This is a genomic window from Achromobacter sp. 1014246743 (assembly GCF_059760725.1).
In genome coordinates, this window is the sequence record NZ_JCBANA010000053.1 from 1 (window position 1) to 48611 (window position 48611).

A 48611-nucleotide genomic window follows, 5' to 3' on the forward strand; every position below is an offset into this window, starting at 1 on the left:
CCACCGAGGACGGCGCGGCGCCGATCCCCCCAGGGTGCCCCGCGCCCGCAACGGAGTAAGCCAGGCATGCGGCTCATCATCAGGTCAGGCAGCCCTCGCGCCATCGACGAATGGCGTGAAAAATTCAAGATCCACGCGCCCGCCCTGGACGTGGTCGATTGGCACGACGACATCGACCCCGCCACCGTCGACTACGCCCTGGTCTGGGCCCCCGACCCCGGCCGCCTCGCCACCTTCCCCCGCCTCAAACTCATCATCAGCGCCGGCGCCGGCGTCGACCACATCGTCTCCGACCCCGCCTGGCCCCGCCACCTGCGCATCGCCCGCATGGTCACGCCGCGCACCGAAACCGAAATGGCCGAATACGTCCTGACCAGCGCCCTCATGCTGACCCGCGACGTCAAACGCGCCATCGACCAGCAAGCCCGCCGCCACTGGGAACTGTACGACTCCCTGCGCGTTGCCGCCGACATCCGCGTCGGCATCATGGGCCTGGGCCACCTGGGCATCGCCGCCGCCCGCCTGCTGTCCCGCGTCGGCTTCCCCGTCGCCGGCTGGTCGCGCGGCGCCAGCACCCTGCCCGACGGCCTGCCGTCCTACGCCGGCCAGGCCCAGTTCGGCGAATTCCTGTCCCGCACCGATCTCCTCGTGTGCCTGCTACCCGCCACCGAATCCACCCGCGGCATCCTCAACCGCGACACCTTCGCCCAACTCCCCCGCGGCGCCAGCCTCATCAACGCCGGCCGCGGCGCCCACATGGTCACCCAGGACGTCATTGACGCCCTGAACGCCGGCCACCTGCACCAGGCCGTCCTGGACGTCTTCGACCCCGAACCCCTGCCCCCAGACTCCCCCCTCTGGACCCACCCCAACATCATCATCACCCCCCACTGCGCGGCGATCCCCGACCGCGAAGAACGCGCCAGACACACCGCCTGGCTGATCGAAGCAAACGAACGCGGCGAAGCCCTCCCCAACATCTACGACCCGACACGCGGCTACTGATAGCCGCCGGCGCAAGCGCGCAGCGCCACCCGCCAAGCTGAAACGAGCAGAGCCTGGGGCGCCGGGGCAGTGGGGGTGCGGGGCGTGTAGATGCGCCCGACGGAATCCGAAGGAGTCGCCGAAGGCGAGGACGAGATGAGGACGGGGGGGGGCGCCTAGCCAAGTCCGGAGCGAAGGCTCCGGACCGCAATCGTAGCCCCGCACCCCCACTGCCCCGGCGCCCCAGGCGTCTAAAGAACTCCACCCGCCACCAGCAAAAAACCGCAAAATCTGCAAACGAACACGCCCTACATTGCTCCCCAAGGAGCCCGCACTTGAAACCCCAAACCAAAACCCAATACGCCCTCCGCATGGACCCCGTCCTGCGCTGGCTGGCAAGCAACCCCGACGCCGACCCGGACCTGTACCACCTGGCCGACCTCGCCTGCCTGTCCCCGTATCACTTCCATCGCGTCTACCGCGCCATGATGGGTGAAACGGTCAACGCCACCGTGCAACGCATCCGCATGCATCGCGCGGCGGTCGCATTGGGCGGCACCGGGGCTTCACTGCGAGACGTTGCGCAGCGAGCCGGCTACGAGTCGGACGCCGCCTTCAACCGAGCCTTCGGCGCCACCTTCGGCATCTCGCCGGGGCGCTACCGCGCGGCCCGCTCCCGACCCTTCGACCCTCAGGAGCAACGCATGTACCCCATCACCATTGAAACCTTCCCTGGCGCCGTTCTGGCCGCCTTGCGGCACCGTGGCAGCTACCAGGAGATCGGCCCCGTCTTCACCCGCGCCTTCATGCTGGCTGGCAGCCGCGGGCTGGCAATGCCCGAATCCATCGGCTTTGGCGTGTACTTGGACGACCCCGAACAAGTGCCCGTCAGCCAGCTGCGTTCCCTGGCCGGCATGTCCGTCGCGCCCGACGCCGACCTGGGCGACGAACTCGAACGCTTCGAGATCCCCGCCGGCCGCTGCGCCATCCTCACCCACACCGGGCCCTACAACGAAATGGACAAGCCCTATAACTGGATGTTCTCCCAATGGCTGCCCGGCAGTGGCGAAGTCCCCGCCGACTTTCCCATGTTCGAGCAATACCTGAACGACCCGCGCACCACCCCGCCCGCACAACTGCAGACGCGCATCTGCATGCCGCTGAAATAAGCGCGGCCGGTCGCGCCAGCGACGGCGACACCCCGGGGCCTGTCGATCCCGACAGGCCCTAGCCCAACACCCCCGCCAGATACTGCCGCAGCCATGCGTGCGCCGGATCGTCCTGGTAGCGCTCGTGCCAATACAGCGACACCGTGATCGCCGGCAGGCTCAGCGGCGCCTTCAACGTCACGATGCGCGCGCTGCCCGACATGGCCTTTGCGATGCTGACCGGCATCGTCGCGATCAGGTCCGAGGCCTCGACGATGAACGGGCACACCATGTAGCTCGACAGCGTTGCCACGATTCGCCGGCTGCGGTTCTGCCCCATCAGGATGCGATCGATCGCGGTGCTGAAATAGCGCGTATGGGCGGCCAGGTCCAGGTGCCCGTAGCTCAGGTAGGCATCCAGGTTCCAGCGCTTGCGCAGGCACGGGTGGCCTTCGCGCACGATGCACACCGCCGGCTCCTGGTACAGGAAGCGCGTGCGCAGATCCGGTGCGGGGTCGGGAAAGTACCCCGCGATCAATTCCACATGATTGGTGTCCAGCATGCTCAAGCCATGCTGCGGCCGCGCCGGCACGATCAGCAGCTGGAAATGCGGCGCGTCCACCGCCAGCCTGGGGATAAGTTTGGGCAGCAGCGTGTACTGCACATAGTCGGTCGCATAGAACGACAGGCTGCGCGACGAATGCGCCGGATCGAACACCTCGCGCGTGCGGGTGGCGCGGCGCCAGCTTTCGAGCAGGGGCTGAAAGCCCTGATGCAGCTCCTGCGCCCGCAACGTCGGTTGCCATGCACCGCCCTCGCGCACCAGCAGCGGATCGCCGAACAGCTGGCGCAGCCGGTTCATCGCCGCGCTCATCGCAGGCTGGCTGATGCCCAGCTGCTCGGCTGCCCGCGACACATTGCGGCAGGCCATCAGCGCATCGAAATGCAGCAGCAGATTCAGGTCCGGATTCTTCACGACTGCCCACCTATAAATGGCATCTATACCAATATAAACCGCCAGGGCTGCTGGCAGATGCCCGCCAAGCCTAGGATGTCCCCGTTGTTGCAGTGAACCCGAGGCAATGCCTCTCAGGCTGGACACGCATGATCCGGCTGCAAGGAAGTTCTATCAACAAGGGGAAACCAAGCCATGAACGCAGCGTTTATTCGCAAGTGCTGTCTTGCATTCGGGAGCGTCGCGCTGGCCGCGGCCGCCCTGCCGGCGCGAGCCGACTGGCCCGACAAAGTGATCCGCATTGTCGTGCCTTTCGCGGCGGGCGGTTCCACCGACCTGATCGCGCGCAAGGTCGCCGAAGGACTGGGTCAGCGCCTGTCCGCCAACGTCATCGTTGAAAATCGTCCCGGCGCGGGCGGCACCGTCGGCACCGACTACGTGGCGCGCCAGCCGCCCGATGGCTACACCATCCTGATGGGGTCCGTCAGCACGCACGGCAGCGCGCCCTGCGTGTATTCGAAGCTGCCCTACGACCCGGTCAAGGACTTCACGCCGCTGAGTGTGGTGGCCACCATTCCCAACGTGATGTCGGTCAACCAGTCGGTGCCGGCCAACACACTGCAGGAATTCGTAGCGCTGCTCAAGAAAGAGCCCGAGAAATACTCGTTCGCCTCCAACGGCCAGGGCACCTCCAACCACCTGGCGGCCGAACTGTTCAAGAACACGGCGGGCGTGTCCATGGTGCACGTGCCGTACCGGGGGTCGGGCCCGGCGCTGATCGACCTGGTGAGCGGCCAGATCAACATGATGATGGACGTGGTGATGACGTCCTACCCCTACATCAAGGACGGCAAGATCAAGGCGCTGGCGGTGACCTCGCCGCAGCGCTCCAGCATGCTGCCTGACGTACCCACGGTGGCCGAATCCGGCTATCCGGGCTACGAGGCCATGGTGTGGTTCGGCATGCTGGCGCCCGCCAAGCTGCCCGAACCGCTGCGCCAGAAGCTCACCGATGCGTTGGCGCAGACCCTGCACGCACCGGCCATGAAGACCTATCTGGAACAGCAGGGCGCGCAGGTATCTGAAGTGTCGGGCCCGGCCTTCGGCACCATGATCAAGGACGAAATCAACAAGTGGTGCGGCGTGGTCAAGCAGGCCGGCATCCACCTGGATTGAACGCGGCGGCGCCCTTCATTTTTCTCTGGGAAACACAAGCATGTATCGCATAGGGATAGACGTCGGCGGCACGTTCACCGACTTCACGATGATCGACGAAGACCGGGGCGTGGTGCACTTTCACAAAGTGCCGTCCACGCCGCAGGACCCGTCAGAGGCCATTGCCACCGGCATCGGCCAGATGCTGGCGGACCACGGGGTGTCACCGTCGCAGGTGTCGCACGTGGGTCATGGCACGACGGTGGCCACCAATCTCATCATCGAGCGCAAGGGCGCCCGCGTGGGGCTGATCACCACGCAGGGCTTTCGCGACGTGCTGGAGATCGGCCGGCAGACGCGTCCGCACCTCTACGACTACAGCGTCGGCAAACCGCCGGTGGCGGTGCCGCGTGAGTTCCGCGTCGAAGTGCGCGAACGCATCAATGCGCAAGGCGACGTACTGACCGCGCTGGACTCCGAACAGGTGCGCGCCGCGGCGCGCAAGTTCGCCCAGGCCGGCATCGACGCCGTGACGATCTGCTTTCTGCACGCCTACCGAAACCCGGCGCACGAGCAAGCCGCCGCGCGCATCGTGGCCGAAGAAATGCCCGATGCGTACGTGAGCCTGTCGTCCGAGGTGCTGCCCGAGTTCCGCGAGTACGAACGCCTGTCCACTACGGTGCTCAATGCCGCCGTAGGGCCGAAGATGGCGCGCTACCTCGAACGTTTTCTGCAACGCGTGCGCGATCTGGACATCGCCCACGAGCCGCATACCATCCATTCGAACGGCGGGCTGATGTCGATCGCCACCGTGCGCCAGTATCCGGTGCGCACTTGCCTGTCGGGGCCGGCCGCGGGCGTGGTGGGCGCCGCTGCGGTGGGGCGCGCCATCGGCAGCCTGAACCTGGTGACGTTCGACGTGGGCGGCACCAGCACCGATGTGTCGCTGATCTGCGACGGGCGGCCCTTGTTCACGTCACATCGCCAGGTGGCCGGCTATCCGGTCAAGACGCCGATGGTGGATATCCACGTGATCGGCGCGGGCGGCGGCAGCATTGCCTGGCTGGATGACGCGGGCGCCCTGAAGGTGGGGCCGCACAGCGCGGGCGCGGTGCCCGGGCCGGTGGGCTATGGGCGTGGCGGCACCGAGCCGACCATCACCGATGCCGAGATTGCCTTGCAGCGCCTGAACCCCGTGGCGCTCTTGAACGGACGCATGCCGGTGCACGCCGAGGCCGCGCGCCAGGTGATCGATGCGCGCGTGGCCCAGCCGCTGAGGCTGGACCGCGAAACGGCCGCCGAAGGCATCCTGCGGATCGCGGCGGCCAACATGAGCCGCGCCATCCGCGCCGTGTCCACCGAGCGGGGCTACGACCTGTCGCAGTTTGCGCTGTATGCCTACGGCGGCGCCGGCCCGCTGCATGCGGTGGAAGTCGCCGAGGAATGCGGCATTCCCGTGGTGATCGTGCCGCAGGAGCCCGGCACCATGTGTGCGCGCGGCATTCTCTTGAGCGATATCTCTTTCGACTTCGTGCGCAGCGAGATATCGCTGGCCAGCGAAGCCACCTGGGCGGGCGTGTCGGCGATCTTCGAGGGCCTGCGCGGGCAGGCCGGGCGCTGGCTGGACGACGAACGCGTCGAACCCTCGCTGCGCCTGACTCGCAGCGCCATTGACGCCCGCTACGAAGGCCAGAATTTCGAAGTGCAGGTCAGCCTGGACGACACCGGCGCGGGCGGCTACGCGGAATTCGCGCGGCGCTTCAACGAGGCGCACGAACGGGAATACGGCTACACGGTCGAGGACCGCAAGGTGCAGATCATCAACTGCCGCATGCAGGCCGTGGGCCAGGTCGTGAAGGCGCCGCTCGCGCCGCGCCATGTCGGTGGCACGTTGCTGGATGCCCGCATCGGCGAACGCCGCGCCTATTTCGGCGCCCGCCATGGCTGGCTGGACACGCCGGTGTATGACCGCGAACGCGTCCCCACCGGCGTGCGCTTCACCGGCCCCGCCCTGCTGGAAGAAATGAGCTCGACCACCGTCGTTGGCGCCGGCCAGGACGTCGTGGTCGACGAATTCGGCAACCTGATCATCCGTCTGCAAGGAGGCTGCGATGCGTGAAGCCAAAGAAGAATCGAGCGCGGCGCTGGCCGACCCCGTGGGCATGGAGGTGTTCTGCAACCGCCTGCTGTCGATTACCGAGGACATGAACAATACGCTGGTGCGTGCGTCGTTCTCGACCAACATCAAGGAACGCAAGGACTGCTCGGTGGCGCTGTTCGATGCCGCCGGGCGGCTGGTGGCGCAAGGCACGCAGATTCCGCTGCACCTGGGCTCGCTGGACGGCGCCATGGGCGCGATCCTGCGCACCTTCCCGCAGGGCGAGATTCGCGATGGCGACGTGTTCATCTGCAACGATCCCTACCTGGCGGACGGCAGCCACCTGCCCGACATCAACATCGTCACGCCGGTGTTCTGGGACGGCACGCTGCGGTTCTTTGCGGCCAACATCGCGCACCATTCCGACGTGGGCGGCGCGGTGCCGGGGTCCATCGCGGGCGGGCTGAAATCGATCTTCGAAGAAGGCATCCGCATTCCGGCCTGCCGCATCGCACGGGCCGGCGAGGTCGACGAAGACCTGCTGCGCCTGATCTGCGCCAACACCCGCGACCCCGAAGAACGCGTGCTGGACCTGCGGGTGCAGATGGCCACCAACCGCCGCGGCGCGGCCGCGGTGCAGGGCCTGATCCGCCAGATGGGCGTGGACGCCGTGCTGCGTTCGGTCGACGACGTCATCACGTATACGCGCCGGCGCCTGCTCAACCGCATCCAGGAACTGGCGCTGGGCAGCTACACCTTCCGCAGCGACCTGGACGACGACGGCATGGGCGGCGACCCCGTGCCGATCCAGGTGACGCTGACCGTCAGCCGCGACGGCCTGCACTTCGATTTCGAAGGCTCGGGCAAACAGGCGCGTGGTGCGATGAACCTGCCGTTCAACGCCCTGCGGGCCTGCGTGTACTACGCCGTGAAGGCGCTGCTGGATCCGGACCTGGCGCCCAACGCCGGCCTGTTCGATCCCATCCGCGTGTCGGCGCCGGTGGGCACCATCACCAACCCCGAACATCCGGCGGCGGTGGGGGCGCGCTCGATCACCGCGCAGAAAGTGGCGGGCGCCATCTTCGGCGCGTTCCGCGGCCTGCTGCCGGCGGAAAAGACCATGGCGTCCAGCAACGACTGCTGCCCCGCCATCGTGTTCTCGGGCCGCTGGCGCGAACGCGCGGGCCATTTCGTGTATCTGGAGACGCTGGGTGGCGGCGCCGGTGCGCGCTTCGATGCCGACGGCATGGATGCGGTGCACGTGCACATGACCAACACGTCGAACCTGCCCGTGGAAGCATTGGAAAACGAATACCCGCTGCTGATGGATGAGTACGCGATGATCCAGGACTCGGGCGGCGCGGGCCGCACGCGCGGCGGCATGGGCATTGCCAAGCAGATTCGCGCGGTGGGACCGGGCATCGTCTTTTCGGCGCGCTCGGACAGCCATACGGTGGGCGTGGCCGCAGGCGTGGATGGCGGTGGCGACGGGCGCCGGGCCCGCCTGATTCGCAATTTCGGTACGCCGGGTCAGGAAGTGCTGTTTTCCAAGACCGCCAACATCGCTTTGGCGCCGGGCGACAGCGTGCGCATCGAAACGCCGGGCGCGGGCGGCTATGGCGCGCCGGCCCAGCGCAGCCGCGCCCGCATCGAACGCGACCTGGCCGACGGCAAGATCAGCGCCGCGGCGGCGCAGGCGGACTACGGTTACGAGGCTACGCCACGTTGAGCGACATCGAATACTTCATTTTGTCGTGCGGGAACGTGGTGATGGTGGCCAGCAGCAAGACCCCGCCGCTGCCGTAGTAGCGGCGGGTGATGACAAAGCCTGCCGTCTTCGGTTCCACCTGAAGCTGCCGGGCGATACTGGCCGCAATCGGCGTGGCCGAGAATTCCTGGTTGACCTCGTGGATGCGGTTGCCGAAGTGGTCTTCGATCAGGCGCAGCAACGAGATGCGTGGCTGGATATCGGCGCGCAGGTCGGAATGCGCGGGGTCGGCGTAGATCAGCGTGCAGGCCACCGGCGTGTCCTGGTCGCCCAGCGTCTTGATCGAATTGATGTGCAGCCACGACTGGCCGGCCTCGCACCCCAGCGTTTCGGCCAGGCGCCGCGTCAGCTTGATGGTGCGTACGTCCTGCACCAGCAGCGCGGCATTGCGGGCGTATTGGAGCAGGTCGGGGAACTGCGAAATGCGCTGCGTGAAGCGGGTGCTGGCGCTGGCGGTCTCGACGCGCGTGCCCACGCCGGGCCGGCGCGACACCATGCCCGCCACGGTGAGCATGCGGATCGCTTCGCGGATAGTGTGGCGGCTGGCACCGAACTGGTCGCACAGTTCGTGCTCGGTGGGCAGCAACGTCATGACGGGGTAGCGGCCCGCGCCGATGTCGCGCGCCAGCTGCTGGTAGATGCTCTTGTAGCGCGGGCCGCCGGCGTCATCATCCGGGGCCTCGGCCCGGCCGCGCGCTTCGCGCGCGCCATGGGGCGCGGCCACGCGTTCTGAGGATCGGGTCATGGGGGCTCCTTTCTCGTTCTATCGGGGTTTGTACGGACAATAACCGATTGACAACGTTGTCTCGTCCGATCCATTATTTGTCCGGACATTCATGTACGGACAAATTGTACGGCCGACATGGGTTCGCGGGGCAAGCGGGGCGGTTCTTTTTTTTGCAGCGGCGCGTCCTTTCCCGATCAGGCGGCATCAGGCAGTTCTTGCAGTTCTCTTCCAATAAACGGGGGTTTTCATGGGCAAGGTACTTGCAGTGCTCGCGGCGGCGACGATGGCCGCCGGCGTGGGCGCGAACGCGCAGGCGCAGCAGAAACTGGTGGTCGCCGGCTACGGCGGCTCGTTCGAAGACATCATGCGGCAGGACATCTTCCCGCCCTTCGCCAAGCAGCATGGCGTTGAACTGGACTATGTGGCAGGCAACTCCACCAACACGGTGGCACGCCTGCAGGCCCAGAAAAGCAACCAGCAGATCGACGTCGCGATCATCGACGATGGCCCCATGTACCAGGCGATCGCCCTGGGCTTTTGCGCCCCGATCCAGGGGCTGCCCGCTGACGACATCTACGGCACCGCCCGCTACAAGGACGACAAGGCCGTGGCCATCGGCATCGTCGCCACGGGCATCATGTACAACAAGAAGGTCTTCGACGAACGCAAATGGGCCGCGCCCACGTCCTGGAAAGACCTGAAGGACCCCAAGTACAAGAAGCAGCTGGTGGTGCCGCCGCTGAACAATACCTACGGCCTGCACGCACTGGTGGAATACGCCCGCGAAGGCGGCGGCGGCGAAAAGAAGATCGACGCCGGCTTCAAGACCTTCAAGGACGAGGTCGGCCCCAACGTGCTGGTGTACGAGCCGTCGCCGGGCAAGATGACCGAACTGTTCTCCAGCGGCCAGGCCACCATCGCGGTCTGGGGCAGCGGCCGCGTCAAGGCCTTTGCCGACACCGGTTTCCCCGTGGGCTTCGTGTATCCCCAGGAAGGCGCCTACGCATTGTTGTCATCGGTGTGTCCGGTGGCCAAGGCCAACGCCAACCCGCTGGCACAGGCCTTCGTGAACTACCTGGTCAGCCCGCCGGTGCAGGAAAAGCTCGCCACCGCCTACGGCTATGGCCCGGTCAACAAGCAGGCCAAGGTGGCCGATGATCCGCGCGTGCCGCTACCGATCGGCAAGCGCGCCGCCGACCTGATCGTGATCGACTGGGACACCGTCAATCAGAACCGGGACGACTGGAACAAGCGCTGGACGCGGGAAATCGAGCGTTGAGGCAACGGCGGCGCATGCGCCGCCCGCAGGAGCATCCATGAGCTATCTCGTATTGAACCGCCTATCCAAGCGCTACGGCGACCTGACGGCCGTCGAGGACCTGAGCCTGTCCGTCAAGCGCGGCGAGTTCATCTCGCTGTTGGGCCCGTCCGGCTGCGGCAAGACCACCACCTTGCAGATGATCGCGGGCTTTGTCGAACCCAGCGGCGGCAGCATCGTGCTGGACGGCAAGGACGTCAGCAAGATGCCGGCCAACAAGCGCGGGCTGGGCATGGTGTTCCAGAACTACGCGCTGTTCCCGCACATGACCGCCGCCGAGAACGTGTCGTTCGGCCTGGAGATGCAGCGGGTGAAAAAGGACGAGCGCCAGGCCCGCGTGGCCGATGCGCTCAAGCTGGTGGGCCTGTCGCACCTGGCCGACCGCCATCCGGCGCGCATGTCGGGCGGGCAGCAGCAGCGCGTGGCGCTGGCCCGCGCGCTGGTCATCCGGCCCAGCGTGCTGCTGCTGGACGAGCCGCTGTCCAACCTGGATGCCAAGCTGCGCGAGGAAATGCAGCTGGAGTTGCGCAGCATCCAGCGCACGGTGGGCACCACCACCATCCTGGTCACGCACGACCAGTCCGAAGCGCTGGCGCTGTCGGACCGCATCGTGGTGATGAACCAGGGGCGGGTGGAACAGGTGGCCGATCCGTTCGAAGCCTACGAAGGGCCGGCCAGCCATTTCGTGGGCGGCTTCCTGGGCAAGGCCAACGTGTTCACGCCCACCGCGCAGCCCTTCGAAGGCGAGACGCGCGCACGCATCGGCGAAGCCCACATTCCCATGGACGGCCAGCCGGTGCCGCAGGGCGCGGTGATCGTGCGGCCCGAGAAAATCCTGTTTGCCGACGCGGGCGCCTGTGCCCTGCCCGGCCGCATGAAGACGCGCGTGTTCCAGGGCAACCATTGGCTCTGCCAGGTGGAAACGTCGGTGGGCGAAGTGATGGTGATCCGCCAGAACGACGGCGTGCCGGTGCCGGCCGAAGGCCAGCCGGTGCACCTGCGCTGGCGCGCGCAGGACATGTGTTCTGTCGCCGGGAAGCCCACGCCATGAGCGCGCGTGCCAACCCCTGGTTGCTGAGCGCACCGGCGCTGGCGGTGTACGCCACCTTCCTGGTGGTGCCGATGGCGCTGGTGTTTCTGATCAGCTTCTTCGACTTCCAGTTCTACGGCGGCATGCAGGCCACGTTCACCTGGAAGAATTACCTGGAAATCCTGGGCGACGGCTATTACTACGAGATCTACGCCCGCACCTTTGGCGTGGCGGCGCTGGTCACCGTGGCCTGCCTGGTGCTGGGTACGGCCGAAGCCTATGTGCTGTCGCGCATGACCAATCCCTGGAAGGGCCTGTTCCTGATGGTGGTGCTGGGGCCGTTGCTGATTTCGGTGGTGGTGCGCACACTGGGCTGGGCCTTGCTGTTCGGGTCCACCGGTCTCATCAACAAGGCTCTGATGGGCATCGGCCTGGTGTCCACGCCGATTGACCTGATGTACAGCAACCTGGGGGTGGGCATTGCGTTGACCCACGTGCTGGTGCCGTTCATGGTGATTTCGGTGTGGGCCTCGTTGCAGCGGATCAATCCGTCCACCGAAGCGGCGGCGCTGTCGCTGGGCGCCAGCCAGTTCACCGTGATCCGCCGCGTCATCGTGCCGCAGGTCATGCCGGGCATTCTGTCGGGCGCGATCATGGTGTTCGCCATGGCCGCCAGCTCGTTCGCCACGCCGGCCATCATCGGCGGCCGCCGCCTGAAAAACGTGGCCACCGCGGCCTACGACGAGTTCCTGAACACACTGAACTGGCCGCTGGGCGCGGCGCTGGCCGTGGTGCTGCTGGTGGCGACCGTGGTGGTGCTGCTGTCGGCCAACCGCATCATGGAGCGTCGCTACGGCGCGGTGTTCAACCAATCGGGGGCCTGACATGAATTTTCGCAATGGTCCGATCGGCCTGGTGTTTCACACCCTGTTCATTCTGTTCATCCTGGCGCCCATCGTGATGGTGTGCGCGGTGGCCTTCACGTCCGAAGGTTTCATCTCGCTGCCCAGCGGCGGCCTGTCGCTGCGCTGGTTTCGCGCCATCCTGGACAACCCGCGCTTCGTCGAAGCGTTCTGGTTCAGCCTGGGCCTGGGCACCCTGTCGGCCACCGTGGCGATCGCGCTGGCGGTGCCCAGCGCACTGGCGCTGGCCCGCAACCGTTTCCGCGGCCGCGAGGCGCTGGTGGCGTTCTTCCTGTCGCCGCTGATGATTCCGCACGTGGTGCTGGGCCTGGCCTTCCTGAAGTTCTTCACCACCGTGAACCTGGCCGGCACGTATGTGGGCCTGGTCGTGGCGCACGTCATCCTGGTCATGCCTTATGCGCTGCGGCTGGTGCTGGCGTCGGCCACCGGCATCGACCCGGCGCTGGAGCGCGCTGCGCAATCGCTGGGCGCGTCGAACTGGACGGCGTTCCGGCGCGTGGTGCTGCCGCTGTTGCTGCCGGGCGTGGTGAGCGGCTGGGTGATTGCCTTCATCACCAGCTTCGATGAACTGACCATGTCGATCTTCATTGCCTCGCCGTCGACCACTACGCTGCCGGTGCGCATCTTCCTGCACATCGAAGACACCATCGATCCGTTGGTGACGGCGGTGTCGGCCGTGCTGATCTACGTGACGATCATCGCCATCTTCATCCTGGACCGCCTGGTCGGCCTGGAAAAGCTGTTTGTTGGAAAGGGACGCTAATGACGGACGAAAAAGAGTTGGCGCCGCGCGCGCCGGTGCACCGGGGCATCTACGATGCCGCGGTGATCGGCGGCGGACTGGTCGGCTCCGCCGTGGCCTACGGGCTGCGGCGCGAACTGGATCACGTGGCCGTGCTGGACGAAGGCGATGTCGCGTACCGCGCATCGCGCGGCAACTTCGGCCTGGTGTGGGTGCAGAGCAAGGGCATGGGCCTGCCGCGCTATGGCGTCTGGACCATGACGTCGGCCACGGCCTGGCCGCAACTGGCGGCGCTGCTGCAGGAAGAGACCGGCGTCGACGTGCACCTGGAGCAGCGCGGCGGCCTGCACGCGCTGTTGAGCGACGAAGAAATGGACGCACGCGCCACCTTCATGAAGACGCTGCTGGCGCAGCCCGGCATGGCGCAATACGACTGGAAGATGCTGGACCGCGCCGAGGTGGCCGACCTGGTGCCCGGCATCGGCCCGGAGGTGCGCGGCGCGACCTGGACGCCGGTCGACGGCATCGCCAATCCGCTCAAGCTGCTGCGCGCGCTGCACATGAGTTTTGCACAGCGGGTTGTGGATTACTTGCCGCGCAGTCCGGCGCAGCAGATCCGCCAGCGCGACGGTGTGTTCGAGATTGCCACGCCCACCGGCACCGTGCGCGCGCGCAAGGTGGTGCTGGCCGGCGGGCTGTCCAACAAGGCGCTGGGCGAACAAGTCGGCCTGGCCGTGCCGGTACGGCCGCAACGTGGTCAGATCGTGGTGCTGGAACGCACCCGCCGCCTGCTGGAAACGCCGCTGTCGACCTTGCGCCAGACCGACGAAGGTACCTGGCTGATCGGCGATTCTCAGGAAGAAGCCGGCTATGTGGACAACCTGGTGGGCCTGCCCATCCTGGGTACGTTGGCCGATCGCGCGCTGCGCACGCTGCCGGCGCTGCGCGAGGTGCGCGTGGTGCGCAGCTGGGCCGCGCTGCGCGTGATGTCGCAAGACGGCTTTCCGATCTACCAGCAATCCGAAACGTGTCCCGGGGCCTTCGTGGCCACCTGTCATAGCGGCGTGACGCTGGCCGCCGCGCACGCGCTCAAACTTGCGCCCATGATCGCCGCCGGCAAGCTGGCCGACGACATGGCGCCCTTCTCGACCCGGAGGTTCCATGTTCAAGAGGCTTGATGAGGCTCAGCGCCAGGCGCAGGGCGCGCCGGTGCGGGTAACGGTCAACGGCGCCGACCTGCAATGCCGCCAGGGCGACAGCGTCGCCGCGGCGCTGTTTGCCGGCGGCATGCAGGCCTGTCGCGATACGGCCGTGGGCGAGGTGCCGCGCGGACCCTATTGCATGATGGGCGTGTGCTACGACTGCCTGGTCACCATCGATGGCCAGGCGAACCAGCAGGGCTGCATGACGGCCGTGCGCGAAGGCATGAAGATCGAGCGCCAGCTGGGCGCGCGCAAGGTGCAGGCATGATCGAGACGACGCAATGCGATTTGCTGGTGGTGGGCGCCGGCCCCGCCGGCCTGGGTGCCGCGACGACGGCCGCGCGCCTGGGCGTGGATACGGTGCTGCTGGACGAGCAACCCGCGCCCGGCGGGCAGATCTACCGCGCCATCACCACCACGCCGGTGACCAACCGCGCGATCCTGGGGCCGGACTATTGGCACGGCGCTTCGCTGGTCGAGCCGTTTCAGCAATCCGGCGCGCGCTATGTGCCGGGCGCGACCGTCTGGGCCGTGGCCGAACGCACCGCGCCGCAACCTGAACGGGGCTTCGAGGTGGCCTATTCGGTGGCGGGCCAGGCGCGCATCCTGCATGCGCGCCGGCTGCTGTTGGCCACCGGCGCGCAGGAACGGCCCTTTCCGATTCCGGGTTGGACGCTGCCAGGCGTCATCACCGCGGGCGCAGCGCAGATCCTGTTGAAGTCCGCCGGCATGGTGCCCAGCGACCGCACGGTGTTGGCCGGCAGCGGCCCTCTGCTGTACCTGGTGGCCTGGCAATACCTGAACGCGGGGGTGAAGATCGACGCCCTGCTCGAAACGACGCCACCCGGACGCTTGCGCCAGGCGCTGCCCAAGGTGTGGGGCTTTCTGCGTTCGCCCTACCTGGGCAAGGGCCTGTCGCTGCTGCGCGCCGTGAAAGCCGCCGTGCCCATCGTCAAGGGCGTGACGGCGTTGGAAGCGTTGGGCGATGGCAAGCTGGAAAGCGTGCGTTACACCGTGGGCGGTGTGACCAAGACCTTGCCGGCGCAGCAGCTGATGCTGCACCAGGGCGTGGTGCCCAACGTCAACCTGTCGCGCGCCATCGGCATCGAACACCGCTGGAACGGCGCGCTGGACTGTTGGGAACCCGACGTGGACGGTTGGGGCCTGACGTCGGTGGACGGCGTGGGCATGGCGGGCGACGGCGCCGGCATTGCCGGTGCGCTGGCGGCCGAACAGCGTGGCCGCCTGGCCGCGTTGCAGGCGGCGCATCTGCTGGGCCGCATCGACGCTGCCCGCCGCGACAACGAGGCTGCCGCGCCCCGCGCCGCCTTGGCGCGTGCCGTGCGTGGCCGTGAGTTCTTCGACGCGCTGTACAAGGCGCCCGAAGCCCTGCGCCGCCCCACCGGCGACACCATCGTCTGCCGCTGCGAGGAAGTCACCGCGGCGCAGGTGCGCGACACCGTCAAGCTGGGTTGCAGCGGTCCGAACCAGATGAAGGCCTTCCTGCGTTGCGGCATGGGTCCGTGCCAGGGGCGGTTCTGCGGCCTGACCGTGTCGGAGATCATCGCCGAGGAACGCGGCGTGCCGGTCCAGGAAGTGGGCTACTACCGCCTGCGCTTCCCGACCAAGCCGCTGACCCTGGGCGAGCTGGCGTCGCTGCCGCAGACCGATGATTCCCGCCAGGCAGTGGTGCGCCTGAAAAAATAGGAGGGCCGACATGACGGACGCTTCCCGGTCGGCCGCGGTCATCATCATCGGCGGCGGCCTGCACGGCAGTTCGGCCGCCCTGCATCTGGCGCGTGCGGGCGTGCCGGCGCTGGTGATCGAAAAGAACTACGTCGGCCGCCATGCGTCAGGTGTCAACGCGGGCGGCGTGCGCACGCTGGCGCGGCATCTGGCCGAGGTGCCGCTGGCGCTGGCCTCGCGCGAGCTCTGGTATCGCATCGGCGAGCTGGTCGACGACGACTGTGGCTTCGAACAGCACGGCCAGGTGCGCGTGGCCGAGAACGAGGCGGATGCGGCCACGCTGCGCGAGCGGCTGGCCACGATGCAGGCGCATGGCTATACGCACGAACAATGGATCTCGCGCGAAGATCTGCTGGCGATGATTCCGGCCTTGGCGCCGTCGGTGCACGGTGGCCTGATCGCGCGTGAAGACGCCGCCGCCGACCCCTATCGGACCACGCTGGCATTCCGCCGCAAGGCGGCCAGCCTGGGCGCGCGCTTCCTGGAAGGGGTACGGGTGCAGCGCACCGCACGCGAAGCCGGCCAATGGCGCGTCGAGACGGACGCCGGGGTCTACACCGCGCCGCAGATCCTCAATTGCGCGGGCGCCTGGGCCGATCGCGTGGCGGCCGACTGGGGCGAACCGGTGCCGCTGGTCGCCATCAGCCCCATGATGCTGGTGACGCTGCGCATGGACCATTTCCTGGATGCCGTAGTGCTGGGCACCGGCCGTCCGCTGTCGTTCAAGCAACGCGCCAACGGCACGGTGCTGATCGGTGGCGGCCGTCGCGCCTGGGTGGACCGCGATGCCGAATGGACCGAGCTGGATTTCCGTTCGTTGGCCGAGGGTGCGCGTACCGTCTGCGACCTGTTTCCTCACATGCGCGGCGCGGTGGTGAACCGCGGCTGGGCCGGCATCGAAGCCGCCATGCCCGATGAAATCCCCGTCATCGGCCGCAGCCGCCGCCACGAGACCGCCTTCCATGCCTTCGGCTTTTCGGCGCATGGCTTCGAGCTGGGCCCTGTCGTGGGCCGTATCATGGCCGACCTGATCACCACCGGGGCGACCGATCTTCCGATCGCGCCCTTCGCCATCGATCGTTTCGCCAGCGCCGCGCAGGCGCCGGCCTCATTCCCCAAGGAGCAGCATCCATGACTGATATCGTGCGCAAGGACTCCAACCAGCGCCTGAGCCGCATCGTGATCCACGGCGACACGGTGTACGTTGCCGGCGTCACCTCGTCGGCGGCCGGCGGCATTGCCGAACAGACGCGCGACGTGTTGGCCAAGATCGACGGCTATCTGGCACAGGCCGATACCGACAAGACGCGGCTGCTGTCGGTGCAGATCTGGTTGAAAGACATCGACCGTGATTTTGCCGGCATGAACGCCGTGTGGGCCGAGTGGGCGCCGGCCAATGCCTTGCCCACCCGCGCCACCTGCGAGGCCAAGCTGGCCTCGCCCGACCTGCTGGTCGAGATCATCGTCACGGCCGCCAAGCGGCCGGGGTATGTGGGCGGGCCGGTGTCGGAAGCCTGATCCCCGCCAGGTTCAGCGGGCCGGTGTCTGAAAGCTGACCTGGGCCGGACGGCCGGGCAGGTTCAGCGTGGCAGTGGCTGGCGGCATGGTCGCGACCACGTTGCCGGCGCGCAGCACCATCAGGCGCGTGGCGCGCAGGCGCAGCGCCTCGACCGGATCTCGCGCTTGCAGCAGCACCAGGTCGGCACGCTTGCCCACGGCCAGGCCTGTGTCGTCCAGGCCCAGGATGGCGGCCGGCGTGGCCGTCACGGCCTGGAAACAGGCGCGCATGGCGTCCTGGCCGGTCATCTGGGCCACGTGCAGGCCCATGTGCGCCACTTCCAGCATGTCGCCCGAACCCAGGCTGTACCACGGGTCCATCACGCAGTCGTGGCCGAAGGCCACCGGCACGCCGGCGGCCAGCAGTTCGGGCACGCGCGTCATGCCGCGGCGCTTGGGATAGGTGTCGTGGCGGCCTTGCAGCGTGATGTTGATCAGCGGGTTGGCAATCGCCGACACGCCGGCTTCGCGCATCAGCGGGATCAGCTTGGACACGTAGTAGTTGTCCATCGAATGCATGGACGTCAGGTGCGAACCCGTCACGCGGCCTTGCAGGCCCAGGCGCTGCGTGTGATACGCCAGCGTCTCGATGTGACGCGACAGCGGATCGTCGCTTTCGTCGCAATGCATGTCCACGCGCAGGCCGCGTTCGGCGGCCAGCTCGCACAGGATGCGCACGGATTCCGCGCCGTCCTGCATGGTGCGTTCGAAGTGGGGAATGCCGCCCACCACGTCCACGCCCATGTCCAGCGCCCGCTTCAGGTTGTCCAGCGCGCCGGGCGCGCGCAGCACGCCGTCCTGCGGGAAGGCCACCAGTTGCAGGTCCAGGTAGGGTTTGACCTTTTCGCGCACGTGCAGCAGCGCTTCCACGGCCAGCAGGCGCGGATCGCACACGTCCACGTGCGAGCGAATCGCCAGGAGGCCGCGGGCCACGGCCCAGTCGCAATAGGCCAGCGCGCGTTCGACCAGCGCTTCCTGCGTCAGCAGCGGCTTGAGCTCGCCCCACAGCGCGATGCCTTCGAGCAGCGTGCCCGACTGGTTCACGCGCGGCAGGCCGAACGACAGGGTTGAGTCCATGTGAAAGTGCGCATCGACGAACGGCGGCGCCACCAGCTGGCCGGCGGCGTCTATCGTCTGGGCCGCCTCGGCCTTCAGGGCCGGTTCGAGCGCGGCGATGCGGCCCCGGGCCACGCCGATGTCGATGTGCTGGCGGCCGTCGGGCAGCGTGCAGTTCTTGATGATCAGATCGAGCATAGTCACACCTTGTGGATTACCGTTCGCCCTTGCGGTAGGGCTTCATCAGGGCCTGCGGGTAGGCGGCGCGGCGCGCCATCACCACCAGGGCCAGGATGGACAGGATATAGGGCAGCATCAGGTACACCTGGTACGGCAGTTCCGGCAGGCCTGGCAAGGCCGCCCCGCCCTGCTGCAGGCGCAGCTGCAGCGCGTCGAAGAACGCAAAGATCAACGCGCCCAGCAGCGCCTTGCCGGGGCGCCACGAGGCAAACACCACCAGCGCCACGCAGACCCAGCCACGGCCGTTGACCATATTGAAGAAGAACGCATTGAAGGCCGCCAGCGTCAGGAAGCTGCCGGCCACGCCCATCAGCGCCGAACCGGCCACGATGGCACCCATGCGCAGCCGCGTGACCGACAGGCCCTGGCCTTCGGCGGCGGCGGGGTTCTCGCCCACCATGCGGATCGCCAGGCCGACCGGCGTGCGGTTCAGCACCCAGGCCAGGATCGGCACCGCGGCCAGCGCCAGCAGCGTCATCGGCGTCTGGCCGGCCAGTACCGGGCCGATCAGCGGAATGCCATCCAGGAACTTCATTTCCGCGAACGGCGTGATGGTGGGCGGGGTGTTCACGCTGGGAAACGTGACGCGGTAGGCGAAGTAGCTCAGGCTGGTGGCCAGCAGCGTCACGCCCAGGCCTGACACGTGCTGGGACAGGCCCAGGGGCACCGTCAGCACGGCGTGCAGCAGGCCGAACACGGCGCCCGCAAACGCGGCCGCCAGCACGCCCACGTACAGCGGCGCGCCCAGGTACACCACCAGCCAGCCGGTGAAGGCGCCGGCGGCCATGATGCCTTCGATGCCCAGGTTCAGCACGCCGGCGCGTTCGCACAGCAGCACGCCCAGCGTGCCCAGGATCAGCGGCGTCGCCAGCCGCAACACGGCGACCCAGAAGGCCGCGGAACTCAACAGGTCCATCCATTCCATGGCGTGCTCCTCAAGCCTGGTGACGGCGCAGGCGGTACTGCGCGAACAGCGTCGCGACCAGCATGGCAAGCAACGAAGTGGCGACGATGACGTCGGCGATGTAGTTCGGCACGGCGATGGCGCGGCTCATGCTGTCGGCGCCGACCAGCATGCCGGCCACGAAGATGCTGGCCAGGATCACGCCCAGCGGATGCAGTCCGGCCAGCATGGCCACCACCACGCCGGTGTAGCCATAGCCCGGCGACATGTCCAGCGTGACATAGCCGGTGCGGCCCGCCACTTCGATGGCGCCGGCCAGTCCGGCCAGCGCGCCCGACAGCATGGCCGTGCCCAGCATGACGCGGCTGACCGGCAGCCCCAGGAAGCGCGAGGCGTGCGCATTGGCGCCGACCGCGCGCATCTGGAAGCCGAACACCGTGTAGCGGTTCAGCAGCCACAGCCCCAGCGCCAGGCCGGCGGCCCACAGCAGGCCGGTGTGGGCGCGGGTGCGTTCGATCAGCTTGCCCAGTTCCAGGTCGGGGTTCAGCGCCACCGACTGGGGCCAGCCCATCGCCATCGGGTCTTTCATGGGGCCGTCCAGCATCATCGACACGAACAGCAGCACGATGAAATTGCCCAGCAGCGTGGTGACCACTTCGTCCACGCCCAGGCGGGTCTTGAGCAAGGCGGGGATCAGCAGCAGCAAGGCGCCGGCCAGCGCCGCGGCCAGCATCATGCCGGAGAACAGCACAGGTAGCGGCAGGTCGAAGCCCGTGCCGTCATGCATGCCGCCCACGGCCACCGCGGCCAGCGCGCCCAGGTACAGCTGGCCTTCTGCGCCGATGTTGTAGAAGCGCGCGCGAAACGCCACGGCACAGGCCAGGCCGGTCAGCATCAGCGGCGTGGCGCGGGTCAGGGTTTCGGACAGCGCAAAGCGCGAGCCGAACGCGCCTTCGAACAGCAGCGCGTAGGTGCGGCCAACGGGCGCGCCCGCCCAGGCCACCAGCAACGCGCAGATGGCCAGGGTGAAGAGGATGGCCGCGATAGGCGCCAGGGCCAGCGCGGCGCGGCTGGGCTCGGGGCGGCGTTCCAGGGTCAGTTTCATTCTAGAAATGCTCAATGAGTAGGGGCGCGGCGCGTCACGCGCGCGTGCCCGTCATGGCCAGGCCGACGGTGGCGGGCGTCCATTGGCCGACGGGCTTGACCGCGACCAGCTTGCCGCCGCACAGCACCGCGATGCGGTCGGCCAGGGCGAAGATTTCTTCCAGGTCTTCGGACACCAGCAGGATGCCCGCGCCGCGTCGGCGCGCGGCCAGCAGTTGCTCGCGCACGTAGGCGACCGCGCCGATGTCCAGGCCCCAGGTGGGCTGGTCGGCGACGATGAAGCGCGGTTCTCGCGCCAGCGTGCGGCCCAGGATCAGCTTCTGCATGTTGCCGCCCGACAGGCTGCGGGTGCGCACGTCCAGCGAGGCGGCGCGCACGTCGAACTGCTTGGCCAGGGCCGCTGCGTAGGCGCGGCCGGCGCTGGCGCGCACCACGCCGTAGCGGGCAAAGCGCGGGTCCTTCAGGTCTTCGACGATGGCGTTTTCCCATAGCGGGCTGTCGCCGATGACGCCTTCGCCGTGGCGGTCTTCGGGAATGCGGCCTACTTGTGCCGCCGTCCAGCCAGCCGGCGTGGTGGGCGCGGCCGCATGCTCGGGGCCCAGGCGGATGGTGCCGTCCGACGGCAGGCGCAGGCCGGTCAACACCGACACCAGCGCTTGCTGGCCGTTGCCGGCCACGCCGGCAATGGCCACGATCTCGTGCTTGTGGACCACCAGGTCCAGGCTGTCCAGGCGCGGCGCGCCGTCGCGGCTGTCGCGCACGGTGACCTGCGACAGCGTCACCACCGGGGCGGCCTGGCCGGCCGCCGCCATGGCTTCGGCGTGCGGCATGGCGACCTTGCGGCCCACCATCAACTCGGCCAACTCGGCCGGGGTGGTGGCGGCGGTGTCGCGTTCGGCCACCAGCTTGCCCTGGCGCAGCACCGCGACGCGGCGCGACACCGCCATCACTTCGTCCAGCTTGTGCGAAATGAAGATGACGGCCAGGCCTTCGTCCACGAAACCGCGCAGGGTCGCGAACAGGTCCTGCACTTCCTGCGGCGTCAGCACCGCGGTGGGCTCGTCCAGGATCAGGACCTTGGCGCCGCGGTACAGCGCCTTCAGGATCTCGACCCGCTGCTTCTCGCCGACCGACAGGCCACCGACGCGCGCGTCCGGGTCCACGCCCAGGCCGAAGCGCTGGCCCAGTTCGACCAGGCGGCGACGCGCCTGGCCGCGGCCGGAGGCCAGCTTCCACAGCGATTCGGTGCCGACCATGATGTTGTCCAGCACGGTCAGGTTGTCGGCCAGCGTGAAGTGCTGGTGCACCATGCCCACGCCCGCCGCCAGCGCGGCGTCGGGCCGGCCGGGGGGCAAGGGCTGGCCGAAGACTTCGATACTGCCGGCGTCGGCCACATAGTGGCCGAACAGAATCGACACCAGGGTCGATTTGCCGGCGCCGTTCTCGCCCAGCAAGGCCAGCACCTCGCCCTGCGCGAGGGTCAGCGACACATCATCGTTGGCCGTCAGGCTGCCGAAGCGTTTGGTGATCCCCGCAAGACGCAGGGCGAGAGGCGCTTGGTTCATCGTGCCGAGGACTTGGGTTCTTTGTCGACGACCTGCACCGTGAAGCTGCCGTCCAGGATGGCCTTCTGCTTGGCTTGCACCTTGGCGATCAGGTCGGCCGGGATCTTGCTTTCGAAGGTGCCCAGCGGCGCCAGCGACGAGCCCTTGTACTTCATCAGCGAGTACTGGCCGAAGTCAGCCGCCTTGAACGTGCCGGCCTTGACCTGCTTGAGCGCCTCGTCGATGGTGGGCTCCATGCTCCACAGCGCCGATGCCACCACCGTTTCCGGGTACTGCGGCTGCGTGTCGATGACGTTGCCGATGGCCAACTTGCCGCGTTCCTTGGCGGCGTCCGACACGCCGAAGCGCTCGGCGTACAGCACGTCCGCACCCTTGTCGATCATGGCGAAGGCGGCTTCCTTGGCCTTGGGGGGATCGAACCACGAACCGATGAAGGTCACGGTGAATTCGGCCTTGGGGTTCACTTCCTTGGCGCCCTCGATGAACGCCTGCATCAGGCGGTTCACTTCAGGGATGGGGTAGCCGCCCACCAGGCCGATCTTGCCGGTCTTGCTCATGCCGCCGGCGATCATGCCGGTCAGGTAGGCCGGTTCCTGGATGTAGTTGTCGAACACCGAGAAGTTGGGCTGCTGCGGCTTGCCCGAAGACCCCATCAGGAAGGCGGTCTGCGGATAGTCCTTGGCCACCTTGCGGGCGGCGGCTTCCACGGCGAAGGCTTCGCCCACCACCAGCTTGTTGCCCTGCTCGGCGTACTGGCGCATGACGCGTTCGTAGTCGGCGTTGGTGACGTTTTCCGAGAAGGTGTAGTCGATTTCACCGCGGTCGCGCGCGGCGGTCAGCGCCTTGTGGATGCGCGACACCCATTGCTGCTCGACCGGCACCGTGTAGATCGCGGCCACTTTGAGCTTGGCGGGCGCTTGCGCCTGGGCAGCGCCCGAGAACAGCAGCGCGCCGGCGGCGGCGGCCGCGGCCAGCTTGAGCAGGCCGCGGCGGGCAATGCCGCCTGCAGCCGGGAGGGAAAAGGATTTCATGCGGAAGGCTCCTTCGCGGGGATGGAAAGGGAATGGGGAGAAAGGCGGCGATGTCCGGGCGTCGCGGCGCGGCACGCGTGGGCGGGCGGAAACGAAGGCGTGGGATCGGTCATCGGAAGGGGGCTGCCGGGGCAGCGCGCCCCATCCGAATGGGCGGGTTCGCAGCCAGTCCTGGCGAAGCAAGTTGTATGCCATGGGGCATTCCCGCGGCAAGTCGGGGGAATCCTGATGGCCGGGCGGGATTATAGGCACCCTGGCGGGGAAGGGTGGCACCAAGATGGTGCGCACCGTCGCGGGGCGTGGACACTTTCGTGCTGGAACAGCCTGTTGCGGCCCGCTTGAACGTCCGCAGGCTGGGCAGAAGCCTAAAATTCCAGCAAAGAGCCGCGCTGGGCGCGGCAAGCCGGAAAACATCATGCAAGACATTCAATTGCTGCTCGAGCAGTACGGCGGGTGGCTCGTGTTCGCCAACGTGCTGGTCGAACAGGCCGGGCTGCCCGTGCCCGCCTACCCCATGCTGATCGCCGCGGGCGCCCTGGCCGGCGCGGGCGGCTGGCTGACGCCCTGGCTGGCCGCCACCGTCGCCTGCCTGCTGGCCGACACGCTCTGGTACGTGGCCGGAAGGCGTTATGGTTCGCGGCTGCTGGGCGTGGTCTGCAAGCTGTCGCTGTCGCAGGATTCCTGCATCCGCCAGACCCAGCGGCTGTATCTGCGCATCGGCGTGCGCGCCCTGCTGGTCTGCAAGTTCCTGCCCGGCGCGGGGGCGCTGTCCACCGTCATGGCGGGCCTGACCAATACCCCCTACCGGCGCTTCCTGGCCTACGACCTGGTCGGCGCCCTGATCTGGGCGGGCTCTGCCCTGCTGCTGGGCGGCCTGTTCCACAGCGTCGTCAACGATGTGCTGGACGTGCTGGGCACCTACGGCCCGATGGGCCTGGCCATCCTGGCGGCGGTGCTGGCGCTGTACATCACGGCGCGCGGCCTGCGCCGCTGGGTGCTCAAGCGCAACCTGCGCGTGATTCCGCGGCTGTCGGTCGACGAACTGATGCAGTGGCGCCAGGACGGCCGCAACGCGCTGGTGTTCGACGTTCGGCCCGAAGCGCAGCAAGAGGCCGACCGCATCCCCGGCGCCATCGCCGTCGACCTGCGCGCGCCCTTGCCGGCGCTGGCGGCCGATGCGCAGGCGGCGGACATCGTGGTCTATTGCGCCTGCCCCAACGAGGTCTCGGCGGCCATGCTGGCCGCCCGCCTGCGGGCTGCCGGCTATCCCAATACCTGGGCCTTGCGCGGCGGCTACGAGGCCTGGGCGCGGCACGTCCATCCCGCCTGACCGGTCCTGCGCCGTCGGGGCTGGCCGCGCCACGGTCATTCCGCCTGACACCTTCCTGACCCGCCGCCCGGCTGTCCGGGCCGTGGGCGGCCAGGGCGGCCAGCCCTGCGCCGCAGGCCGTCCCGGGCGCATAATTTCGCTATCGGCCCGCGCTTCCGACGGGCACAGGAGACAGGCATGCGGTTGTTGTTCTTGGGTGCCGGCGGCACCGGCGGTTATTTCGGCGGACGCGCCGCCCAGGCGGGCGCGGACGTGACCTTCCTGGTGCGCGAGGCCCGCGCGGCGCGGCTGCGCGAACAGGGGCTGCGTATCCAGAGCCCGTTCGGCGACGTCACGCTGCACCCCCAATTGGCCACCGCCGACACGCTGCAGGGCTTCTACGACGTGGTGGTGCTCAGCTGCAAGGCCTATGACCTGCAAAGCGCCATCGACGCCATCCGCCCCGCCGTGGGGCCGGACACGGCCGTGCTGCCCATCATGAACGGCGTGCTGCAGTACGACGTGCTGGACCGCGAATTCGAACCCCACCGGGTCTTGGGCGGCCTGTGCCAGATCAACGCCACGCTGGGCGCCGAAGGCCAGGTCATCCACCTGGGCAAGCACGCCAGCATCGTCTTCGGCGAACGCGCGGGCCCGGCCCGCAGCGCCCGTTGCACCGCCCTGGCCGACGCGCTGGCGGGCGGCGAATACGTCAGCCGTCTCAGCGAAGACATCCACCAGGACATCTGGGAAAAATACGTCTTCCTGACCACCCTGGCCGCCGCCACCTGCCTGATGCGCGGCACCGTCGGCCAGATCGTGTCCACGAACGACGGCGCCGACATCGTGCGCGGCCTGCTGCGCGAATCGCAGTCGGTCGCGGCCGCCAGCGGCCACGCGGTGCGACCGGATGCCGATGCCGCCGCGCTCAAGATCCTGACCGATCCGACCCAACCCATGACCGCATCGATGTTCCGCGACCTGCGCCAGGGCCTGCCGGTCGAGGCCGACCACATCGTCGGCGACATGGTGCGCCGCGCGCAGACGCTGGGCGTGGACGCCACCACGCTGCGCACGGCCTACGTGCATTTGCAGGTGTATCAGGCGCAGCGCGCCGCGACCTGAGCCGGCCGGGCCGCCGGGGCTCATTGGTGCACGGAATGCAAAAAACTCTTCCGTCTCCGTGAGTTCCTGGAACCGATCTGGCCGAATAGTATGGCTTTGTCCAACCTTCCAAGGAGCAAGACCATGAAAATCGCATTGATCGGAATTACCGGCCGCGTCGGTTCGCGCGTGGCAGACGAATTGCTCAAGCGTGGCCACCAGGTGACGGGCATCGCCCGCAACCTGGGCGACGTCAATCCGCAGCCCGGCCTGACCATCCAGCAGGGCGACGCCACCGACCCGCAAGGCCTGACCCCGCTGCTCAAGGGCCATGACGCCGTGGTCAGCGCCTCGCGTTTCGTGTCGGCCGATGCCAAGCCGCTGCTGGCCGCCGTGAAAGACGCCGGCGTGCCGCGTTTGCTGGTGGTGGGCGGCGCAGGCAGCCTGCAAGTGGCACCCGGCAAGATGCTGATCGACACCCCCGAATTCCCCGACGCCTACAAGCCCGAGGCTCGCGCCGGCGTCGTGTTCCTGGATGCGCTGCGCCAGGAAAAAGTACTGAACTGGACGTTCCTGTCGCCGTCCGCGCTGTTCGAACCCGGCGAGCGCACCGGCACGTTCCGCCTCGGCGACGACACGCTGCTGGCCGACGATGACGGCAAGAGCTGGATCTCGATGGAAGACTATGCCATCGCCCTGGCCGACGAAATCGAAACGCCCAAGCACTCGCGCCGCCGCTTTACCGTGGGCTACTGACCCGGGCAAGCGATTTCGGCGGCAACGTCGCCAGTGTTGTTTGCGCGCGATAGGCGCCGCCCTGCCGCCCCCTTGTGCCCCAAGGGGGCGCGTCCATTTGTGGCATTGCCGTACTGCCCGTAGGGTCGAATGCCCCGTTTTTATTTGTAAACTGGCAGACCGCCACCAGGCGTCACGACCCGAGTAGTTGTATGAGCACGAAGTTCAAATCGCTGGCCCTCTGTATGCTGCTGGCCTGTGGCTGCCTGGCGGTTGCGCCGGCGCAGGCGGCCGCGCCGCAGTCGAACAAGGACATCGTGGTGGCGTTCTTTCGCATGATGTTCCAGGACCGCGAGATCGACGAGGCGGTGCGCCTGTACGTGGCCAAGAACAACTACACGCAGCACAACCCCTACATGCGTGACGGCGTCGAACCCATGGTGGACTTCTTCCCCCATTATTTCGAACAGCATCCGCAGGCCACGGTCGACATCAAGCGCGTGATCGCCGAAGGCGATCTCGTCGTCATCCACAACCTGTGGAAAGAATCGCCCGAAGACCGCGGCCAGGCCGTGGTGGACATCTTCCGCGTCGAAAACGGCAAGATCGTCGAGCACTGGGACGTCAGCCAGGAAATCCCGGAAAACCCCGCCAACAAGAACGGCATGTTCTAGTTTTCACAGGCCACCCATGTCCGCCATCGAACCCGTCGACCTGCCCCGCGCCTATCTGCTGCTGAACCACGGCCCCACGGTGCTGGTCACCAGCGCGCATGGCGATGCGCGCAACGTCATGGCCGCCGCCTGGGCCATGCCGCTGGATTTCAGCCCGCCCAAGATGCTGGTGGTGGTGGACAAGAACACCTACACGCGCAAGCTGATCGAAGCGTCGGGCGAGTTCGCGTTGTGCATTCCGTCGCGCGCCCAGGCGCAGGCGACCTTGCAGGTGGGGTCGCATTCCGGCGCCGACGCCGACAAGTTCCAGGCCGCGGGCCTGTCTACCTTTGCCGCCAGCAAGATCGGTGCGCCGCTGATCGAAGGCTGCCTGGGCTGGCTGGAATGCAAGGTCGTGCCCGAGCCCCACAACCAGCAGGCCTACGACCTGTTCATCGGCGAAGTCGTGGCCGCCTGGGCCGCGCCCGATGTGTTTTCGGGCAACCGCTGGCATTTCAACGATGACGCGCGCCGGTCCGTGCATTACCTGGCGGGCGGGTCGTTCTTCGCCACCGGCGAAGCGTTCTCCGTGTCCGATCCGGAATAGCCCGCCATGCGCCGCGTCTACCTGGCCGGTTTCGACGTGTTCCTGCCTGATGCCGTGGCGCACGGCCAGCGGCTCAAGGCGCTGGTGGCCACGTATGGGTTCGAGGGCCTGTACCCGCTGGATAACGTGCCCCCGCCCGGCCTGGCCGGCGCGCCGCTGGCGCAATGGATCTACCGCGCCAACGTGGCGATGATCCGCCGGGCCGACCTGGTCATGGCGAACCTGAATCCCTTTCGCGGCGCCGAGCCCGATTCCGGCACGGCCTTCGAGGTCGGCTACGCGATTGCCTGCGGCAAGCCGGTATGGGGCTATACCTCGCAGGCCGGCAGCCTGCTGGACCAAACCGCCGTGGGCGTGGCGGCCGACGACGCCTCACGCGCCGTGGACGCGCAAGGGTTCACGGTCGAGGATTTCGGCATGAACCTGAATCTGATGCTGGCGTGCAGCGCGCACATCGTGGTGGGCGACGCCGCCGATTGTCTGGCGCGCATGGCGCGGGCGTAATCGGGAAAGAGCCCGGGCCAACCGCGGTTCGGGGTGACAAGGCAGCCTGCCTGGCGTCAGGCCTGTGCCTTGGCGCCGCGCACGCGCTTGCTCGCGGTCTTGCCCGCCGGCCTGGCCGGGACAGCCACTTGCGGCGTGCCCAGGTAACCCATCACCGCATCCACCACCGCCTGTTCCAGCTGTGCCGGGGTGAAGCCGGCCGGCGGTTCCAGCGCGGCCGCATGCACCAGCGATTCGATGATGCGCAGCACCACGTAGGTGGCCAGTTCGCGGTCTTGCTGTGCGATCTCGGCGCGGTGCAGTTCCAGCAGGTGGCGCATGCGCCGATGGATGTCCTGGTCGGCGCGGCTGTGGTCGCGCGGCTGGTCGAACAGGGGGAATTCGCGTTCCAGCACACGGTGCAGCGCGGGTTCGAGCAGGTGCGCATGCAGCGAGGCGCCGACGATGGCCGCGACGCGCTCGCGCAGGGTGGCCGCCGGGTTGCCCAGCAGCGCCTGGTCGATGAGATCCAGCATCTGGCTGTCGTGGCGGTCGTGCAGCGCGGCGATCAGCGCATTCTTGTTGGGAAAGTACTGATACAGCGAACCGACGCTGACGCCCGCCGTCTCGGCGATCCGGTTGGTGTTGGTGCCGGCGTAGCCATGTTCGGCCAGAACGCGAGCTGTCGCTTGCAGAATGGTCTCGACCGTCTGCTGCGACCGCTGCTGGCGCGGCGATTTACGGGGCTGCGGGATGGTGGTCATGGAATCCGGGGAACGCGAGTTTCAAACCTGAGCGTTGGCTCATAAAATTTCTGACAGGCAGATTGAGTCCGACCTGTACTGGCGGATTATGCCATCGCCGATTCCGGCGGCCAGGCATCTCGCTGCACTTCTCACTTTCCAGGAATGACTATGTCGAATTCATCGACGGCCGGGGCCATGCCCGCGGCCGGCGGGGCCGCGCGTCCCGTTTTCATGCAGATACTGCCGCTGGCGCTGGCTGTCTTCGTCGGCTTTTTCATGGTGGGCCTGCCGATGCCGGTGCTGCCGCTGTACGTGGACGGCGTGCTGGCGCAAGGCGCGCTGATGGTGGGCGTGGTGGCCGGCATGCAGTTCGCGGCGGCGCTGCTGTCGCGCGCTTATTCCGGGTCGCTGGCGGACCGCCGCGGCGCCAAGCTCGCGGTGGTGGTGGGCTTTCTGCTGGGCTCGCTCGCGGGCCTGTTCTATCTGCTGGCCGATGGCCTGGCGCCACAGCAGCCCCAGGCGGCGTTGGCTGCCTTGATGGCGGGTCGCGCCATCATGGGGTTCGGCGAAAGCCTGATCGTGACGGGCGCGCTGAGCTGGGGCGTGGGGCGCGTGGGGCCGCAGAACGCGGGTCGGGTGATGGCCTGGGTGGGCGTGGCGATCTACGCCGCGTTCGGCCTGGGGGCGCCGGCCGGCATGCGCCTGTTCGGCGCGGCGGGTTTCGGCGGCATTGCCTGGGCAACGGTGCTGATTCCCGTGGCGGCGCTGGCGCTGGTATTGCCGCAGCGCGGCGTGCGTGCGGCGGGCGGCGTGCGCACGCCGTTCTACCGGGTGCTGGGGCTGGTGCTGCTGCCCGGCCTGGGCCTGGCGCTGACGAGCGTGGGCTTCGGGGTGATCACGGCATTCGTCAGCCTGCTGTTCGCCGAACGGGGCTGGGACGGCGCGGCGTGGATGTTCACGCTGTTTGGCGGCGGCTTTATCCTGGCGCGGGTGTTTTTCGCCGGCTTGCCGGACAAGCTGGGCGGCGCACGGGTGGCGCTGGTGTGCGTGCTGATCGAGGCGGTGGGCCAGTGGCTGATCTGGACGAGCGCGACGCCGGTCTGGGCGTTTGCGGGCGCGTTGCTCAGCGGCGCGGGCTATTCGCTGGCCTTCCCGGCGTTCGGGGTGGAAGCGGTGCGGCGGGTGCCGGCGGCAAGCCGTGGCGCGGCGATGGGGGCGTACGTGGCGTTCCTGGACGTGGCGCTGGGCATCGCGAGTCCGCTGGCGGGCTGGCTGGCCGGCCACCAGGGCTACGGTGCGGTCTATGCGATGGGGGGCGCGTGCGCGCTGGGCGCGGTGGCGGTGGCGATGGCCTTGCGGGGCCGGGTGGCGGCCACGTAGGGGCGAGCGTTTGACGTCGGCGCATCCCTTGGTACGTATCTGACGGCGCCCGCTTGTGCGGGCGCCGTTTTTTGTCAGACCGTGGCGGCCATTTCCAGGACCTGGTCGTCGATGCTTTCGGCCCGGCCGTCGCGCAGGCGTTGCAGGTGGTCGGCGAGTTCGGCGATGGTCAGGGCAACCAGGCCATGCTGGGCGGCGTAACGTTCGAGGGCGGCGCCGCGCATCATGGTGCCGTCGGCGTTCATGAGTTCGCACAGCACGCCGGCGGGCCGCAGGCCGGCCAGGGTGGCGAGGTCGACGGACCCTTCGGTGTGGCCGCGGCGGGTGAGAACGCCGCCGGCCTGGGCGCGCAGGGGGAAGACGTGGCCGGGGCTGACGATGTCTTCGCTTTGGGCGGTGGGCGAGATGGCGGCGCGGATGGTGGTGACGCGGTCGACGGCGGATACGCCGGTGCTGACGCCTTCACGGGCTTCGATGGAAACGGTGAAGGCAGTGGCGAAGCGGCTCTGGTTGCGCTGGACCATGGGGGCCAGCTCAAGGCGGTCCAGGACTTCGCCGGGCAGGCAGAGGCAGACGATGCCGCTGCCGTCGCGGATGAGCTGGGCCATGACGGGCACGGTGAGCTTGTCGGCGGCGACGATGAGGTCAGCTTCGTTTTCGCGGTCGAAGTCATCCATGAGAATGACGGGACGGCCCAGGCGCAGGTGATGCAGGGCGCGTTGCAGGCGCACGGCGAAGGGCTGGGAAGCCAGGCTGGGGATGGGGGACTGCTGGGTGACGATGGTGTTGGACATTGAAACGCTCTCGCGGAATAAGTGGGCGAAAAACGTTTCAGGGCTATTCGACAGCCGAACGCAAAGCCGCTGGCCAGGCGCTTGGCGGCCCGGGCAGCTGGTTATGTGACGGCACATCTTCTCTCATCCGGACTATGACCGTCGGCTCTGGCATCTCACCAGATCTGCTGACCCCGGTGTCCTGGTGGACGCCGGGCGCTCGCGGGCTTGCCACATTGCATGGCTTACCGCCGGTGGGGAATTGCACCCCGCCCTGAAGACGTACTGCTTGTCGTGTTTTTCACGACTTTTTCGATTTTACGCCTGTCTTCGAAGGGGGGAAGAATATGCTTATTGCGGGTGTGGGTTTTGTGCTGGCGGGGGTGGTGTTCTTATGACGCCCGGGGCGGCGGGGCCCCGGGCTCGAGCGGTTTCAGCCTGGAGGTTGTTCGGGGGGGCTTGGCGTTCTAGCCAAGGGCTGGTGGGGGTGGAGGATCTTGCGGGATAGGCTGCCGTCCTTGGGGGCGGCAGCGTGGTGGTGTTCCCGGGGCCGGATTTATTCCGTGGCTTGCGGTGCGGCTTCTTGCTCGGGTTCTTTCTTTTTCTTTTTCTTGGGCAGGGCCAGCATCGTGCCGCGGCACGGGGGGGTGCCGCACAGGCAGCGGTAGCCTTGCTTGAGGGCCTTGGTGATGCGGCCGTCCAGGACCAGGCCGTAGTCGTAGGACAGTTCGGTGCCGCGCGGGATGTCGTTCAGGGCGACGATGTAGACGCGTTTGCCGTGCTTGCCTTCCTGGGCTTCGCAGTTGGGCTCGCAGGAGTGGTTGATCCAGCGGGCGTCGTTGCCTTCGTCGCCGCCGTCGATGACGCGGCCGGAGCTGAGGGCGAAGAAGAAGGTGTGGAAGGGATCGTCGGGGTTGGTGGGGTGGCGACGGTCGGCTTCTTTGGCGCTGATGCGGGCGCCGCCGTATTCGATGATGCGGGTGCCTGCGGGAATCTTGCGGGCGGCGAAGACGCCGTTGCCGTGCAGCTTGGAGCGGCGCACGACGTGCCAGGGCTTGATGGGGGTGTCTTCGGTGGTCATTGGCGGCGGGTGGGCGGTGAGACGAAACAGAATTATATCGGCGTGCTCATGACGGGATGACAGGCGTATAGTGAGCGCCGCCTTGTTTCTTACCGATACGCACCATGATTGTCCGTCCGCGTCCTTCCGCGCTGGCTCTGTTCTTTGTTTTGCGCGGCTCCATCATTCCCCGCATCTTCAGCCGGATTCTCGTCATCACGCTGCTGTCGTGCGTGGTGGTGTGGATGTACCACCGGCAATGGTTTTCGCCGACGCATCTGTCGGCGGTGCCGTTTTCGCTGTTCGGGCTGGCGTTGTCGGTGTTCATGGGGTTCCGCAACAACGTCTGCTATGACCGCTGGTGGGAGGCGCGCAAGCAGTGGGGTGACCTGATCGTGCAGGCGCGCAGCCTGGCGCGCGAAAGCGCGGTGCTGCTGGCGGCGAGCACGGCGAATCCGTTGCAGGAAAGGCTGGTGCGGCGCTGTATCGGGTTTGGCTATGCGTTGGCGGCGCGGTTGCGCGATGAAGACATGGTGGCGGCGGCGCAGCCCTGGGTGCAGCAGGACGAGCTGGAGACGCTGGCCGGCTGCCGCAATGTGCCGGACGCGCTGCTGATGGCGATCAACCGCGACCTGGCGGCCTGTCTGCGGCGCGGGGAACTGAGCGACATTCTTTACCAGGGGCTGACGCAGCGGGTGGCACAGTGCGCGGCGATCCAGGCGGCTTGCGAGCGGATCAAGTTCACGCCCTCGCCGTTTGCGTATTCGTTGCTGCTGCATCGCACGGCGTGGCTGTTCTGTCTGCTGCTGCCGTTCGGGCTGGTGGGCACGCTGGAATACCTGATGCCGGTGGCGGTGACGATCATTGCGTATACGTTCTTCGGGCTGGACGCGCTGGGCGACGAGCTGGAAGACCCGTTCGGGCTGGAGGAAAACGACCTGCCGCTGTCGGCGCTGGCCCGGGTGATCGAGACGGACCTGCTGGAAGGGCTGGGCGTGCGGCCGCTGCCCGAGCCGGTCAAGCCGGTGGATTACGTGCTGCGCTAAGGATTTGTTCCGGGCATGCGGGTGTTCGGCGGACGGCCTGCCCGGTTCGGCGGCGCCTGTTCAGGTGGCCGGTCCGGTCAAGGGCAGCATGGTTTCCTTCAGGCGTCGCAATACGAAGCAGGATTTGCTGTGGCGGATGCCGGGAATGCGGTAGAGCTGTTCGCGTAGCAGCCGTTCGTAGTCGCGGGTGTCGCGCACGGCGATGCGGATGTAGTAGTCGTAGTCGCCGGAGACCAGGAAGGCTTCGAGCACTTCGGGGATCTGGGCGAGCGCCCGGCCGAATTCATAGAGCGTTTCTTCGCTGTGGCTTTCCAGGGTGACGTGGACGATGACGGTGTCCATGAAGCCCAGGCTGGCCGGGTCGATGTCGACCGTGTAGCCGCGGATGACGCCGGCGGCTTCCATTCTTTTGATCCGATTCCAGCACGGGGTGGACGACAGGCCGACGGCGGCGCCGATGTCGTTCAGGCTGGCGCGGGCGTTCTCTTGCAGCACCCGCAGAATCGCCAAATCAAACTTGTCCAGGTTCATTTTCTTCATTCCCTCCGATTTGAAGACAAATTTACTGCGTTTGGCGGCAATTCGTGGAAAAGAAGATAAAAATTCTTCGGACTTGCCCCTAAGATGGATAGCATGAACGATCGCCTGCACCCCTCCGCCGTCACCGCGCTTGCCGCCCCTGAACTGCCCCCTGCCAACGGGGCCAAGATTCTGCTCGATACGCTGATTGCGCACGGGGTGGATACCGTCTTCGGTTATCCGGGCGGGGCCGTGCTGCCGCTGTACGACGCCCTGTACGCCGAGCCGCGCCTGCGCCACGTGCTGGTGCGCCACGAGCAGGCAGCCGTGCATGCCGCCGAGGGCTACGCCCGCAGCACCGGCCGTACCGGGGTGGTGTTCGTGACATCCGGCCCTGGCATGGCCAACACCACGTCCGGCTTGCTGGATGCCATGTGCGATTCGATCCCGGTGCTGTGCATCAGCGGCCAGGTCACCACGGCGGCCATCGGCACCGACGCCTTCCAGGAATGCGACGCCATCGGCATCTCGCGGTCAGTCACCAAATGGAATACGCAGGTGCGCGCGGTGGACGACGTGGCGGCCGTTACCGCCCGCGCGTTCGAACTGACGCGCCAGGGCCGGCCCGGTCCGGTGCTGCTGGATTTTCCTAAAGACGTGCAGTTGGCCGTGCCGCGCGATGCCGACGACGACGCGTATGCGCCGTCGCAGCAGAAGCTGGCCGCGCTGCGCGCCCGGCGCCAGGCGGGCAAGCTGGCGGCCAAGCTGCCGCAATCGGCCGTGCGCCGCGCGGCCGCGTTGATCGCCCAGGCCAAGCGGCCGATCTTCTATGGCGGCGGCGGCCTGGTGAATGCCGGCCCCGAGGCCTGCGCGGCGTTCACCGAGCTGGTGCGCGCCAGCGGTGCGCCCTGCACGCTGACGCTGATGGGCCTGGGGGCGTTTCCGGCGTCCGATCCGCAGTTTGTCGGTATGCTGGGCATGCACGGCACGGTGGAAGCCAACCTGGCCATGCACAATTCCGATCTGGTGGTGTGCATCGGCGCCCGCTTCGACGACCGCATCACGGGCAAGCTGTCCGAATTCTGCCCGCATGCGCGCAAGATCCACATCGACATCGATCCGGCATCCATCAACAAGGTGGTGCGGGTGGACGTGGCGCTGGTGGGCGATTGCCTGCCGCTGGTGCGCGCGCTGCACGCCGAACTGGGCGACACACCGCTGGATCCGGCCCGGCTGGCGCCCTGGTGGGCGCGGGTGCAGACCTGGCGCGCCCAGGACTGCCTGGGTTATACGCCGGCCGCCGACGCGATCCTGCCACAGCACCTGATGTCGCGCTTGAATTCGGCGCTGGCGGAGCGCGATGCGATCGTGTCCACCGACGTCGGCCAGCACCAGATGTGGGCGGCCCAGTACCTGCGCTTTGATAAGCCCAACCGCTGGCTCACGTCCGGCGGCGCGGGCACCATGGGCTACGGCGTGCCGGCCGCGATCGGCGCGCAGATCGCGCATCCCGACAAGACGGTGGTGTGCGTCAGCGGCGACGCCTCGGTGCTGATGAACATCCAGGAACTGTCCACGGCCATGCAGCACCAGGCGCCCGTGAAGGTCGTGCTGTGCAACAACGGCTATATGGGCATGGTGCGCCAGTGGCAGGAACTGATCCACGGCGGCCGCTACAGCCACAGCTACAACGCGTCGCTGCCCGATTTCGTGGCGCTGGCGCGTGCCTTTGGCTGGGGCGCGGCCCGGGTGGACGACCCGGCGCAACTGGACGCTGCGTTGGCGCAATGCCTGGCGCATGATGGCCCCTACTTCCTGGACGTGGCGGTCACTGCCCAGGAAAACTGCTTCCCCATGATGCCCGCCGGCCACGGCCACCAGAAGATGATGCTGGCCGAAGGCGTCTGGTACCAAGAGGAGGGTTGACCCCCACGCCGCACGCGCTTCGCGCGCTTGCTGCCCCCCGAGGGGGCCGCCCGGCCTTCGGGCGGCCGGGCGACTTTTCTAGCGTGAGAAGTTAAACACCATTCGCGGCGGGCGACGCTTGGCTTTGGCTCTAGCGTTGGCGGGAAGCGATACTTGGACTGAGGCGCTAGAACTGTATCGACAAGCCGCCGTCCACGACTAGCACATGGCCGTTGACGTACGACGCGGCCTTTGAGGCCAGGAAGACTGCCGCCCCGGCGATTTCTTCAGGTTCGCCCCAGCGGCCGGTGGGGTTGCGCGCCGCGACGCGGGGGCCGAAATCGGGGTCGGCCACCATGGCGGCATTGGTTTCGGTGGCGAAGGTGCCCGGCGCGATGGCGTTGCTGGTGATGCCGCGGCCGCCGAATTCCGCCGCCAGCGCCCGCACCAGGCCTGTCAGGCCCTGCTTGGCCGCCGGATAGACGGCGTCGCCGGCCCGGGCCAGTTCCCCTACGACCGAGGTGATGGCGATCAGGCGACCGCTGCCCTGGCGCACCATGCGTTCGGCGGCCAGCTTGGCCAGCAGGATGCCGGCCACCAGGTCGGTGTCGATCAATTCGCGGATCTCGGCGGCGCTGGTGTCGGCCAGCGTCTTGCGGTTGCGCGCGCCCACGTTGTTCACCAGGATGTCCAGGCGGCCGTGCTCGCGGTCGATGCGTTCGAACGCCTGCGCCATGGCCGCGTCGTTGCTGACGTCGAACACCAGCGGGTGGGCATCCAGGCCGTCGGCGCGCAGCCCGGCCACGGTGGCGTCCACCGCCTGGGCATTGCGGCCGTTGATCAGCACGCGTGCGCCGCTGCCGGCCAGCGCGCGGGCGATGCACAGGCCCAGTCCGCGGGCTGAACCGGTCACCAGCGCGACCTGGCCGCTCAGGTCGAATTGTTTCAGGTAGGGCAAGGCAGTCGTCATGGGGGCGGCTCCGTTCATTCGCGGAACTCCGGCGCCCAGTGCAGCAGCCGCCGTTCCAGCCAGGTTACGCAATACACCAGCGCGATGCCGACGATGGACAGCAGCGTGACGGCCGCGAACATGTCGGTGGCGTTCAGGGTCGCCAGCGCGGTGATCATCAAATAGCCCATGCCGGTGGTCGAGCCGACGAATTCGGCCAGCACCACGCCGATGAGCGCGAAGCTGATGGCGTTGGGCAGCGCCGCGAAGGTCCAGGCGGCCGCGGTGGGAATGCGCACGCGCCACAGGATCTGGCGCGGCGATCCGCCCAGCGTGCGGCAGAAGTCGACCAGCTCGCGTTCGACGCTGCGTCCGCCCTTGTAGGTGTTGAAGAACACCAGGAAGAACACCACGAACCACGACGTCACCACCTTGGACGCCAGGCCCAGGCCGAAGAACATGGTGATCAGCGGTACGAAGGCAATGCGCGGCATCGAGTTGAACGCCACGATGAAGGGGTTGAAGACATCCGCCAGAAAGCGGCTGCGGCTGAGCGTCATGCCGACGATGAAGCCGCTGCCCACGCCCACCACCAGCCCCACCAGCGTGGCCTGCAGCGTCAGCCACAGGTGCGGCCAGACCGAGCGCGGGCCGGGTTGCAGCCATTCCCAGAGCCGCACGGCCACGCGCGATGGCTGGCTGATGAAGAACGGGTCGAACAGGGTGTTCTGCGTGAACCAGGGAATACGCGTCAGCGTTTCCCACGACCCGAGGATGACGGCAAGAATCAGCACCTGCCACAGCGTGATGCGCACGCGCCGCGCGGCGCTGGCGCGGCGGTCCAGCCGCAGCTGGTCCTGCAGGGAATCGGCGATAGGGGTAGCGTTCATAAAAGACCTAGGCGGCGGCGCGGAACTGCTGGCCCAGCACGCTCCAGAGGCTTTGCACGTGAGTGACGAACTGCGGCGTTTCGCGCACGGTGAAGACGTCGCGCGGATGCGGAATGCGGATGCGCTCGTCCAGCAGCACGCGGCTGGGCGGGCCGGACAGCACCACCACCCGGTCCGACAGCAAAATGGCTTCGTCCAGGTCGTGCGTGACCAGCACCACGGTCTGGCCCAGCTTGCGCCAGATTTCCATCAGCTCGCGGTGCAGGTGGGTCTTGGTGTGCGTATCCAGGGCGCCAAAGGGCTCGTCCAGCAGCAGGATGCGCGGTTCCACCGCCAGGCTCATCAGCAGCGCCACGCGGCGCCGCATGCCGCCCGACAGCTGGTGCGGAAAGGCGTCGGCAAAGGCCGTCAGGTGGCCCAGCTCAAGCAGTTCGGCCACGCGGCTGGCGATGCGGGCCGGCGGCACGCCCTGGAACTTCAGCCCCAGGGCCACGTTCTTTTTCACGCTGAACCACGGCAGCAGCGTGTCTTTCTGGAAGATGTAGCCCAGCGCCGGCGGCACCTGGCCGTCGACCACGCGGCCGTCGACCCGGATCTGGCCGGTGGTGGGCGGCAGAAAGCCGGCAATCATGTTGAGCAGCGTGCTCTTGCCGCAGCCGGACGGGCCGACGATGGACACGAACTCGCCCGCCGCGATGTCCAGGCTGACCTCGCCCACCGCGTGGGTCGTGCCCTGGCGCGACTGGTAGGCCTTGCCGACCCTGTCCAGCGCAATCATCAAAGCCCCCGCGCCTTGCGCACGAAGCGCATGTCGACGCACTTGGCGTAGGGCACGGTCTTGATTTCGTCGTTCGAGAATTGGCGGCCGTCGCCCATGATGGCCGTCATGCGGTCATAGGCGTCCTGGGTGATCAGGTTGTCCTTGAGAAACACCGTCTCCTGGTACACGCCCAGCGTCTTCTCGATGGCGGCGCGCGGAAACGCGCTCAGGTAGTCGTCGTAGATGGCGTCGGCCACCGCGGCGGCGCTGTTGCCCGAGATGAAGTCCTGCGCTTTGACCAGCGCGGTCACGAAGGCCTGCACGGTTTCCGGGCGCTTCTGGATGGTGTCCTGCAGCGTCAGCGCGGCAATGCCGGGTACGTCGCCACCCATGAATTCGTTCCACGAGCTTTCCGTGGTGGCATCGAAGATGGGCACGCCCCAGCCTTCCTGGCGGGCCTGTTCCATCATCGACATGGTGGCCATGCTGGCCGACACCGACCCGGTCTTCAGGGCGCCCAGCATGGTGGCCAGGTCGCCCAGGGGACGGATGTCGACCTTGTCGGCCACGCCGGCCTTCTGCATCAGGTACAGCGCCATCAGCCAGGTGCTGGACTGCGGCTGGGTCGCGCCCACGCGCTTGCCGGCCAGGTCTTTCAACGACTTGATCTTGCCGCTGTCGAAGTCTTCGCGGCGCACGATGACGTTGGCATAGGTGAGCTTGCGGTCAAAGCCGAACACGAGCGTGGCGGGCTTGCCGGCCAGCGTCAGCGCGGGCGCGGCCGTGGCGGCGGTGGCGCCGAACGCGATCTGGCCGGCGGCCAGCAACTGGTTGGTGCGCGGGCCGCTCTGCGAATTCAGGTACTCGACTTCCAGGCCGGCATCGCCGAAGTAGCCCTTCTTTAGCGCCACGTAGCCCGCGGCAAAGAACGGGTCGATGCTGCCCTGGCCATAGACGACGCGGCCCAGCTTGGGCTGGGCAAAGGCCACGCGGCCATCGAGCAGGCTGACGCCGGCAAGCGCGCCGGCAGCGGCCAGCACACGGCGGCGGGTGGTGAAGTCAGGGCGATTGCGCATGTCATCCTCGGCGTTGATTGGGTTGCAGCTGTTTGGCGAAACAATACCGCAGCGGTTCCGGTCCAACAATGGAAAACGCCCGGTCGCCCGGGCGTTTGCAAAGCGCCGCACGCGTCAAGCGTGCAGTGCGTCGGGGCCTAGGCCGCCGTCTTCTTGGGGGCGGCCTTCTTCACCGCTTTCTTGACGGCGGTCTTGGCGGCCGTCTTGGTCGCGGTCTTGGTTGCGGCCTTTTTCACGGCCGCCTTCTTGGCCGGGGCCTTCTTCGCGGCGGTCTTGGTCGCTGTCTTGGTGGCCGTCTTCGTCGCCGTCTTGGCCGGCGCTCGGCCACGGCCGGGTTTCTCCGGACGCGGTTCGAACTCGAAGCCGATCTTGCCGTCGGGCTGGCGCACCAGGAAAGCCTTGAACTTGCGGTTGGTGCGGCTGGACACGAAGCCGTCGAGCAGGTCGGTGCGGCCGTCGGTCAGCAGCTTTTCCATCTGCTCGCGCGAGATTTCCTGCTGCAGGATGACCTTGCCCGACCGGAAGTCGCAGCTTTTTTCAGGGCCGACCGATTTCTCGCAGACATAGCTCATGCCGTGCTCGAACACCCGCGACTGGCACTTGGGGCAGTTGCCCACCGGCGTGTGGCCCGAGAAGTCCACCGCTTCGTTGTCGTCTTCGTCGTTCTGGCCGAAGTCGAATTCCAGCTTGAATTCATCGCTGATGCGCAGGATGGCGGCGAACGGCCGGCCCATCTTGCTGATGAAGCCTTGCAGCGGACCGATTTCGCGCTTGGCCAGCAATTCCTCGACTTCCGGAATCTCAAACGTGCGTCCGCCCGGGTGCTTGCCGATCGAGAAGTCGCAGTTGGTGCAGGCGTAACGGCGGTAGTTTTCCTTGACCACGTTGCCGCACTTGGGGCACGGCGTCTGCAGCGTGGCGTAGTCGCCGGGCACCGTGTCGCGCTCGTATTCCTTGGCGCGCTTGACGATCACCTGGGTCATCTGGGCGATCTCGCGCATGAAGGCCTGGCGGTCCAGCGCGCCCTGCTCGATCTGCTTGAGCTTGTGTTCCCATTCGCCAGTCAGTTCGGGCGAGGTCAGTTCCGACACGTCCAGGCCCGACAGCAGCGTCATCAGCTGGCGCGCCTTGGCGGTGGGCACCAAGTCGCGGCCTTCGCGGCGCAGGTAGACCTCGTTGAGCAGGCCTTCGATGATGGCGGCGCGCGTGGCCGGCGTACCCAGGCCGCGCTCGGACATGGCCTCGCGCAGTTCCTCGTCGTCCACCAGCTTGCCGGCCCCTTCCATGGCCGACAGCAGCGTGCCTTCGTTGAAGCGCGCCGGCGGCTTGGTGGTCAGGCCCACGGCTTCGACGTCTTCGGTGCGCACGGTCTCGCCGTCGCCCACCGGCACCAGGTTGGCATCCTCGCCCTGGGCTTCCTTGCCGTAGACGGCCAGCCAACCCGGGTTGACCAGCACCTTGCCGTCCGTGCGGAAGCGGTGGCCCTGCACTTCGGTCAGGCGGGTGGTGACGCGGTATTCGGCCGCGGGGAAGAACACCGCCAGAAAGCGCTTGAGCACCAGGTCGTACAGCTTGGCCTCGGCTTCGCTCAGGTCGTGCGGGATCTGCAGCGTGGGGATGATGGCAAAGTGATCCGACACCTTCTTGTTGTCGAAGATGCGGCGGTTCGGCTTGACCCAGTGCTGGCTGACCACCGTCTCGGCGTGGCGCGACAGGCCGCCCACGGCGTTCGAGCCGCCCTTGGCCAGCGCCCGCATGGTTTCCTGCACCGTGGAGATGTAGTCCTCGGGCAGGTAGCGCGAATCGGTACGCGGGTAGGTCAGCGCCTTGTGGCGTTCGTACAGGGTCTGGGCCAGCGCCAGCGTGGTCTTGGCCGAAAAGCCGAAGCGGCCGTTGGCCTCGCGCTGCAGCGACGTCAGGTCGTACAGGGCCGGCGACATCTGGGTCGACGGCTTGGATTCTTCGGTGACGCTGCCTGGCTGGTCGCGGCAGGCGGCCACCACGCTCTGGGCGGCGGCCTGCGACCACAGGCGCGATTCGCGCTTTTCAGGGTCGCGGTCGTCTTTCTTGAAATCCGGGTCGATCCAGCGGCCTTCGTACAGGCCGGCGGCCGCCACGAAGGTGGCGCGCACTTCCCAGTAGTCGCGCGGCACGAAGCGGCGGATGCGCTCTTCGCGTTCGGCCACGATCGCCAGCGTGGGGGTCTGCACCCGGCCCACCGGCGTCTTGAAAAAGCCCCCGTCCTTGCTGTTGAAGGCGGTCATGGCGCGCGTGCCGTTGATGCCCACCAGCCAGTCGGCCTCGGCACGCGAACGTGCGGCGGCTTCCAGCGGCTTGAGCTGGCTGTCGTCGCGCAGGTTGGCAAAGGCCTCGCGGATGGCGGCTTGCGTCATCGATTGCAGCCACAGACGCTGGATCGGCTTGTTCACGCCGGCGTACTGAATGATGTAGCGGAAGATCAGTTCGCCTTCGCGTCCCGCGTCACAGGCGTTGATGATCGCATCCACGTCCTTGCGCTTGGCCAGGCGAACCAGCAGCTTCAGGCGTTCGGCCGATTTCTTGTCGGTCGGACCCAATTCGAATTCAGGCGGAATCACGGGCAGGTGCGTGAAGCTCCACTTTCCCTTGACCGGATCGTTGGGCGCGACCAGGCTCAGCAAATGGCCTATGCTGGACGCGAGTACGTAACGTTCGCTTTCAAAATAGTCGCCCTCGCGCGCAAAGCCTCCCAAGGCGCGTGATATATCAAGGGCCACCGAGGGCTTCTCGGCAATAATCAGCGTTTTATTCATGTGTATCCAGTGGCGGTAGTCCCGCCTTAGTAGCGCGGATAATAAGATCGGAGATTCGCCAGATGCAAGTCGGCACTGAAAGACAAGCGGGATCCGAACTGCACGCTTGGCGTCAATTCCTGGCGCGAAGCACGCTGTGGCTAGGCGTTTTGCTGCTTGGCAGCGCGGCGGTTTGCTGGGTCGCGGCCAACTGGCAAGACATGACAAAAGTGCAGCGCTTTGCTGGCGTGCAGGGCCTTTTGGCCGTCAGCGCGCTGGGTGCGGCCTGGGCCGGACTGCGTCTGCGCGGCAAGCCGGGCGTGCGCCGCAGCATTCCCGGCGCGCTGCTGGCCTTGGCCGGCATGCTGCTCGGCGCCCTGCTCGCGTTATTAGGCCAAACTTACCAGACTGGCGCCGATACCTGGGAACTGTTCGCCTGGTGGGCGGTCCTGCTGTTGCCCTGGGCGCTGGCGGCGGCCAGTCAGGCCGTCTGGCTGCTGTGGGCGCTGGTCATGAACGTGGCGCTGGTCCTGTGGCTGGGCGAACGCGCCTTCAACGGGTGGCTGATCCTGGGCGGGCCGGGCCCGATCAGCCTGTTCATCGCGGGGTTGAACCTGCTCATGCTGCTGGGCTGGGAAATCGCCGCCCGCCGCTGGCGCGCCAGCACGCTCGTCGGGCCGCGGGTCCTGGCCGCGGTGGTGATCGGCGTGCTGGTCTCGGCGCGGATGGTCGGCGATTTCATCTTCGGCGGTTCCAACACCACCAACGGCATCGCCTGGCTCGCCGTCACGCTGGGCCTGGGCTTCTACTATCAGCGCGGTCGGCGCGACCTGGTCATCCTGGCCATGCTGGCCGCCGGCGTCATCTGCGTGACACTGCCGATCGTGGGCGAATGGCTGATGCGCCTGGAACCCGGCGTCTGGGCGGCCCTGCCCCTGGCGGCGCTGCTGATCGCCGAAGCCGTCTTGGCGGCCCGCTGGCTGCGCGGCCTGGCCGCCCAGTCGCCACAAGCTGCCGTGGCGCCCGCGGACGCCGAGCCTGCCGCCGCCTCGGCCGGTAACGCGGTCGACCCCGCCGAGGCGGGCGAACCCGTCGCCCAGGTGACCCCGCCCGCCGTGCCGCATACCGAACCGGCCTGGTATGTGCAGTGTCTGCTGGGCCTGAGCGCCTGGCTGGCGACGCTGCTGTTGCTGGTGTTCGTGGCGTTCTCCGGCATCATCAACTCAGAGGAAGGCGCACTGATCGCCGGGCTGGTGCTGTGCGCGGCCGGCGTGGCGGTGCTGCGCAGCGACGCCGGGCCGTTCTGGCGCCAGTGCGGCACGGCCATGGCCTTTGCCGGGCAGATCCTCATCATCTACGGCATGTCCAGCTCGGCCTCGTTCGTCAATGCGTGCCTGTTCGTGATGCTGCTGGCCACCGCTGTCTACGTGCTGGGCCCGGACGTGATCCTGCGCTTTCTCAGCGGCCTGCTCATCGCCATGGCCGGCGCCGGCCTGATCTGGCGCGGTCTGGCGCCTGAACTGATACGCCGCGACATGCTGGACGCCCTGCTGGACTTCGACATGGCGCATGCCGCCTTCGTCTGGCTGCCCATCGCGGTGACCGGCGCCTGGGCCACGGCGGTGCTCCTGACCGTCAGCCATCGCCTGGGCGGCAAGCGCAGCCACGCGCTGCAACCGCTGGCCTGGGCCTTTCTGCTGTCGGTGCAAGGGATGGTCTGGCTGGCCAGTGGCCTGTCGGTGCTGCAGCTGCCGGCCATGTGGCAGGTCAATGCGCCGACCGCGGTGCTGGTGTGCGCGGGCGCGCTGCTGCCCGCGGCCGCGGCCCTTGCGGTGCTGTGGCCGCGCCGCCGTGTGCTCACGGCCGGTGTGACCGTTGGCGTGCCCATCGCCCTGCTGCTGCTGGCGCTGTTCTGGCTGCCCAGCCCGGGCGTGGGTTTTGCGCTGGCCTGGCTGTTGCTGGGTTTTGGCCTGAACCAGCCGCGGGTGGCGCTGTTCGGGGTGCTGAGCCTGCTGGCCTACCTGGGTATCTACTATTACCAGCTGGACGTGCCGCTCTTGCAAAAGGCCCTGTGGCTGGGCGGCGCGGCGGTGCTGCTGTTCGTGCTGCGCGGCCTGGTGTGGCTGGTGCCGCGCCTGATGCGTACCCAGGCGCCGTCTCACCGCGCGCCCCTGCCGCCCGTGTCCGGCGCCCTGCGCTGGCGCACGCTGGCCATCCTGGGGGGCCTGGCCCTGGTGCTGGTGGTGGCCAACGGCGGCATCTGGCAGCGTGAAAAGCTGCTGGCCACCGGCAAGGTCGTGATCCTGGAGCTGGCCCCGGTCGACCCCCGCTCCCTGATGCAGGGCGACTACATGGCGCTCAATTTCGCCGCCGGCCGCGAGGTCACCCGGCTGCGTCTGGGCGGCGAGCGCAAGGACGACGATTCGGTCATGGGCGTCGAGCCCGACGGCTACGTGATGCTGACTGCCGATGCGCGCGGCGTGTCGCAGGCCGTGCGCATCCAGCCCGACGCGAGCCCGCACGCCAACAACGAAGTGCCGCTGCGTTACCGCTTGCGCGACAACGGCGTACGCATCGTCACCAACGCCTACTTCTTCCCCGAAGGCCAGGCCGAACGCTACCAGGTCGCCAGGTTCGGCGAACTGCGCGTGGCGGAAAACGGTGAAGCGCTGCTGGTGCGGATGCTGGGAGAAGACCTGCAGCCGCTGTGACCGCGACCCAGCCGCCCGACATGCGTCGGGCGGTTGCGGCGCGGGTCAGGGAAAGCGCGCCGCCCAGCCGGCCGTGGCCGCGCGCAAAAAGGCCGCCACATTGTCAGCCACCAGGGGCGCAAACCCCAAGGCACGCCAGGCGGCCTGCAGCGCCGCCAGGGGCGCGTCGATGTCGATGGGCGGGGCGCCGTTCTGCTTGGACAGTTTCAGGCCGCTGGCGGGGTCCAGGATCAGCGGCACGTGCAGGTAGCGCACCGGGGGCAGCCCCAGCAGCCGGCCCAGCACGCGCTGGCGTGCCGTGGAACTGAGCAGATCCGCGCCGCGCACCACGTCGGTCACGCCCTGAAAGCCATCGTCCACCACCACCGCCAGCTGATAGGCCCACAGGCCGTCCGCGCGTTTCAGGGCAATGTCGCCCACCGCCTGGGCCACATCCTGCGCTTGCGGGCCCAGCCAGCGGTCTTCAAAGCGTTCCTGCCCGTCCGGCATCACCAGGCGCCAGGCGCGGGCCTGGCGGCCGGGCGGCAAGCCGTGGCGGCAGGTGCCGGGATACGGGCGTTCGCCGTCCGCACCGGGGGCGGCCTGGCCGCGCAGGGCGGAATCGGCGATTTCGCGGCGGGTGCAGCCGCAGCCGTAGACCAGGCCGCGGGCCGCCAGCGCCTCGAAGGCCGCCTGGTAGGCGTCGCCGCGCTGCGATTGCCAGATGACGTCGCCGTCCCAATGCAGGCTCAGCGCCCGCAGTTGCTGCATGATGCATTCGTCCGCGCCTGGCACCGTGCGCGGCGTGTCCACGTCTTCGATGCGCAAGAGCCAGCGGCCCTCGTGGGCGCGGGCGTCCAGCCAACTGGCCAGGGCGGCCACCAGCGATCCCGCGTGCAGCGGGCCGCTGGGGCTGGGGGCGAAGCGGCCGATGTAGGTCACGGTGCGGCGGTGGGGATCAACGGGGTTGAGACGACATGATGGCGCGCGGGACGGCGGACGTTACGGGTCACGCCAGCCCCGGCAGCAGACGTGAAGGCGCCGCGCGCAAAGGCACGCGGCGCCGTCGGAAAACAGAACCCGCCGCGGGGCGGCGCCTGCCGTTCAGTGCAGCAGGCGCACGCCGTCTTCGTCGAGCAGCTCTTCCAGGACCAGATTGTCGATCTCGGCTTCCTGGCTCCAGAGAACCATGAGGGCGATGATCTTGATCTTGGACAGCGGCACCGGCGATTCCGGCGAAGCCAGGCCCCGGTCGATGACGATCTCGCGCAGCGGCGCGGGCAGCACGCCGGCCGATTCCAGGAAGGCGATGAAGCCGATGGATTCGGAACCCAGCTGCTGGTATTCGTTATCGGTGTAGATCCGGGTGCCGGTGGTGGGCGCCGTGGCGAGATCGACGCAACGTTCGGTGGTTTCGGCCAAGCCGTAAAGCCACCCAAGCGCGTCGTCGATGTCTTCGTGCTCGAACCCGGCAGCGGCCAGCCGTTTGGCCAGCACGTCAGCGGCGGGACAGGCTTGCGGCGTGTAGTAATTCTCGTACAGATAAACCAGGATATCGAACATATGGCGCAGTTTTGTGCCTGTTTGCACAGTCGGCCCGCATATCGGCAGACCAGCAAACATGAATTTTACTTTACGCTGATTTATTTGCCCGGGCAACCGGCGAAAAGGCGGAATGGCGCGGGCCGTCGCCGGCCCGCTACAGTCACACATTCTGCGCCCCGATGCTGACAAAATAAGCGATTCCCCTACGCCAGGGGCAGCCTTTAAGGGTCTGCCCCTTTTTAACGTCCGCGTCGCTTGCGTCACCCCTTACGGCCCCACCCCTTCGGCCGTCTTGGGAGCGCCCTGCAGCTTGAGCTGCGCCAACTGGCGGATGAACACCGGAATGCAGATGGCCAGGCCGACCAGGCCGCTCGTCAGGCCCGGAATGATGGTCAAGAGCGCGCCCACCGTGCACAGCCAGCGTTCCCAGCTTTTCATGCCCACCAGCATGTAGCGCGAAAACGCCGCCGACAGCAGCACCAGGCCGATCATGCAGCCGAACAGCGTCACGAAGAAGTCGTACCAGGTGAAGCCCTGCACTGAAATCAGCAGCGATGGCGAAAACACGAACACGAACGGCACGATCAGTTTGGTGATGCCCAGCCTGAACGCGGTGTTGCCGGTCTTGAACGGATCGCTGCCCGCCATGCCCGCCGCCGCGTAGGCCGCCAGCGCCACGGGGGGCGTGATGTCGGCCAGGATGCCGAAATAGAACACGAAGAAGTGCGCCGCAATCGGCTGCACGCCCAGTTGCACCAGCGTGGGCGCGGCCACCGCCACCATGATCAGGTAATTGGCCGTGGTGGGCACGCCGCAACCCATCAGGATGCACACCACGCCCGTCATGATCAGCGCGGCGATCAGCGTCAGCGACTGCATGTCGGCCAGCGCATCGGGAATGAACATCGCCGCACCGCCGGCCAGCGCCTGCGAGGCCGCGATCACGATGTACGAGATCTTGAAGCCCACGCCGGTCAGCGTCACCACGCCGATCACGATGCCCACCGTGCCCGCCGCGGCGCCTACCGCCAGCGCGTATTTCGCACCGGTCTCGAAGGCCTCGTACAGGTCGCGCAGGCGCAGCCGCTGGAACGGATTGAGCAGCCCCACCACGATGCAGCCCGTGATGCCGGCAAACGCCGCCAGGTACGGCGTGCGGCCGCTGGCCAGCACCCCGATCAGCAGGAACAGCGGAATCAGCGTGGGCCAGCGCATCTTGAACGATTGCTTGAGCTTGGGCATTTCCGCTTCGGTCAGCCCGCGCAGGCCTTCGCGCTTGGCCTCGAAGTGCACCTGCATGAACATGCCGAAGAAGTACAGAAACGCCGGGAAGATGCCCGCAATCGCGATCTGCTGATACGGAATGCCCAGGAATTCGATCATCAGGAAAGCGGCCGCGCCCATGATGGGCGGCGTGATCTGCCCGCCCGTGCTGCTGGCCGCCTCGACCCCCGCCGCGAAATGCCGCGGATAGCCGATGCGGATCATCGCCGGAATCGTCAGCGAGCCCACGGTCACCGCGTTGGCCACCGACGAGCCCGACAGCATGCCGAACATGGCCGAGCCAAACACCGACACCTTGGCCGGGCCGCCGGCATAACGCCCCGCAATGGTCGAGGCCACGTCCAGGAACAGCTGGCCCAGCCCGATGCGCGTGGCCAGCACGCCGAACAGCACGAAGTGAAAGACGTAGGTCGCCACCACGCCCACCGCCACGCCGTACACGCCCTGGCTGGTCAGGTACATATGGTTGACGATCTGGGGCCAGGTGTTGCCCGCGTGCTGCAACAGCCCCGGAAAATACGGCCCGAACATCGCATAGGCCATGAACACCAGCGCGATGATGGGCAGCGGCCAGCCCATCGCGCGGCGCGTGGCTTCCAGCAGCCCGATCAACAGGATCGACCCCATCAACACATCGATGGGCAGCGGATTGCCCACCCGAAAGGCCAGGTCTTCGAAGATGTATGGGATGTACAGCACCGACAGCGCCAGCGCCACCGCAATGACCCAGTCATACAGCGGAATGCCGCCCGGCGCGAACCAGGTGGAACGGGGCTCGCGCTGGTAGTGCGCCTTGGAAAACCCGAACACCAGGAAAATCAGGCTCAGCACGAAGGCCAGGTGCACGCCGCGGTGCGTGGCTTCGCGCAGCAGGCCGAAGCCGGCGGTGTAGTAGTGGAACAGGGACAGCGTGACGAGCAGGCCCGACACGATCCACGTGGCGGTCTTGTCCAGCGGCCGAAAGCGGATTTCCGAATCGTACTTTTCCGCCAACTGCTGGGTTTTCTGGTGGTCGATTTCCATAACCATGGTTCTCGGGAAGGGCTGCGGGGCAGGGCCGCGTGGCCCTGCCC

At 67.5% G+C, this 48611-nt stretch carries 43 protein-coding genes and 1 riboswitch; of the genes, 24 read left to right on the plus strand and 19 right to left on the minus strand.

What is annotated here, in order from left to right; translation table 11 throughout:
* Window positions 1-66 precede the first annotated feature (66 nt).
* Together AC6LJ2_RS20870 and AC6LJ2_RS20875 are read left to right on the plus strand one after the other, a co-directional pair.
* The gene (locus tag AC6LJ2_RS20870) at window positions 67-1005 is read left to right on the plus strand and encodes a 2-hydroxyacid dehydrogenase (protein ID WP_498152090.1); all 939 of its coding nucleotides are present in this window, start codon (window positions 67-69) and stop codon (window positions 1003-1005) included.
* A 314-nt stretch (window positions 1006-1319) separates the two neighbouring features.
* On the plus strand, window positions 1320-2153 hold the full coding sequence (locus AC6LJ2_RS20875) for an AraC family transcriptional regulator (RefSeq protein ID WP_498152091.1): 834 nt from the start codon (window positions 1320-1322) through the stop codon (window positions 2151-2153).
* A 58-nt stretch (window positions 2154-2211) separates the two neighbouring features.
* On the opposite strand, the gene AC6LJ2_RS20880 is transcribed toward AC6LJ2_RS20875, so the two are convergent.
* Window positions 2212-3108 carry a LysR family transcriptional regulator gene (locus tag AC6LJ2_RS20880; RefSeq protein WP_263915664.1) on the minus strand — a complete coding sequence of 299 codons (897 nt, stop codon included), beginning with the start codon at window positions 3106-3108 and terminating at the stop codon, window positions 2212-2214.
* 174 nt (window positions 3109-3282) lie between these two features.
* On the opposite strand from AC6LJ2_RS20880, the gene AC6LJ2_RS20885 reads away from it, so the two are divergent.
* From AC6LJ2_RS20885 to AC6LJ2_RS20895, 3 genes are read left to right on the plus strand one after another with little or no spacing between them, the layout of a single operon-like run.
* Window positions 3283-4263: a Bug family tripartite tricarboxylate transporter substrate binding protein gene (locus AC6LJ2_RS20885; protein ID WP_498152092.1), complete on the plus strand. Its 981-nt coding sequence runs from the start codon at window positions 3283-3285 to the stop codon at window positions 4261-4263.
* 40 nt (window positions 4264-4303) lie between these two features.
* Window positions 4304-6361 (plus strand): hydantoinase/oxoprolinase family protein, encoded by a 2058-nt coding sequence (locus AC6LJ2_RS20890; RefSeq protein ID WP_498152093.1) that lies wholly within the window; start codon window positions 4304-4306, stop codon window positions 6359-6361.
* Entirely contained in the window at window positions 6354-8069 is a 1716-nt protein-coding gene (locus tag AC6LJ2_RS20895; protein ID WP_498152094.1) for a hydantoinase B/oxoprolinase family protein, read from the plus strand. The genes AC6LJ2_RS20890 and AC6LJ2_RS20895 overlap by 8 nt, the downstream gene beginning before the upstream one ends.
* Here the strand turns inward: AC6LJ2_RS20895 and AC6LJ2_RS20900 are convergent.
* A complete protein-coding gene (locus AC6LJ2_RS20900; protein WP_263915668.1) occupies window positions 8056-8853 on the minus strand; it encodes a GntR family transcriptional regulator in 798 nt (265 codons plus the stop codon). The two genes, AC6LJ2_RS20895 and AC6LJ2_RS20900, sit on opposite strands and share 14 nt — an antisense overlap.
* Window positions 8854-9082: 229 nt before the next feature.
* On the opposite strand from AC6LJ2_RS20900, the gene AC6LJ2_RS20905 reads away from it, so the two are divergent.
* The 9 genes from AC6LJ2_RS20905 to AC6LJ2_RS20945 are packed head-to-tail and all read left to right on the plus strand — an operon-like array spanning window position 9083 to window position 17314.
* Window positions 9083-10114 carry an ABC transporter substrate-binding protein gene (locus AC6LJ2_RS20905; RefSeq protein ID WP_498152095.1) on the plus strand — a complete coding sequence of 344 codons (1032 nt, stop codon included), beginning with the start codon at window positions 9083-9085 and terminating at the stop codon, window positions 10112-10114.
* A 37-nt stretch (window positions 10115-10151) separates the two neighbouring features.
* Window positions 10152-11204, plus strand: a complete 1053-nt coding sequence (locus AC6LJ2_RS20910; RefSeq protein ID WP_263915670.1) for an ABC transporter ATP-binding protein — start codon at window positions 10152-10154, stop codon at window positions 11202-11204.
* Complete coding sequence (locus tag AC6LJ2_RS20915; RefSeq protein WP_498152096.1) at window positions 11201-12067, plus strand: ABC transporter permease; 867 nt, start codon at window positions 11201-11203, stop codon at window positions 12065-12067. The genes AC6LJ2_RS20910 and AC6LJ2_RS20915 overlap by 4 nt, the downstream gene beginning before the upstream one ends.
* A 1-nt stretch (window position 12068) precedes the next feature.
* Window positions 12069-12869, plus strand: coding sequence for an ABC transporter permease (locus tag AC6LJ2_RS20920; RefSeq protein WP_263915672.1), 801 nt, complete (start codon window positions 12069-12071; stop codon window positions 12867-12869).
* Complete coding sequence (locus tag AC6LJ2_RS20925; RefSeq protein ID WP_263915673.1) at window positions 12869-14026, plus strand: FAD-dependent oxidoreductase; 1158 nt, start codon at window positions 12869-12871, stop codon at window positions 14024-14026. The genes AC6LJ2_RS20920 and AC6LJ2_RS20925 overlap by 1 nt, the downstream gene beginning before the upstream one ends.
* Entirely contained in the window at window positions 14010-14318 is a 309-nt protein-coding gene (locus AC6LJ2_RS20930) for a (2Fe-2S)-binding protein (protein WP_025141130.1), read from the plus strand. Before AC6LJ2_RS20925 ends, AC6LJ2_RS20930 begins: the two co-directional genes overlap by 17 nt.
* Window positions 14315-15757 carry an FAD/NAD(P)-dependent oxidoreductase gene (locus tag AC6LJ2_RS20935; protein WP_498152097.1) on the plus strand — a complete coding sequence of 481 codons (1443 nt, stop codon included), beginning with the start codon at window positions 14315-14317 and terminating at the stop codon, window positions 15755-15757. Before AC6LJ2_RS20930 ends, AC6LJ2_RS20935 begins: the two co-directional genes overlap by 4 nt.
* Window positions 15758-15767: 10 nt before the next feature.
* Window positions 15768-16931 carry an NAD(P)/FAD-dependent oxidoreductase gene (locus AC6LJ2_RS20940; RefSeq protein ID WP_263915675.1) on the plus strand — a complete coding sequence of 388 codons (1164 nt, stop codon included), beginning with the start codon at window positions 15768-15770 and terminating at the stop codon, window positions 16929-16931.
* A complete protein-coding gene (locus AC6LJ2_RS20945) occupies window positions 16928-17314 on the plus strand; it encodes a RidA family protein (RefSeq protein ID WP_263915676.1) in 387 nt (128 codons plus the stop codon). The genes AC6LJ2_RS20940 and AC6LJ2_RS20945 overlap by 4 nt, the downstream gene beginning before the upstream one ends.
* A 12-nt stretch (window positions 17315-17326) precedes the next feature.
* Here AC6LJ2_RS20945 and AC6LJ2_RS20950 read toward each other — a convergent pair whose 3' ends face one another.
* Genes AC6LJ2_RS20950 through AC6LJ2_RS20970 form a run of 5 tightly spaced genes read right to left on the minus strand, consistent with a single transcriptional unit; the run spans window position 17327 to window position 23253 of the window.
* Window positions 17327-18607, minus strand: a complete 1281-nt coding sequence (locus AC6LJ2_RS20950; RefSeq protein WP_498152098.1) for an amidohydrolase family protein — start codon at window positions 18605-18607, stop codon at window positions 17327-17329.
* 16 nt (window positions 18608-18623) lie between these two features.
* Window positions 18624-19574 carry an ABC transporter permease gene (locus AC6LJ2_RS20955; protein WP_025141125.1) on the minus strand — a complete coding sequence of 317 codons (951 nt, stop codon included), beginning with the start codon at window positions 19572-19574 and terminating at the stop codon, window positions 18624-18626.
* 10 nt (window positions 19575-19584) lie between these two features.
* Entirely contained in the window at window positions 19585-20658 is a 1074-nt protein-coding gene (locus tag AC6LJ2_RS20960; RefSeq protein WP_263915678.1) for an ABC transporter permease, read from the minus strand.
* 34 nt (window positions 20659-20692) lie between these two features.
* Complete coding sequence (locus tag AC6LJ2_RS20965) at window positions 20693-22222, minus strand: ABC transporter ATP-binding protein (protein WP_498152099.1); 1530 nt, start codon at window positions 22220-22222, stop codon at window positions 20693-20695.
* The gene (locus AC6LJ2_RS20970) at window positions 22219-23253 is read right to left on the minus strand and encodes a BMP family protein (protein WP_498152100.1); all 1035 of its coding nucleotides are present in this window, start codon (window positions 23251-23253) and stop codon (window positions 22219-22221) included. The genes AC6LJ2_RS20965 and AC6LJ2_RS20970 overlap by 4 nt, the downstream gene beginning before the upstream one ends.
* Before the next feature lie 415 nt (window positions 23254-23668).
* Between AC6LJ2_RS20970 and AC6LJ2_RS20975 the strand changes: the two genes are divergently transcribed.
* From AC6LJ2_RS20975 to AC6LJ2_RS21000, 6 genes are all read left to right on the plus strand, one after another.
* The gene (locus tag AC6LJ2_RS20975; RefSeq protein ID WP_263915681.1) at window positions 23669-24583 is read left to right on the plus strand and encodes a VTT domain-containing protein; all 915 of its coding nucleotides are present in this window, start codon (window positions 23669-23671) and stop codon (window positions 24581-24583) included.
* A 177-nt stretch (window positions 24584-24760) separates the two neighbouring features.
* Entirely contained in the window at window positions 24761-25687 is a 927-nt protein-coding gene (gene panE / locus AC6LJ2_RS20980) for a 2-dehydropantoate 2-reductase (protein WP_498152101.1), read from the plus strand.
* 123 nt (window positions 25688-25810) lie between these two features.
* Complete coding sequence (locus AC6LJ2_RS20985; RefSeq protein ID WP_263915683.1) at window positions 25811-26422, plus strand: NAD(P)-dependent oxidoreductase; 612 nt, start codon at window positions 25811-25813, stop codon at window positions 26420-26422.
* Window positions 26423-26613: 191 nt separating this feature from the next.
* The gene (locus tag AC6LJ2_RS20990; RefSeq protein ID WP_263915684.1) at window positions 26614-27075 is read left to right on the plus strand and encodes a nuclear transport factor 2 family protein; all 462 of its coding nucleotides are present in this window, start codon (window positions 26614-26616) and stop codon (window positions 27073-27075) included.
* A 16-nt stretch (window positions 27076-27091) separates the two neighbouring features.
* A complete protein-coding gene (locus AC6LJ2_RS20995; protein ID WP_263915685.1) occupies window positions 27092-27661 on the plus strand; it encodes a flavin reductase family protein in 570 nt (189 codons plus the stop codon).
* 6 nt (window positions 27662-27667) lie between these two features.
* Window positions 27668-28165 (plus strand): nucleoside 2-deoxyribosyltransferase, encoded by a 498-nt coding sequence (locus AC6LJ2_RS21000; protein WP_263915686.1) that lies wholly within the window; start codon window positions 27668-27670, stop codon window positions 28163-28165.
* A 56-nt stretch (window positions 28166-28221) separates the two neighbouring features.
* Here the strand turns inward: AC6LJ2_RS21000 and AC6LJ2_RS21005 are convergent, their stop codons facing one another.
* Entirely contained in the window at window positions 28222-28908 is a 687-nt protein-coding gene (locus tag AC6LJ2_RS21005) for a TetR/AcrR family transcriptional regulator (RefSeq protein ID WP_498152102.1), read from the minus strand.
* A gap of 150 nt (window positions 28909-29058) precedes the next feature.
* On the opposite strand from AC6LJ2_RS21005, the gene AC6LJ2_RS21010 reads away from it, so the two are divergent.
* Entirely contained in the window at window positions 29059-30270 is a 1212-nt protein-coding gene (locus tag AC6LJ2_RS21010) for an arabinose transporter (RefSeq protein WP_498152103.1), read from the plus strand.
* Between the two features lie 74 nt (window positions 30271-30344).
* On the opposite strand, the gene ribB is transcribed toward AC6LJ2_RS21010, so the two are convergent.
* Window positions 30345-31064, minus strand: a complete 720-nt coding sequence (gene ribB / locus AC6LJ2_RS21015) for a 3,4-dihydroxy-2-butanone-4-phosphate synthase (RefSeq protein WP_498152104.1) — start codon at window positions 31062-31064, stop codon at window positions 30345-30347.
* A 111-nt stretch (window positions 31065-31175) separates the two neighbouring features.
* A riboswitch (FMN riboswitch) is annotated at window positions 31176-31329 on the minus strand.
* A gap of 270 nt (window positions 31330-31599) precedes the next feature.
* Entirely contained in the window at window positions 31600-32124 is a 525-nt protein-coding gene (locus AC6LJ2_RS21020; RefSeq protein ID WP_498152105.1) for an SET domain-containing protein, read from the minus strand.
* A gap of 104 nt (window positions 32125-32228) precedes the next feature.
* Between AC6LJ2_RS21020 and AC6LJ2_RS21025 the strand changes: the two genes are divergently transcribed.
* Entirely contained in the window at window positions 32229-33149 is a 921-nt protein-coding gene (locus AC6LJ2_RS21025; RefSeq protein ID WP_263912715.1) for a bestrophin family protein, read from the plus strand.
* 60 nt (window positions 33150-33209) lie between these two features.
* On the opposite strand, the gene AC6LJ2_RS21030 is transcribed toward AC6LJ2_RS21025, so the two are convergent.
* Window positions 33210-33680: an Lrp/AsnC family transcriptional regulator gene (locus AC6LJ2_RS21030; protein WP_025141110.1), complete on the minus strand. Its 471-nt coding sequence runs from the start codon at window positions 33678-33680 to the stop codon at window positions 33210-33212.
* Between the two features lie 93 nt (window positions 33681-33773).
* On the opposite strand from AC6LJ2_RS21030, the gene ilvB reads away from it, so the two are divergent.
* The gene (ilvB, locus tag AC6LJ2_RS21035) at window positions 33774-35594 is read left to right on the plus strand and encodes a biosynthetic-type acetolactate synthase large subunit (RefSeq protein WP_498152106.1); all 1821 of its coding nucleotides are present in this window, start codon (window positions 33774-33776) and stop codon (window positions 35592-35594) included.
* A 166-nt stretch (window positions 35595-35760) separates the two neighbouring features.
* On the opposite strand, the gene AC6LJ2_RS21040 is transcribed toward ilvB, so the two are convergent.
* The 5 genes from AC6LJ2_RS21040 to AC6LJ2_RS21060 form a co-directional block, all read right to left on the minus strand.
* Window positions 35761-36543, minus strand: coding sequence for an SDR family oxidoreductase (locus AC6LJ2_RS21040; protein ID WP_445657903.1), 783 nt, complete (start codon window positions 36541-36543; stop codon window positions 35761-35763).
* A gap of 14 nt (window positions 36544-36557) precedes the next feature.
* A complete protein-coding gene (locus AC6LJ2_RS21045) occupies window positions 36558-37412 on the minus strand; it encodes an ABC transporter permease (protein ID WP_025141107.1) in 855 nt (284 codons plus the stop codon).
* Window positions 37413-37419: 7 nt separating this feature from the next.
* Entirely contained in the window at window positions 37420-38190 is a 771-nt protein-coding gene (locus tag AC6LJ2_RS21050) for an ABC transporter ATP-binding protein (protein WP_263912718.1), read from the minus strand.
* Window positions 38190-39248, minus strand: coding sequence for an ABC transporter substrate-binding protein (locus tag AC6LJ2_RS21055; protein WP_263912719.1), 1059 nt, complete (start codon window positions 39246-39248; stop codon window positions 38190-38192). Before AC6LJ2_RS21055 ends, AC6LJ2_RS21050 begins: the two co-directional genes overlap by 1 nt.
* Before the next feature lie 137 nt (window positions 39249-39385).
* Window positions 39386-42040: a DNA topoisomerase III gene (locus tag AC6LJ2_RS21060; RefSeq protein ID WP_445657904.1), complete on the minus strand. Its 2655-nt coding sequence runs from the start codon at window positions 42038-42040 to the stop codon at window positions 39386-39388.
* A gap of 62 nt (window positions 42041-42102) precedes the next feature.
* Between AC6LJ2_RS21060 and AC6LJ2_RS21065 the strand changes: the two genes are divergently transcribed.
* On the plus strand, window positions 42103-44730 hold the full coding sequence (locus tag AC6LJ2_RS21065; RefSeq protein ID WP_445657905.1) for a GDYXXLXY domain-containing protein: 2628 nt from the start codon (window positions 42103-42105) through the stop codon (window positions 44728-44730).
* 45 nt (window positions 44731-44775) lie between these two features.
* Here AC6LJ2_RS21065 and gluQRS read toward each other — a convergent pair whose 3' ends face one another.
* From gluQRS to AC6LJ2_RS21080, 3 genes are all read right to left on the minus strand, one after another.
* A complete protein-coding gene (gene gluQRS / locus AC6LJ2_RS21070; RefSeq protein ID WP_498152107.1) occupies window positions 44776-45651 on the minus strand; it encodes a tRNA glutamyl-Q(34) synthetase GluQRS in 876 nt (291 codons plus the stop codon).
* Between the two features lie 162 nt (window positions 45652-45813).
* On the minus strand, window positions 45814-46272 hold the full coding sequence (locus tag AC6LJ2_RS21075; protein WP_263912723.1) for a Smg family protein: 459 nt from the start codon (window positions 46270-46272) through the stop codon (window positions 45814-45816).
* Window positions 46273-46521: 249 nt separating this feature from the next.
* Window positions 46522-48561 carry a TRAP transporter permease gene (locus AC6LJ2_RS21080; protein WP_498152108.1) on the minus strand — a complete coding sequence of 680 codons (2040 nt, stop codon included), beginning with the start codon at window positions 48559-48561 and terminating at the stop codon, window positions 46522-46524.
* Window positions 48562-48611: the final 50 nt, after the last annotated feature.

Coding starts and splice junctions, on each gene's coding strand:
- AC6LJ2_RS20870 (WP_498152090.1), top strand. CDS start 67: ATGCGGCTCATCATCAGGTCAGGCAGCCCTCGCGCCATCGACGAATGG.
- AC6LJ2_RS20885 (WP_498152092.1), top strand. CDS start 3,283: ATGAACGCAGCGTTTATTCGCAAGTGCTGTCTTGCATTCGGGAGCGTC.
- AC6LJ2_RS20890 (WP_498152093.1), top strand. CDS start 4,304: ATGTATCGCATAGGGATAGACGTCGGCGGCACGTTCACCGACTTCACG.
- AC6LJ2_RS20895 (WP_498152094.1), top strand. CDS start 6,354: ATGCGTGAAGCCAAAGAAGAATCGAGCGCGGCGCTGGCCGACCCCGTG.
- AC6LJ2_RS20900 (WP_263915668.1), bottom strand. CDS start 8,853: ATGACCCGATCCTCAGAACGCGTGGCCGCGCCCCATGGCGCGCGCGAA.
- AC6LJ2_RS20905 (WP_498152095.1), top strand. CDS start 9,083: ATGGGCAAGGTACTTGCAGTGCTCGCGGCGGCGACGATGGCCGCCGGC.
- AC6LJ2_RS20910 (WP_263915670.1), top strand. CDS start 10,152: ATGAGCTATCTCGTATTGAACCGCCTATCCAAGCGCTACGGCGACCTG.
- AC6LJ2_RS20915 (WP_498152096.1), top strand. CDS start 11,201: ATGAGCGCGCGTGCCAACCCCTGGTTGCTGAGCGCACCGGCGCTGGCG.
- AC6LJ2_RS20920 (WP_263915672.1), top strand. CDS start 12,069: ATGAATTTTCGCAATGGTCCGATCGGCCTGGTGTTTCACACCCTGTTC.
- AC6LJ2_RS20925 (WP_263915673.1), top strand. CDS start 12,869: ATGACGGACGAAAAAGAGTTGGCGCCGCGCGCGCCGGTGCACCGGGGC.
- AC6LJ2_RS20930 (WP_025141130.1), top strand. CDS start 14,010: ATGTTCAAGAGGCTTGATGAGGCTCAGCGCCAGGCGCAGGGCGCGCCG.
- AC6LJ2_RS20935 (WP_498152097.1), top strand. CDS start 14,315: ATGATCGAGACGACGCAATGCGATTTGCTGGTGGTGGGCGCCGGCCCC.
- AC6LJ2_RS20940 (WP_263915675.1), top strand. CDS start 15,768: ATGACGGACGCTTCCCGGTCGGCCGCGGTCATCATCATCGGCGGCGGC.
- AC6LJ2_RS20945 (WP_263915676.1), top strand. CDS start 16,928: ATGACTGATATCGTGCGCAAGGACTCCAACCAGCGCCTGAGCCGCATC.
- AC6LJ2_RS20950 (WP_498152098.1), bottom strand. CDS start 18,607: ATGCTCGATCTGATCATCAAGAACTGCACGCTGCCCGACGGCCGCCAG.
- AC6LJ2_RS20955 (WP_025141125.1), bottom strand. CDS start 19,574: ATGGAATGGATGGACCTGTTGAGTTCCGCGGCCTTCTGGGTCGCCGTG.
- AC6LJ2_RS20960 (WP_263915678.1), bottom strand. CDS start 20,658: ATGAAACTGACCCTGGAACGCCGCCCCGAGCCCAGCCGCGCCGCGCTG.
- AC6LJ2_RS20965 (WP_498152099.1), bottom strand. CDS start 22,222: ATGAACCAAGCGCCTCTCGCCCTGCGTCTTGCGGGGATCACCAAACGC.
- AC6LJ2_RS20970 (WP_498152100.1), bottom strand. CDS start 23,253: ATGAAATCCTTTTCCCTCCCGGCTGCAGGCGGCATTGCCCGCCGCGGC.
- AC6LJ2_RS20975 (WP_263915681.1), top strand. CDS start 23,669: ATGCAAGACATTCAATTGCTGCTCGAGCAGTACGGCGGGTGGCTCGTG.
- panE (WP_498152101.1), top strand. CDS start 24,761: ATGCGGTTGTTGTTCTTGGGTGCCGGCGGCACCGGCGGTTATTTCGGC.
- AC6LJ2_RS20985 (WP_263915683.1), top strand. CDS start 25,811: ATGAAAATCGCATTGATCGGAATTACCGGCCGCGTCGGTTCGCGCGTG.
- AC6LJ2_RS20990 (WP_263915684.1), top strand. CDS start 26,614: ATGAGCACGAAGTTCAAATCGCTGGCCCTCTGTATGCTGCTGGCCTGT.
- AC6LJ2_RS20995 (WP_263915685.1), top strand. CDS start 27,092: ATGTCCGCCATCGAACCCGTCGACCTGCCCCGCGCCTATCTGCTGCTG.
- AC6LJ2_RS21000 (WP_263915686.1), top strand. CDS start 27,668: ATGCGCCGCGTCTACCTGGCCGGTTTCGACGTGTTCCTGCCTGATGCC.
- AC6LJ2_RS21005 (WP_498152102.1), bottom strand. CDS start 28,908: ATGACCACCATCCCGCAGCCCCGTAAATCGCCGCGCCAGCAGCGGTCG.
- AC6LJ2_RS21010 (WP_498152103.1), top strand. CDS start 29,059: ATGTCGAATTCATCGACGGCCGGGGCCATGCCCGCGGCCGGCGGGGCC.
- ribB (WP_498152104.1), bottom strand. CDS start 31,064: ATGTCCAACACCATCGTCACCCAGCAGTCCCCCATCCCCAGCCTGGCT.
- AC6LJ2_RS21020 (WP_498152105.1), bottom strand. CDS start 32,124: ATGACCACCGAAGACACCCCCATCAAGCCCTGGCACGTCGTGCGCCGC.
- AC6LJ2_RS21025 (WP_263912715.1), top strand. CDS start 32,229: ATGATTGTCCGTCCGCGTCCTTCCGCGCTGGCTCTGTTCTTTGTTTTG.
- AC6LJ2_RS21030 (WP_025141110.1), bottom strand. CDS start 33,680: ATGAACCTGGACAAGTTTGATTTGGCGATTCTGCGGGTGCTGCAAGAG.
- ilvB (WP_498152106.1), top strand. CDS start 33,774: ATGGATAGCATGAACGATCGCCTGCACCCCTCCGCCGTCACCGCGCTT.
- AC6LJ2_RS21040 (WP_445657903.1), bottom strand. CDS start 36,543: ATGACGACTGCCTTGCCCTACCTGAAACAATTCGACCTGAGCGGCCAG.
- AC6LJ2_RS21045 (WP_025141107.1), bottom strand. CDS start 37,412: ATGAACGCTACCCCTATCGCCGATTCCCTGCAGGACCAGCTGCGGCTG.
- AC6LJ2_RS21050 (WP_263912718.1), bottom strand. CDS start 38,190: ATGATTGCGCTGGACAGGGTCGGCAAGGCCTACCAGTCGCGCCAGGGC.
- AC6LJ2_RS21055 (WP_263912719.1), bottom strand. CDS start 39,248: ATGCGCAATCGCCCTGACTTCACCACCCGCCGCCGTGTGCTGGCCGCT.
- AC6LJ2_RS21060 (WP_445657904.1), bottom strand. CDS start 42,040: ATGAATAAAACGCTGATTATTGCCGAGAAGCCCTCGGTGGCCCTTGAT.
- AC6LJ2_RS21065 (WP_445657905.1), top strand. CDS start 42,103: ATGCAAGTCGGCACTGAAAGACAAGCGGGATCCGAACTGCACGCTTGG.
- AC6LJ2_RS21075 (WP_263912723.1), bottom strand. CDS start 46,272: ATGTTCGATATCCTGGTTTATCTGTACGAGAATTACTACACGCCGCAA.
- AC6LJ2_RS21080 (WP_498152108.1), bottom strand. CDS start 48,561: ATGGAAATCGACCACCAGAAAACCCAGCAGTTGGCGGAAAAGTACGAT.